The 57,671-nt window shown below is 47.6% G+C and carries 49 protein-coding genes (1 of these 49 running past the window's edge); 22 read left to right on the forward strand and 27 right to left on the reverse strand.

Going from position 1 to position 57,671, the window contains the following annotated elements; all coding sequences use genetic code 11:
- Positions 1 to 220: 220 nt before the first annotated feature.
- The 6 genes from NO559_RS08340 to NO559_RS08365 all read right to left on the reverse strand — a co-directional run bounded on the left by NO559_RS08340 (position 221) and on the right by NO559_RS08365 (position 8,019).
- Positions 221 to 727 carry a hypothetical protein gene (locus tag NO559_RS08340; RefSeq protein ID WP_258331355.1) on the reverse strand — a complete coding sequence of 169 codons (507 nt, stop codon included), beginning with the start codon at positions 725 to 727 and terminating at the stop codon, positions 221 to 223.
- A 500-nt stretch (positions 728 to 1,227) separates the two neighbouring features.
- Entirely contained in the window at positions 1,228 to 1,587 is a 360-nt protein-coding gene (locus NO559_RS08345; RefSeq protein ID WP_258331356.1) for a hypothetical protein, read from the reverse strand.
- Between the two features lie 592 nt (positions 1,588 to 2,179).
- The gene (gene fdhD / locus NO559_RS08350; RefSeq protein ID WP_258331357.1) at positions 2,180 to 3,016 is read right to left on the reverse strand and encodes a formate dehydrogenase accessory sulfurtransferase FdhD; all 837 of its coding nucleotides are present in this window, start codon (positions 3,014 to 3,016) and stop codon (positions 2,180 to 2,182) included.
- A complete protein-coding gene (fdhF, locus tag NO559_RS08355) occupies positions 3,016 to 5,934 on the reverse strand; it encodes a formate dehydrogenase subunit alpha (RefSeq protein WP_258331358.1) in 2,919 nt (972 codons plus the stop codon). The genes fdhD and fdhF overlap by 1 nt, the downstream gene beginning before the upstream one ends.
- Entirely contained in the window at positions 5,927 to 7,522 is a 1,596-nt protein-coding gene (locus tag NO559_RS08360; RefSeq protein ID WP_258331359.1) for an NADH-quinone oxidoreductase subunit NuoF, read from the reverse strand. The genes fdhF and NO559_RS08360 overlap by 8 nt, the downstream gene beginning before the upstream one ends.
- Positions 7,522 to 8,019: a formate dehydrogenase subunit gamma gene (locus tag NO559_RS08365; RefSeq protein ID WP_258331360.1), complete on the reverse strand. Its 498-nt coding sequence runs from the start codon at positions 8,017 to 8,019 to the stop codon at positions 7,522 to 7,524. Before NO559_RS08365 ends, NO559_RS08360 begins: the two co-directional genes overlap by 1 nt.
- A 159-nt stretch (positions 8,020 to 8,178) precedes the next feature.
- On the opposite strand from NO559_RS08365, the gene NO559_RS08370 reads away from it, so the two are divergent.
- From NO559_RS08370 to NO559_RS08390, 5 genes are all read left to right on the forward strand, one after another.
- The gene (locus NO559_RS08370) at positions 8,179 to 9,252 is read left to right on the forward strand and encodes a helix-turn-helix transcriptional regulator (RefSeq protein ID WP_258331361.1); all 1,074 of its coding nucleotides are present in this window, start codon (positions 8,179 to 8,181) and stop codon (positions 9,250 to 9,252) included.
- 32 nt (positions 9,253 to 9,284) lie between these two features.
- Complete coding sequence (locus NO559_RS08375) at positions 9,285 to 9,749, forward strand: GNAT family N-acetyltransferase (protein WP_258331362.1); 465 nt, start codon at positions 9,285 to 9,287, stop codon at positions 9,747 to 9,749.
- Between the two features lie 38 nt (positions 9,750 to 9,787).
- The gene (gene nhaC, locus NO559_RS08380) at positions 9,788 to 11,263 is read left to right on the forward strand and encodes a Na+/H+ antiporter NhaC (RefSeq protein ID WP_258331363.1); all 1,476 of its coding nucleotides are present in this window, start codon (positions 9,788 to 9,790) and stop codon (positions 11,261 to 11,263) included.
- Positions 11,264 to 11,411: 148 nt separating this feature from the next.
- Positions 11,412 to 12,140 (forward strand): ABC transporter substrate-binding protein, encoded by a 729-nt coding sequence (locus NO559_RS08385; protein WP_258331364.1) that lies wholly within the window; start codon positions 11,412 to 11,414, stop codon positions 12,138 to 12,140.
- Between the two features lie 123 nt (positions 12,141 to 12,263).
- Positions 12,264 to 12,911 carry a methyltransferase gene (locus tag NO559_RS08390; protein ID WP_258331365.1) on the forward strand — a complete coding sequence of 216 codons (648 nt, stop codon included), beginning with the start codon at positions 12,264 to 12,266 and terminating at the stop codon, positions 12,909 to 12,911.
- 72 nt (positions 12,912 to 12,983) lie between these two features.
- Here the strand turns inward: NO559_RS08390 and NO559_RS08395 are convergent, their stop codons facing one another.
- Together NO559_RS08395 and NO559_RS08400 are read right to left on the reverse strand one after the other, a co-directional pair.
- Positions 12,984 to 14,048: a 3-deoxy-7-phosphoheptulonate synthase gene (locus tag NO559_RS08395; RefSeq protein ID WP_258331366.1), complete on the reverse strand. Its 1,065-nt coding sequence runs from the start codon at positions 14,046 to 14,048 to the stop codon at positions 12,984 to 12,986.
- 120 nt (positions 14,049 to 14,168) lie between these two features.
- Positions 14,169 to 15,047, reverse strand: a complete 879-nt coding sequence (locus NO559_RS08400; RefSeq protein ID WP_258331367.1) for a LysR substrate-binding domain-containing protein — start codon at positions 15,045 to 15,047, stop codon at positions 14,169 to 14,171.
- Positions 15,048 to 15,325: 278 nt separating this feature from the next.
- Between NO559_RS08400 and NO559_RS08405 the strand changes: the two genes are divergently transcribed.
- The 4 genes from NO559_RS08405 to NO559_RS08420 all read left to right on the forward strand — a co-directional run bounded on the left by NO559_RS08405 (position 15,326) and on the right by NO559_RS08420 (position 21,502).
- Complete coding sequence (locus NO559_RS08405) at positions 15,326 to 17,626, forward strand: TonB-dependent receptor (RefSeq protein WP_258331368.1); 2,301 nt, start codon at positions 15,326 to 15,328, stop codon at positions 17,624 to 17,626.
- 141 nt (positions 17,627 to 17,767) lie between these two features.
- A complete protein-coding gene (locus NO559_RS08410) occupies positions 17,768 to 19,378 on the forward strand; it encodes a tetratricopeptide repeat-containing sulfotransferase family protein (RefSeq protein ID WP_258331369.1) in 1,611 nt (536 codons plus the stop codon).
- 31 nt (positions 19,379 to 19,409) lie between these two features.
- Positions 19,410 to 19,607 (forward strand): hypothetical protein, encoded by a 198-nt coding sequence (locus NO559_RS08415; protein ID WP_258331370.1) that lies wholly within the window; start codon positions 19,410 to 19,412, stop codon positions 19,605 to 19,607.
- 806 nt (positions 19,608 to 20,413) lie between these two features.
- Positions 20,414 to 21,502 carry an arginase family protein gene (locus NO559_RS08420; protein ID WP_258331371.1) on the forward strand — a complete coding sequence of 363 codons (1,089 nt, stop codon included), beginning with the start codon at positions 20,414 to 20,416 and terminating at the stop codon, positions 21,500 to 21,502.
- A 32-nt stretch (positions 21,503 to 21,534) separates the two neighbouring features.
- Here the strand turns inward: NO559_RS08420 and NO559_RS08425 are convergent, their stop codons facing one another.
- The 4 genes from NO559_RS08425 to NO559_RS08440 all read right to left on the reverse strand — a co-directional run bounded on the left by NO559_RS08425 (position 21,535) and on the right by NO559_RS08440 (position 24,296).
- Complete coding sequence (locus NO559_RS08425; RefSeq protein ID WP_258331372.1) at positions 21,535 to 22,266, reverse strand: ABC transporter substrate-binding protein; 732 nt, start codon at positions 22,264 to 22,266, stop codon at positions 21,535 to 21,537.
- 434 nt (positions 22,267 to 22,700) lie between these two features.
- Entirely contained in the window at positions 22,701 to 23,051 is a 351-nt protein-coding gene (locus NO559_RS08430; RefSeq protein ID WP_258331373.1) for a VOC family protein, read from the reverse strand.
- Between the two features lie 92 nt (positions 23,052 to 23,143).
- Positions 23,144 to 23,359: a TIGR02450 family Trp-rich protein gene (locus NO559_RS08435; protein WP_258331374.1), complete on the reverse strand. Its 216-nt coding sequence runs from the start codon at positions 23,357 to 23,359 to the stop codon at positions 23,144 to 23,146.
- Between the two features lie 295 nt (positions 23,360 to 23,654).
- Positions 23,655 to 24,296 (reverse strand): arylesterase, encoded by a 642-nt coding sequence (locus tag NO559_RS08440; RefSeq protein ID WP_258331375.1) that lies wholly within the window; start codon positions 24,294 to 24,296, stop codon positions 23,655 to 23,657.
- A 237-nt stretch (positions 24,297 to 24,533) separates the two neighbouring features.
- On the opposite strand from NO559_RS08440, the gene NO559_RS08445 reads away from it, so the two are divergent.
- The 3 genes from NO559_RS08445 to NO559_RS08455 all read left to right on the forward strand — a co-directional run bounded on the left by NO559_RS08445 (position 24,534) and on the right by NO559_RS08455 (position 28,164).
- Complete coding sequence (locus tag NO559_RS08445; RefSeq protein WP_258331376.1) at positions 24,534 to 25,232, forward strand: ABC transporter ATP-binding protein; 699 nt, start codon at positions 24,534 to 24,536, stop codon at positions 25,230 to 25,232.
- Positions 25,233 to 27,722, forward strand: coding sequence for an ABC transporter permease (locus NO559_RS08450; protein ID WP_258331377.1), 2,490 nt, complete (start codon positions 25,233 to 25,235; stop codon positions 27,720 to 27,722).
- A 340-nt stretch (positions 27,723 to 28,062) separates the two neighbouring features.
- Complete coding sequence (locus tag NO559_RS08455; RefSeq protein WP_258331378.1) at positions 28,063 to 28,164, forward strand: hypothetical protein; 102 nt, start codon at positions 28,063 to 28,065, stop codon at positions 28,162 to 28,164.
- A 174-nt stretch (positions 28,165 to 28,338) separates the two neighbouring features.
- On the opposite strand, the gene NO559_RS08460 is transcribed toward NO559_RS08455, so the two are convergent.
- The 9 genes from NO559_RS08460 to NO559_RS08500 all read right to left on the reverse strand — a co-directional run bounded on the left by NO559_RS08460 (position 28,339) and on the right by NO559_RS08500 (position 38,257).
- Entirely contained in the window at positions 28,339 to 28,668 is a 330-nt protein-coding gene (locus tag NO559_RS08460) for a DUF2314 domain-containing protein (protein WP_258331379.1), read from the reverse strand.
- Between the two features lie 142 nt (positions 28,669 to 28,810).
- Complete coding sequence (locus tag NO559_RS08465) at positions 28,811 to 31,642, reverse strand: hypothetical protein (protein WP_258331380.1); 2,832 nt, start codon at positions 31,640 to 31,642, stop codon at positions 28,811 to 28,813.
- A complete protein-coding gene (locus NO559_RS08470) occupies positions 31,635 to 32,564 on the reverse strand; it encodes an SIR2 family protein (protein WP_258331381.1) in 930 nt (309 codons plus the stop codon). The genes NO559_RS08465 and NO559_RS08470 overlap by 8 nt, the downstream gene beginning before the upstream one ends.
- Positions 32,565 to 32,703: 139 nt before the next feature.
- A complete protein-coding gene (locus NO559_RS08475; RefSeq protein ID WP_258331382.1) occupies positions 32,704 to 33,147 on the reverse strand; it encodes a hypothetical protein in 444 nt (147 codons plus the stop codon).
- A gap of 104 nt (positions 33,148 to 33,251) precedes the next feature.
- A complete protein-coding gene (locus tag NO559_RS08480; RefSeq protein ID WP_258331383.1) occupies positions 33,252 to 33,677 on the reverse strand; it encodes a hypothetical protein in 426 nt (141 codons plus the stop codon).
- A 208-nt stretch (positions 33,678 to 33,885) separates the two neighbouring features.
- Positions 33,886 to 34,971, reverse strand: a complete 1,086-nt coding sequence (locus tag NO559_RS08485) for an FUSC family protein (protein WP_258331384.1) — start codon at positions 34,969 to 34,971, stop codon at positions 33,886 to 33,888.
- An 845-nt stretch (positions 34,972 to 35,816) separates the two neighbouring features.
- Complete coding sequence (locus NO559_RS08490) at positions 35,817 to 36,260, reverse strand: YtoQ family protein (protein WP_258331385.1); 444 nt, start codon at positions 36,258 to 36,260, stop codon at positions 35,817 to 35,819.
- 17 nt (positions 36,261 to 36,277) lie between these two features.
- Entirely contained in the window at positions 36,278 to 37,285 is a 1,008-nt protein-coding gene (locus NO559_RS08495) for an MDR family oxidoreductase (RefSeq protein WP_258331386.1), read from the reverse strand.
- A gap of 9 nt (positions 37,286 to 37,294) precedes the next feature.
- The gene (locus NO559_RS08500; protein WP_258331387.1) at positions 37,295 to 38,257 is read right to left on the reverse strand and encodes a LysR family transcriptional regulator; all 963 of its coding nucleotides are present in this window, start codon (positions 38,255 to 38,257) and stop codon (positions 37,295 to 37,297) included.
- 307 nt (positions 38,258 to 38,564) lie between these two features.
- Here NO559_RS08500 and NO559_RS08505 point away from each other — a divergent pair, with 307 nt between their 5' ends.
- Genes NO559_RS08505 through NO559_RS08535 form a run of 7 tightly spaced genes read left to right on the forward strand, consistent with a single transcriptional unit; the run spans position 38,565 to position 45,387 of the window.
- Complete coding sequence (locus NO559_RS08505) at positions 38,565 to 40,058, forward strand: 2-hydroxymuconic semialdehyde dehydrogenase (RefSeq protein WP_258331388.1); 1,494 nt, start codon at positions 38,565 to 38,567, stop codon at positions 40,056 to 40,058.
- 15 nt (positions 40,059 to 40,073) lie between these two features.
- The gene (mhpD, locus tag NO559_RS08510) at positions 40,074 to 40,862 is read left to right on the forward strand and encodes a 2-keto-4-pentenoate hydratase (RefSeq protein WP_309149063.1); all 789 of its coding nucleotides are present in this window, start codon (positions 40,074 to 40,076) and stop codon (positions 40,860 to 40,862) included.
- A gap of 17 nt (positions 40,863 to 40,879) precedes the next feature.
- Positions 40,880 to 41,653, forward strand: coding sequence for a 2-keto-4-pentenoate hydratase (locus NO559_RS08515; protein WP_258331389.1), 774 nt, complete (start codon positions 40,880 to 40,882; stop codon positions 41,651 to 41,653).
- A 9-nt stretch (positions 41,654 to 41,662) separates the two neighbouring features.
- Positions 41,663 to 42,088, forward strand: coding sequence for a RidA family protein (locus NO559_RS08520; protein WP_258331390.1), 426 nt, complete (start codon positions 41,663 to 41,665; stop codon positions 42,086 to 42,088).
- A 41-nt stretch (positions 42,089 to 42,129) separates the two neighbouring features.
- Complete coding sequence (locus tag NO559_RS08525) at positions 42,130 to 42,645, forward strand: 3-hydroxyanthranilate 3,4-dioxygenase (protein WP_258331391.1); 516 nt, start codon at positions 42,130 to 42,132, stop codon at positions 42,643 to 42,645.
- 3 nt (positions 42,646 to 42,648) lie between these two features.
- Positions 42,649 to 43,641: an amidohydrolase family protein gene (locus NO559_RS08530; RefSeq protein WP_258331392.1), complete on the forward strand. Its 993-nt coding sequence runs from the start codon at positions 42,649 to 42,651 to the stop codon at positions 43,639 to 43,641.
- 21 nt (positions 43,642 to 43,662) lie between these two features.
- Positions 43,663 to 45,387, forward strand: coding sequence for an LVIVD repeat-containing protein (locus NO559_RS08535; RefSeq protein WP_258331393.1), 1,725 nt, complete (start codon positions 43,663 to 43,665; stop codon positions 45,385 to 45,387).
- A gap of 1,307 nt (positions 45,388 to 46,694) precedes the next feature.
- Here the strand turns inward: NO559_RS08535 and NO559_RS08540 are convergent.
- The 5 genes from NO559_RS08540 to NO559_RS08560 all read right to left on the reverse strand — a co-directional run bounded on the left by NO559_RS08540 (position 46,695) and on the right by NO559_RS08560 (position 52,188).
- Positions 46,695 to 48,980 (reverse strand): TonB-dependent receptor, encoded by a 2,286-nt coding sequence (locus NO559_RS08540; protein ID WP_258331394.1) that lies wholly within the window; start codon positions 48,978 to 48,980, stop codon positions 46,695 to 46,697.
- A 163-nt stretch (positions 48,981 to 49,143) separates the two neighbouring features.
- Positions 49,144 to 49,635: a hypothetical protein gene (locus NO559_RS08545; RefSeq protein ID WP_258331395.1), complete on the reverse strand. Its 492-nt coding sequence runs from the start codon at positions 49,633 to 49,635 to the stop codon at positions 49,144 to 49,146.
- A 33-nt stretch (positions 49,636 to 49,668) separates the two neighbouring features.
- Positions 49,669 to 50,085, reverse strand: coding sequence for a hypothetical protein (locus NO559_RS08550; RefSeq protein WP_258331396.1), 417 nt, complete (start codon positions 50,083 to 50,085; stop codon positions 49,669 to 49,671).
- A 151-nt stretch (positions 50,086 to 50,236) separates the two neighbouring features.
- A complete protein-coding gene (dmpG, locus tag NO559_RS08555; protein ID WP_258331397.1) occupies positions 50,237 to 51,268 on the reverse strand; it encodes a 4-hydroxy-2-oxovalerate aldolase in 1,032 nt (343 codons plus the stop codon).
- On the reverse strand, positions 51,268 to 52,188 hold the full coding sequence (locus NO559_RS08560) for an acetaldehyde dehydrogenase (acetylating) (RefSeq protein ID WP_258331398.1): 921 nt from the start codon (positions 52,186 to 52,188) through the stop codon (positions 51,268 to 51,270). The genes dmpG and NO559_RS08560 overlap by 1 nt, the downstream gene beginning before the upstream one ends.
- 335 nt (positions 52,189 to 52,523) lie before the next feature.
- Between NO559_RS08560 and kynU the strand changes: the two genes are divergently transcribed.
- The 3 genes from kynU (at position 52,524) to NO559_RS08575 (ending at position 57,395) form a co-directional block, all read left to right on the forward strand.
- Positions 52,524 to 53,762, forward strand: coding sequence for a kynureninase (gene kynU / locus NO559_RS08565; protein WP_258331399.1), 1,239 nt, complete (start codon positions 52,524 to 52,526; stop codon positions 53,760 to 53,762).
- Positions 53,763 to 53,815: 53 nt separating this feature from the next.
- Positions 53,816 to 55,189: a sodium-dependent transporter gene (locus NO559_RS08570; protein ID WP_258331400.1), complete on the forward strand. Its 1,374-nt coding sequence runs from the start codon at positions 53,816 to 53,818 to the stop codon at positions 55,187 to 55,189.
- 148 nt (positions 55,190 to 55,337) lie between these two features.
- The gene (locus NO559_RS08575; protein ID WP_258331401.1) at positions 55,338 to 57,395 is read left to right on the forward strand and encodes a TonB-dependent siderophore receptor; all 2,058 of its coding nucleotides are present in this window, start codon (positions 55,338 to 55,340) and stop codon (positions 57,393 to 57,395) included.
- 8 nt (positions 57,396 to 57,403) lie between these two features.
- Here NO559_RS08575 and NO559_RS08580 read toward each other — a convergent pair whose 3' ends face one another.
- Positions 57,404 to 57,671 carry the end of a TetR/AcrR family transcriptional regulator gene (locus NO559_RS08580; protein ID WP_258331402.1) on the reverse strand. It continues 410 nt past the right edge of the window, so the window shows 268 of its 678 coding nt (coding positions 411–678); its start codon lies off the right edge, out of view — the gene reads right to left on this strand; its stop codon occupies positions 57,404 to 57,406.

Genomic DNA, 57,671 nt, shown 5'->3' on the forward strand with positions numbered 1-57,671 from the left:
TAATCACAACCATTGAGGTCTGGTTGTAATCGTAAGGTTTAAAATTAGCCATGAACTCTCTCCATTTGAGTTCGAGATTTTATCAAAAAACGCCGCGTTTTATTAGTTTTTCTACAGCCTCAACGCCCGCATAAAGGGCTGAATGAAGCGCAGCGTAATGAAGTCCAAGCCGCGTGTTTGTTGCGGCTGGTCTTTGATGCGCTTGTTATGGGTTGACAGCTTAGTTCACTGAACATACTGGCCAAAAATTATTAAATTGATGTAAATAATAGTCGCTATTTACTTTTAGTTTTTTTATTGATTTTACTATTTTGTTCTTTCGCTCGTCTGCAATTTTTATGTGGCATGAGACTCCGTATTCTCTAGTAAGTATGTGATATACATGAAAGAAAAATATCTCTTCTTGCATTAGATTAATCAGACTGTCGATGTGAGGAATGATATATGAAAAATCTTGCCTTCCATAGCTGTTGTCGCCATTATCGGTTAGATCCGATGCAATCCAGCCGATAGCGTCTTCTTTCGCTTCATTGGTTGAGTCGCTAGAGATAACAATATCCAGCTTTTGCAAAATTTTTGGTGTTGCAGCATTAATAAAACTAGAAAAACTTAAAATAAATATTAGAACTAATGTTTTTCTCATATCTGACCCATAACGCCTTAAGCAGCGGGCGGCTTTAGCCGTCCGCTGCCTTTGCTTGTTAAGTGTTTTGCTAGCTTGAAGCATGATAACAGTATGACTGAGTGAGTAAATATGGTTGCTGCTAGCATGTTGACGCTGAATACGCCTAATTGATTGGTTTGATAAATATATAAAGGTGTTAGGACGACAATGTAACCAATTATGATGTGAGTGACTTGATAGTTAATTTTTTTTATAAGGTAAGTTGCTATTGAAACAACAATAGTAAAACTAAGTATTAGCATAGTTATGACGGGAACTTCCATTGCCCATAAAGATATGTACAGGGAAGATTTACATAGGACTTTGCTAAAAGACTGTATGCATGTGTTGTACATTGGCTCAAGTTGTACATTGATAAAGAAAGCATCATAGAAATAGTAGTAAAGCCATGTATACCAACCTACGGCAAGAACTCCTATGATTATTCCTTGAGCTTGATTCATATGTACACTTAACGCCGCCAACACGGGCGGCAAAGCGCAGCTTTGACGTCCAGCCGCGCAGCGGCGTGTGTGCTTGGCTTTGTTAAAATTTTTATATGACTATGCCTCTATTGTGAATATTGGTAAATACATAGCAAATATGACTATTGCTAAAAATGCAGCAAGGATTAAAGGGCTAAGCATTGAATAGTAAAAAGCTAGCTTATGATACTTACCTGCAGATGAATGTGTGTTTGCTAAAAATAGCGAGACAATTAATGTGAGAATAATAAAGCCAGATATGAATAAATGATAGTTTATTATTGCGGCTGTGAATATTGGTAATTTTTCATTGAATTGATCTAGGCTGGCGATGAATTCTGGAATAACTGAATTTATATGAATAAAACCAAATATGGATAAAGCCACTACAGATACCGAAAGCACTCTTTTTATTATTGTTGGTTGGTAGTTAGTCATTCCATTGCTCGTGTCATTTTAACAGTTTATTCTTGGGCGGGGTGCCCGTATATCTAAGTTTATATATCTCAGCATTCTACGCATAAATTCCAACATTAAAACTTCTAATTCAATGACTTATTTACATTTTTGCTCATATATCATCCAACAAATATATGAGCCATTGCTATATTTGTTGGGTGAGAGATTAAACCGCTGTTTTATTTTTCATCAATAAATCAAACGCTTACAGTTTTAATGTTCATGGCAAGTCATATTCTGCTGCTGATCTAACAAATATTGGGTGCTGTAAGTTTACCAATAGTGGCCAGTTTCTAATTATTCCAAGCCCGGTTCTAGTGTAGGCAAAGTGCTGTAGGCCTTGTATTTATTGGGTTTTGTTATTTTTATGCGCAGAGGGGCTAGCTTATGAGCTGTTAAGAAACAGAGAGCAGGGGGATAGTTGCTCGTTATTAATTTAAGCGCGCCGGATGGGGGGTAAGCAACTTCGCGTTGGATACGTGGCTGTTTTTAATAACTCAATACTTTATGGAATGGTAACAATGCGGTTGGGCTTTTGAGGTTATTATTTTTTACGAGCGCCAAGTCCTCCTCAACCCTCAACCACTCTACCCAACTGACTATAAACCACCTGCCTACCCGGCCTAGCAAAACCCACCACGCACAAACCATATTTATCCGCCTCGCTTAAGGCCATAGAGGTGGGGGCGGATGCGCCAACTAATAAGGGCGCGCCTATGGCGATGGTTTTTTGGGCCATTTCAAAACTGACTCGGCTGGAGAGGGTGATAAAGCCTAAGCGGGTATCTGTTTGTTGTTGCAGTAAAATGCCTATCAGTTTGTCTAAGGCGTTGTGGCGGCCTACGTCTTCGGCTATGTGTAGTATGTTGCCTTGTGGGTCGCACCAGGCGGCGGCGTGTACGGCGCCGGTGAGGTCTTGCAGTTGTTGTTTTTGCCTTAGGGTTTTAATGGCTTTTTGTAAACTGCGGTGTTGAAACTGTTGCGGGCTGGCTATGGGCTGGAATTGGCGCGCTAGCATTTGCAGCGACTCTAGCCCGCAAATACCGCAGCCGGTTTTACCGCTAAGCTGGCGCTGCCTATTTTTGAGGGCGCTAAAACAGCGTTGGCTAATTTCCAGATTAATGCTGATGCCGCTTTCGCTTTGCTGTATTTCGCAATCGTAAATATCGGCGGCACTGTTGATAATACCTTCGCTAAAGCTAAAGCCCAGAGCAAACTCTTTAAGCAAGATGGGCGAGGCCATCATCACCACATGGGAGATGCCGTTATAGGACAGCGCAACCGGCAGCTCTTCTATAATCCAGTCGTCTTGTTCTTGTAAGTCTGGCCAAGGGGTGACCTTACGAGCCACAGCGCCGGTGATAGTGTTAGGTTTATCGTTGGCGCTGTGGTCGTTGGCGTTTGGCATTAGGCTTTTAGGTTCTCTTGATCGGCATCGTGGTCAGCTAGGCGCTGGTCCAAAAAGTTTAACTGTTTTTCAGTAAACTCTTCAAACTCTTGTTGCCATTGCGACTTTTGCGTCACCTTGGTGAGTTGCACCGCTGTTACCTTATATTCTGGGCAGTTAGTGGCCCAGTCGGAGTTGTCGGTGGTAATCACATTGGCACCACTTTCCGGATGGTGGAAGGTGGTATACACCACACCCGGCTGCATGCGCTCCGATATTTTAGCGGTAAGTGCGGTTTTACCGGCGCGGCTGGCGATTTCTACTTTGTCGCCATCGCTTATGCCGCGGTCTTCGGCATCGTGCGGGTGTAGCTCTAAAATATCTTGTGCATGCCAGGCCACGTTGTCGGTGCGGCGGGTTTGTGCGCCCACATTATAGTGCGACAGTATGCGGCCCGTGGTGAGCAACAGCGGAAAGCGCCTAGTGACTTTTTCGGTGGTGGGCACGTACTCGGTGTTAATAAACAAACCTTTGCCGCGGGTAAACTCATCGGTGTGCATGATGGGTGTGCCGTTGGGGGTTGCGTCATTACAGGGCCACTGTATAGAGCCTTCTTCATCCAAGCGTTGGTAGTTTACACCGGCAAAGCTGGGGGTCAGGCTGGCTATCTCATCCATAATTTCTGAGGGGTGGCTGTAATCCATGGGGTAGCCTAGGGCGTTGGATAGCAACATGGTGGCCTCCCAATCGGCCAAGCCGCCCAAGGGCTTCATGACTTTGCGCACCGGCGAGATGCGGCGCTCGGCATTGGTAAAGGTGCCGTCTTTTTCTAAAAACGAGGAGCCGGGTAAAAATACGTGGGCGAATTTGGCGGTTTCGTTTAAGAAAATATCCTGCACGATTAGGCATTCCAAATTGCGCAGGGCGGCCTCAACGTGGTGGGTATTGGGGTCGGACTGGGCAATATCTTCGCCTTGGCAATACAGGCCTTTGTAGTTACCGGCCACGGCTTCGTTCAGCATGTTGGTGATTCTAAAGCCAGGCTCGGCCTGCAGGCTTACGCCCCAGGCTTGCTCAAAGCTGGCGCGTACGGCATCGTCGCTCACTGGGCGGTAGCCGGGTAGCTCGTGGGGGAACGAGCCCATATCGCAAGAGCCCTGCACATTGTTTTGGCCGCGCAGTGGGTTTACCCCTACGCCTTCGCGGCCTATGTTGCCGGTAAGCATGGCGAGGTTAGCTATGCCCATCACCATGGTAGAACCTTGGCTGTGTTCGGTAACACCTAAGCCATAATAAATGGCACCGTTGCGGGCGTTGGCATAATCGCGGGCGGCCTGGCGCAGTTTGGCGGCGTTAATGCCGGTGATGTCGGCGCTGGCCTCGGGTGAGTTTTTAGCCTCCATGATGAACGCCTTCCACTCTTCAAAGGCCGGGCCTTCACAGCGCTCAGCAATAAAGGCTTTATCTTCTAAGCCCTCTTCAATAATGGTGTAGGCCATGGCGTTAATAAAAGCCACGTTGGTGCCGGGGCGCAGCGGTAGATGCGCGGTGTGTTTGGCGTGGGCGGTTTTGAGTGCGTCAATTTCGCGGGGGTCGGCCACTATCAGTGATGCGCCTTGGCGTAAACGCTTGCGCAGGCGTGAGCCAAATACTGGGTGGCCATCGGTGGGGTTGGCACCTATCACCATAATCACATCGGCTTTTTCTACCGAGTCAAAGGTTTGCGTGCCTGCTGATTCACCTAGGGTTTGTTTTAAGCCATAGCCGGTGGGCGAGTGGCAAACCCGGGCGCAGGTGTCGACGTTGTTGTTGCCAAAGGCGGCGCGCACCAGTTTTTGTACTAGGTAGGTTTCTTCGTTGGTGCAGCGCGAGGAGGTAATACCGCCCACACTGTTTTGGCCGTACTTGGCTTGTATGCCGCGTATGCGCTGGGCGGCAAAGTCTACCGCCTCTTGCCAGCTTACCGTGCGCCAGGGTTGGTCTATGCTGTCGCGTATCATGGGTTCGGTAACGCGGTCGCTGTGGGTGGCGTAGCCAAAGGCAAAGCGGCCTTTTACGCAGGAGTGGCCACGGTTGGCGGCACCGCCTTTGTAAGGGGTCATGCGCACCACTTGGTCGCCTTTCATATCGGCTTTAAAGGCGCAGCCCACACCACAATAGGCGCAGGTGGTGATAACGCTATGCTCGGGTTGGCCTTGGTCGATAATGGAGTTGTCCATTAGCGTGGCGGTGGGGCAGGCCTGTACGCAGGCACCACAGCTGACGCAGTCGGAATCCATAAAGTCTTGGTCTTGGCCGGCGGCGACTTTAGAGTCAAAGCCGCGGCCGTCGATAGTAAGTGCAAACGTACCTTGCACCTCTTCACAGGCGCGCACGCAGCGCGAGCACACTATGCATTTGCTGGCATCAAAGGTGAAGTAGGGGTTGGACTGGTCCTTCTCGGCATCTAAATGGTTTTCGCCTTCAAAGCCGTAGCGCACATCGCGCAGGCCCACGGTGCCGGCCATGTCTTGCAGTTCGCAGTCGCCATTGGCGGGGCAGGTGAGGCAATCTAGCGGGTGATCGGAGATGTACAGCTCCATCACATTTTTACGCAGCTTGGCCAGTTTGCCGGTTTGGGTAAGTACTTGCATACCTGCTTCCACAGGGGTGGTGCAGGAGGCGGGGTAGCCGCGGCGGCCTTCTATCTCTACCAAGCAAATGCGGCAGGAGCCAAAGGCATCCAGCGAGTCGGTGGCGCAGAGTTTGGGTATATGTATGTCGCTCATGGCGGCGGCGCGCATGACCGAGGTGCCTGCGGGCACGGTCACTTCCTGCCCGTCTATGCTGAGGGTGACGGGTTTGAGGTTGGCGTATTCCTCGGAGTATTCGGGGAAGGGGGCCGGGGTGCCGTAATCTTTGTTAAGGTCTAAGTCTTTAGGATCCCAGTGATTAAGCATGGTCGGCTCCTTGTGCGGCTTTATTGCCAGCAGCGTTAGGTAAAAAGTCTTGTGGGAAGTGTTTGAGTGCGCTGGTGACGGGTATGGGGGTCATGCCGCCCATGGCGCATAGCGAGCCGTGCACCATGGTGTCGCATAGCTCTTCTAGCAGCTCGATTTGTTTTTCACGCTCTTCTAGAGAGCCGGAGCGCTGTTCATCGTTGGTAATGCGGTCTATTACCTCCACGCCGCGGGTGGAGCCTATGCGGCAGGGGGTACATTTACCGCAGGACTCTATAGTGCAAAACTCCATAGAGAAGCGCGCCTGCTGGGATAGGTTAACGCTGTCATCAAAGGCCACTATGCCGCCGTGGCCTACACCGGCACCTATGGCCATAAAGGCTTCGTAATCTAGGGGGGTGTCCCATAGCTCTTCTGGCAAATAAGCACCCAGCGGGCCGCCTATTTGCACGGCGCGCATGGGCTTGCCGCTGCGGGTGCCGCCGCCAAAGTCTTGCAGTAGGGTTTTTAGGCTGGCGCCAAAGGCCAGCTCAACCAAGCCGCCCTGTTTAATATTGCCCGCCAGTTGAAAGGGCAGGGTGCCGCGGGAGCGGCCGGTGCCAAACTCTTGGTAGTGTTCGCCTCCCTTGGCCAAAATATCGGGTACGCTGGCCAGTGAAATCACATTGTTGACGATGGTAGGTTGGCCGAACAGGCCGACAATGGCGGGCAGCGGTGGCTTGGCGCGTACCATGCCGCGTTTGCCCTCTAGGCTTTCCAGTAGCGAGGTTTCCTCACCGCAAATATAAGCACCAGCGCCCAAGCGCACTTGTAAGTTAAAGCGTTTACCCGAGCCTAAAATATTGTCGCCTAAGATATTGGCTTGCTCGGCGCAGGCTATGGCCTCGTTTAAGATGGCGTGGGCCACGGGGTATTCTTCGCGCAGGTAGATGTAGCCTTGGTCTGCACCTACCGCTAAACCGGCGATGATCATGCCTTCTATTAAACAGTAAGGGTCGCCTTCCATAAGCATGCGGTCGGCAAAGGTGCCGGAGTCGCCCTCGTCGGCATTGCAGACTATGTATTTTTTATCGCTGGGGGCATCCAGCACGGTTTGCCATTTAATGCCGGTGGGGAAGGCAGCGCCGCCACGGCCGCGCAGGCCGGAGGTTTTTACTTCGTCAACGATGGCTTGGGCTTGTAGCGCCAGGGCTTTTTCTAGGCCGACCAAGCCGCCGTGGGCTCGGTAATCGTTAAGCGATACTGGGTCGGTAACGCCTACCCGGGCAAAGGTGACCCGCTGTTGTTGGGCTAAGTAGGGTATCTGTTCGGTGAGGCCTAAATACAGCGGGTGGCTGCTGCCGCCCTGTAAAAAATCGCTGGCTAGCAGGCTCTCTACATCTTCTGGCTGTACTGGGCCGTAGGCTACCCGGCCTTTGGGGGTCGCTACCTCTATCATGGGCTCTAGCCAAAACAGGCCGCGCGAGCCATTGCGCACGATGTTGATGTTAGGCTGCTGGTTTTGCAGCTGGGCGGCAACTTTGTCGGCCCCTAGTGATAGGGCAGTGGTGTCGCGGGGTATATAAACGGTGGCTGTATTGGTGCTCATTATTTTAACTCCACGGCGACGGTTAGCAGTTCATCTAAGATGTGTTCAAATTTATCCATGGTGACGCGGCCGTGTATGTCGTCGTTAACCCGTATTGCCGGTGAGCAGGCGCAGTTGCCTAGGCAGTAAACCGGCTCTAGGGTGATTTCGCCGTCGGCGGTGGTTTGGTGGTAATCGGTTTTGAGGCGCTGCTTGATATTGGCCTCTAGCTCGCGGCTGCCCATAGACTGGCAGGATTCGGCGCGGCAGATTTGTATGGTGTTGTTACCGGCGGGGTGGCTGCGAAAGAAGTGGTAAAAGCTAATCACCCCGTGCACTTCGGCTTTGGTGAGTTGCAGTTGCTGGGCAATGACGGGTACCGCCTCGCTGGGTATATAGCCTAGGGCTTTTTGGGTGGCGTGCAGTATGGGTAGTAGTGGCCCTTCTAAACCCTGGTGCTCAGCAATAATACTGTTAAGGGTGGCGGCCAGAGTGCTGCTGTCGGCGGTAGTGGTCATTAATAAGTGCTCTGATTGCTAATGTCGGTTATGTAAACCTGTGCATATATTGAGTAATAAGTAGTGCTTATCCGTTGAAATATAGTACCATCGCCCCGGCAAACACCAAATATGTACCTAAGTACATATGGTGATAAATACAATCTTAAGTCAGTGATTATGAGTATAAAACGTATCCACATAGACCCCGCCTGGTCTTTTCACGATGAGGCTGGCAACCACATAGACCCGCTGCTGTTTAAGCTGTTGCAGGCCATACGCGAGCACGGCAAATTAACCCAGGCCACCAAAGCCATAGGGGTGTCTTATAGGCACGGCTGGAACTTGCTGAATAAATGGGCCAGTTTTTTTGGCACCGAGGTGGTGAGTTTGGAAAAAGGTAAAGGTGCGACTTTAACGCCGCTGGGCGAAAAACTGGTGTGGGCCGAGCAGCGGGTAATGGCGCGGCTAAAACCGCAAATGGATAACCTGGCTTCCGAAATTAATATAGAGCTGCACCGGGCGTTGTCGGATGTGGCGCCCTTATTGCGGCTGCATGCCAGCCACGGCTATGCGGTGGCGCTGCTGCCGGACTTTGCCAGCGACTATCAATTGGATTTGCAATACCAAAGCCCCTTAGATGCGCTGTCGGCATTAAACCGCGGAGCCTGTGATATAGCCGGGTTTCACATTCCAACCGGAGTGGTGATACCGGAATTGATGGCGGCCTATAGTAAGTTGATAAAACCGCAAGCTCATGTGGCCATACGTTTTATTAGTCGTGAGCAGGGCTTAATGGTGCAGGCGGGCAATCCGCAAAACGTGCAGGGCTTTAAGGATTTGCTGCGGCCACAATTAAAATTTATTAACCGGCAAAAAGACTCAGGCACCCGCTCGCTACTCGATCAACTATTAAAAGATGAAGGCATAGCGGTGGCGGGCATACAGGGCTATAGCGACCAAGAGTTTACCCACGGCGCTATAGCGGCCTACGTGGCAGCGGGCATGGCCGATGTGGGCTTTGGGGTGAAGGCGGCGGCTAAGCAGTTTGGTTTAGATTTTATCCCCATCGCCAGCGAAGACTATATTATGGTCTGCAACCGCAAGGCGTTAAACGATGTTGCCTTGATCCGTTTTATTAATGAAATACAGAGTGAAGCCTTTCACCAGGCGGTGGCTAAGCTGCCGGGTTATAAAAGTGACCGTTGTGGTGAAATTTTATCTGTAGGTGAGCTGTTGGCCGCGGCCTCGTAACTTTAAGTCATGAAAAAATAAAAGGAGTACCTATGGCTGAACAAACGCTAGTCATACGCCCTGCTACCCTAGATCACGACCAAGCCTTAGCTGATTTTAATAGCGCCATGGCACTGGAAACTGAAAATAAGCTGTTAGTTCCTGAGGTGATTTTGGCTGGGGTGCGTAATTTAATTAACAACCCGCACCGCGGTTTTTATTTAGTGGCCGAGGTGGAGGGCGCAGTTGTTGCCTCACTAATGGTCACCACCGAATGGAGTGACTGGCGCAACGGTGAGTTTTGGTGGATACAAAGCGTTTATGTACAAACTGCATGGCGCAGGCAGGGCCTGTACACTAGGCTGTATAACAAGGTTAAACAATTGGCGCAGCAGCAGGGTGATGTTTGTGGTTTTAGGCTATACGTAGAGCAAGATAATCTTATCGCCCAACAAACCTACCAACGTTTGGGTATGGCAGAAACCCATTACAAGCTTTTTGAAGAAATAGACGCCTAATTATCATTGCCATAGAAATAAAAAAAAGGCCCACCACAATGACGCAACAAGCTGTAAAAAAACCTACCTTAGTGGATGCTGCCATACCGGTAGCCTGCTTGATTGTAATGCTATCCACCTCGGTGTATTTATTTGGTAGTGACTCTTCTTACGGCGCAAATCAAATTGCCTTAATACTGGCGGCTTGCATCGCCAGCGTGGTGGGTTTAAAAAACGGCCACAGTTGGAAATCCATACAAGATGGCATAGTCGATAGTATTATGATGGCCATGGTGGCGGTATTAATTTTATTAGCCGTGGGTATGTTAATCGGCACATGGATTTTAGCGGGCACGGTACCGGCCATGATTAATTATGGTTTGGCACTATTATCGCCAGCGGTTTTTTACCCAGCGACTTGTTTAATTTGCGCTATCGTCGCGCTGAGTATAGGTAGCTCTTGGACTGTGGCGGGCACTATAGGCATAGGCTTAATCGGTGTTGCCCAAGGTATGGGCTTGTCGGTAGAGATTACCGCCGGTGCCATTATTTCGGGTGCCTATTTAGGCGATAAACTTTCGCCCTTATCTGATACTACCAACTTAGCCCCTTCGGTAGCTGGCAGTGAGTTGTTCCCTCATATCCAAAACCTGATGTGGACCACCGTACCCAGTTTTGTTATTAGCTTAATTTTGTTTTCTATTTTAGCCTTGGGCGCCGATAGCAATGTAACTGAAACAGAGCTGGCTACCTTGCGTGGCACGCTGCAAGATCAGTTTCATATTGCCTGGTATATGTTGTTGCCGGTGGTGGTGCTGCTGGCTTTGGCTTTTAAAAAAGTGCCGGCCATCCCCACTATTGTGATTGGCGGCTTAACCGGCGTGTTATTTGCGCTGTTGTTTCAGGGCGAAGCAGTGGCACGCTTAGCTGAGCAGAACCGCAGCGGCGTGTTGGCGCAAGTACAAGGTGTGTGGATGGCAAGCTTTAATGGCTATGTGTCTAACACCGGCAACGAGATGATAGACAGCCTATTAACTCGCGGCGGCATGAGCAGTATGCTCAATACTATTTGGCTGGTTATGAGCGCCATGACTTTTGGTGGGGTGATGGAAAAAACTGGCTTACTGACTAGGCTGGTGGCCATGATGGTAGCCTCGGCCCATAGTGCAGGCGGTTTAATACGCTCGCTCATTGTTACTTGTATAGGCACTAATGTGGTGACCGGCGACCAGTATATTTCTATAGTGTTGCCCGGCCGTATGTTTCAAAAAGAATTTCAAAAGCGCGGCTTGCACCCCTTGAACCTGTCTCGCAATTTAGAGGACTCAGGCACGGTGACCTCGGTGCTTATACCCTGGAATACCTGTGGCGCGTTTATGGCCGCCACTTTGGGGGTGGCCACTGGCGCCTATTTTTGGTTCGCTTTTTTTAACTTAATTAACCCGCTGATTGCGCTGCTATATAGCTATATCAACTTTAAAATAATCCCTTTAGAAGATTTTGATGTGAGCAGCGCTGAGCTAAAAAAACCGTAGTTTTATAGGGGTAAACCCTTATCAGTAATATGGGTATAGTGCTGTAAACTTGATGGCTAAACAATAACGTTAGGTTGTGGCTATCTTGCAAAATAAGCTCTCTATCCTAAGTTGTACTCTATTTTGCCTATTGGGCACATGGTCCACTGTGGCCGATGAAATTACTTTAGTTGCCGATAGATATTATCCTTATAACGGCATACCCAATTCCCCACAACCTGGTTATATGATTGAGCTGGCTGAATATGCCATGGCTCAGGCTGGCCATACGGTTAAATATCAATTAATGCCCTGGCGTGATGCCATCGAGCAAGTGACTCGCGGCGAAAAAAACTGTGTGGTGGCGACTTATAAAAATGATGCGCCAGAATTGCTGTTTCCCGAAATACACCAAGGGGTGGACAGACTAGGCTTATATGCTTCGGCTGGCAAATCCTGGCAATACAACGGGGTTGCCTCTTTGGCGGGGCAGCGATTAGCGGTGATTGATGGCTATAGCTATACCCCTGAAATAGATAAGTATATTGAGCAGCATAAAGGCAGTGCTAATATTATTAATCGCCGTGGCATGTTTGCGCTTGAGTATAATTTGCAGGATTTATTAAAGGGTAAGGTTGATGTGCTAATAGATTCATCCGCTGTAGTACAGGCCGCCTTACAAAAACTGAAGCTTGAAGAGCAAATTAAAACTATCGGTTTTTTAACCCCGCCCAGTAAAAACTATATAGCTTGCTCCCCTGCCTTAGCGTCCTCTACGGAATATATAAGCTTGATTGTAACGGCCACCCGGCAGTTGCGTGCCAATGGCGAGCTAGCGGCGATATTGGCTAAATATGGCTTGAAGGATTGGCTGCATATACCCGCAATAGATGAATAGTCCCGTAGCCTGTGGAATGATTATTCGCTATTAATGGGTGATCTGTTTATAGTACAGCCATCTTACGTGGCGAATCATTTTTGATCTGAGCTTGTTGCGTTTCACTAAGCACAGAGCCCCGCTATGAACCCCGTCCGAATACGCTATCAAACCATAGAGTTTGAACGTCACGATATACATATTAGAAGCCTATTAGATAAACAGCAGTTTTCAGACCCCTTTGGTGTGGCCGAAGACCTGGGTATTTCTTCGGCGCAGTGGTCCTTGTTTGGCGTGCTGTGGCAGGCCGGTGAAATGCTAGCCAGGGAAATGCAAGTTTTTGAGGTAGAGGGTAAGCGTATTTTAGAGGTGGGTTGTGGTATAGCCTTGCCCAGCTTATTACTTAACGCCAGGCAGGCGGATATTACTGCTACCGATTATCACCCCGAAGCCGGCCATTACTTGGCGGAAAATGTTAAGTTGAACCATGGTCGTGGCATTCCTTTTTTACGCACTGACTGGAAAGGCGCTAACGACAACTTGGGGCTTTTTGATGTGGTAATTGGTGCCGACTTACTCTATGAGCGCAATCATATTGTTGAATTATCGGAGTTTATTAATAAGCACGCCAAGCCGCACTGTGAAGTTATAGTGGTAGATCCGGGTCGCGGTAATAAAGGGGCCTTTAGTAAAAAAATGATGGCGTTGGGTTTTAGTTTTTCTGAGCAGAAAAAAACCATAGGCGAAGACAAATTAGAGTATTCCGCCACGGTGCTAAGCTTTTTGCGATAGTCCGGCTACGGCAAAAAAAAGGCGCAACTCATTATGAGTTGCGCCTTTTTTGTAGGCTTTTTACAGCCAGTGCTAGGCGGTGCGTCTGGCTTTAACCGCTGCAGCTAAACGGTTAAATATGTCTACGGTGGTATCCCAAGAGATGCAGGCATCGGTAATGCTTTGGCCATACACCTCTGGTTTTTTCTGATTACCTTCCACTAAATGGCTCTCTAGCATGACGCCACTAATGGCTTTTTCGCCAGCGCTGATTTGCTCTGCTAAGTTATCGGCTACTAGGCTTTGGCGGGCAAAGTCTTTGTTGCTGTTGCCGTGGCTGCAATCCACCATGATATAGGGCGCTAAGCCTTTGCTGCTGACTAGCTCGGTGGTTTTTTTGATAAATTCGGCGCTGTAGTTAGGGCCCTTGCTAGAGCCGCGCAAAATAATATGGCAGTTTTTATTGCCGCGGGTTTCTACTATGGCCGAGGTGCCTTGCTTGGTTACCGATAAAAAATGGTGCGGGTGTGAGGCAGCACCTATGGCGTCTATGGCAATTTGCAGGTTGCCGTCGGTGCCATTTTTAAAACCTACCGGCATGGATAAACCCGAGGCCAGTTCGCGGTGGATTTGGCTTTCGGTAGTGCGCGCGCCTATGGCGCCCCAAGAGACTAAGTCGGCAAAAAACTGTGGCGAGATAGTGTCTAAAAATTCACAACCTGTGGGTATGCCCATATCAGCCACATCGATTAGCAGCTTGCGCGCAACTTTTAAGCCGTGGTTAATATTAAAGCTGCCATCTAGCTTGGGGTCGTTAATTAAACCTTTCCAGCCTACGGTGGTGCGCGGTTTTTCAAAATAGGTACGCATTACAATCAGCAATTCAGATTGATACTGGCCCATTACCGCTTTGATGCGCTGGGCATATTCCAGTGCCGCCGCGGGGTCGTGTATGGAGCAAGGGCCAACTACGACTACCAGCCTGTCGTCTTCGCCTTTAAACACGTTTTCTATGTCTTTGCGGGCCTGGCATATCATGGTGGCGGCCTGTTCAGACAGTGGCAGCTCTTCAATTAAAACCGCCGGGGCAATAAGCGGGCGCAGTTCGGCTATGTGTACGTCGTCGGTAACGTGATCGGTAGTATTAAGCGTGGTCATGGAGGGTCTACAACTATGCTGAAAATTAAAAAACAAAAAGTATACCTGAGTGCCCTGTAAAACCCTACCGGCGAGCGTGGCTTTGGCGGCTTTTATTCTAGGTTTTTATAGGCTTGCGGCTTAGCTTTGGGCGATGCTTGCGCAGTAGTGCTTAAGCCAGTCTATAAATACCCCGGCTCTGCTGCTAATAGCCTGCTGGGTGCTGCTAATAAAATAGGCTTGGGCAGCTTTGATTTGATAGTCCCCCAAACTGACCAGCTGCTGTTTAGCTATGGCCTCGTGTACCTCTAGCTTATGCGCCAGCGCTATACCTAGGCCTGCCTTGGCACCACTAATCACCGCCGCGCCGCCGGGCAAGTACAGCTGTGGGCGCTCATGCATATAGGGGGTGTTGGACTCCCTAAACCAGGCCGCCCACAAGCCACCGCGGTCGGCATGTAATAAGGGCGTACTGTGTGAGCTTAGCGCCATGTCATTGGCCAGTTCGGGGCTACACACCGGAAAGAAGTACTGATCGCTAAGCAGCGACCAGTGGTAGGGGCTGGCCTCGGGCAGTTGGTTGAGTATGGCTATATCTACATCTATGGGGTTGGGTTCGCTATCGGTAATAGGGCGTATATCGATGGCGATATCGGGGTGCTGGCGGCAAAAACTGGGCAGGGCAGGTACCAGCCATAGCACCGCGGTATCGCTGCTGCAGGCTATACGCAGGGTGCCGGACTGCGCTTGTGGGTCCAGGTTGCGGCTTAACTCACCCAGCCCCATTAATAGGGGCTGCAACTGTTTATACAGCAGCTGCCCTTGCTCACTCAACCTAATACCGCGGCCCTGTTTGCTGAGCAGGGTGGTGGCCAGGTGTGACTCCAGCTTTTTAATTTGCTGGCTAACCGCCCCGTGCGTCACAAACAGCTCGCTGGCGGCGGCGCGGTAGCTGCCCAGCCGGGCTACGGCCTCAAAGGCTTTAAGGGCGTTTAAGGGTAGGCGTTGAAAGTCTTTCATTATGGGTGAGTTTTTCTCTTGTGTTATGCGATGTTAGCCTGATTCTATACCTTAAAACTAACCATTGCTCTATAACTTGCTGTTTTATAGGGGCTGGCGCAGTGAATTTGGTTTTGTGCCGCTGATCAGAATTTAAACCCCATTTTGGCCAGTGATTCAGCCTTGACTGTTTTTTTACTTTGCTAACATGCCCGCCACTTTGTCACTGCCCCAGCCCTAACAGCTATAGCGGCTAAGCAGTTGCAAACTAAGTCATTAAAAAGATCCGGGGATAAACAATGAATAAACAATCAACAGCTTTTAGGCTTAAGACCTTAGCCTTTGCAGTAGCTGCGGCTATGCCAGCTAGCGACGTTATGGCAGCAGCCATGTTAGAAGAAGTGATGGTTACCGCTACCAAGCGTTCGGCCAGTGCCCAAGACGTACCTATTAACCTATCGGTTACCAGCGGTAATGAGCTTAGCGGTAACGGCATAGTGGGCTTAGAAAAATTCGTACGCACCGTGCCCGGTATTACCCGCGTAGACTCAGGCGCGCGCAATGTTAGCCCCATGGCCATACGTGGCCTGTCAGTTGATGGCCTTAGCGCTAACGACGCTGGCGGTTACGGCGGCACCGTGTCTACCTATGTGGGCGACACACCGCTACTGTTAGATATGAAAATGAAAGACCTGGAGCGCATAGAAGTATTGCGCGGCCCCCAGGGCACTTTATACGGCGCTGGCGCTATGGGCGGAACCATACGCTATGTATTAAACAAGCCAGACACCGCCGAGTTTGCTGCCAAGGTAAGCACCTCGCTATCCAGCACCAAAGAAAGCGATGGTATTAGCAGCGATACCGATTTTATGGTTAACCTGCCTTTATTAGACGAGCAACTAGCCTTGCGCGTAGTGGGCGGCCATGTTGATAAAAAAGGTTTTGTCGATGCCGACCATATTATTGCCGGCGCTGCCGAAGACGTTGATAACGAGCGCACCGACTTTGCTCGCGTTGCCGTATTGTGGGCACCCACTGCCGACTTGGATATTACCGCGACTTACTTTATGCAGGATCAATACGTAGGCGGCCGCCAAGCCGTTACTCCTGATTTTACCGGCGACAAATACGGTTCAGGTACGCGCTTTAAAGAGGCTATGGAGCGCAACAGCGACCTATACACTTTAGAACTGAACTGGGAATTAGATTTTGCCAGCCTGACCTCATCCAGCTCTTACTATGAAATTACCGAGCAAGATGAAAAAGACCAAACCGACCTATTAACCGTAGGCCTGGGTTTAGACTTTTATTTGGATTACCCTGAGTTTTCAGCACTGGCCCCCACCAGCGACGAGCGCGATGCCTTCACCCAAGAGCTGCGCCTAACCTCTAACAGCGATGGCGATATAGACTGGGTAGTGGGCGTGTACTACTCCAACGAAAGCCACAGCTACTTAGCGCAGGAATACGTGCCAGGTTACCCCGCTTGGGCAGGCATAGACCGCCCCGACGAGTTGGAATACAACGAAAGCTATAACGAAGACATCACCGAAAAAGCGGTATTCGGTGAAGTGACTTACCACGTTAACGAGTCTTGGCAGATTACCGCTGGCTTGCGCAGCTTTGAGTTAGAAACCGATACCGATACTTGCATAGTATTCCCCGTGTACTTTGCCGAAATTGGCGAGCCAGGTTGGGCAGGTACTGCGTTGCCGATCAGCCAAAATGACCACTGCTCGGTAGGTGGTGGCGATAACAAAGACACCTTCTTCAAGTTAAACACCTCCTATGATCTTGATGATGACAAAATGGTTTACTTCACCTGGGCCGAAGGTTTCCGCCGCGGCGGTGCTAACGGTATACCTGCCGGTGGCCAAGTAGACTTCCCCGAAAGTTACAAGAGCTACGACCCCGACACCGTAACCAACTGGGAAGTGGGTGCCAAGAGCGAGTGGTTAGAGAGCCGCCTGCAAGTTAACGGTGCCTTGTACTACATAGAGTGGGAAGGCGTGCAGTTGAGCACGGTAACCCCTGAAGGCGGCATACCCGTTACTATTAATGGTGACGATGCCCGCTCACAAGGTGTAGAGCTAGAAGTTAAAGCCCTGCCCACCGACGACTTAACCATTACCTTTAACGCCGCTTATACCGATGCCGAACTCACGGAAGATACTTTAAGCACTCCTGAAATTGATGGCCAAAAAGGCGATAGCCTGCCCGGTATACCTAAAACAACTTACGCACTGGCGTTAGATTATTTTTGGTTTTTGGACAACGGCTATGAGTTAACCGCGCACGTGGATAGCTTTTATAAAGCGAAAATGGATTCACAGTTGAACGACAACCAAATCAATCAACTAGACCCCAGCCTGGGTGCCAGCGTTAACCGCGATAACGTCACCCTAGACAGCCACATGATTACCAACGCCAGCTTAACCCTGCGCGGTGATCAGTGGAGCGCACGTTTATTTGCCGACAACATCACCAACGAATACGCCTATACCGGTATACGTAGTTTTGAGCGCTATGGCGAGCAAGGTGGTTTTTACTACCTAACCCGTCCACGTACGGTAGGTATTGCACTGTCTTACGATTTTTAAGCTAAGCGTGTAAAAACAGAGGCTAGCCTCTATTTGTGCAGGGCAATAACAACGTTAATTTTTTAGCGGCTGTTATTGCCCTGTTTTTGTATCTAAGCTATTGAAATAAACTTTTACAATAAACGACCTAGGTAAGTGTATATGCAAGCCCAGTCATCGATTAGCCACCGCCACAAGCGCCACTACAAGCAGGCCGAGCAAGCCTTGCTGGCTGGACGTATTAACGAGGCGCAGCAACTGGCAGAGGCTTTATTAAAACAATGCCCGCAGTTTGATAATGCCTGGTTTTTACTCTCGCTGGTGTATCAGCGTTTAAATCGCAACAGTGATGCCCTGCAATTAATCGACCGGGCTTTATTACTATCACCGCAGTGTGTGCATTTTTTAGCGCAACGCTGCGCCTTATTGCTGCGCTTAGGCAAATTTAAAGAAGCGCTGCTACTGGCCCAGCAAACCCTGAACTTGGGTGTGCACGATGCTTGGTCGCAGGATGTATTGGGGGTGGTGTTATCCACTTTAGATGAACACGCACTAGCCTTACCCCTGTTTGCCAAAGCCTGCCAGCAGCAAGCTAATAACCCACAATTTTTATACAACCTGGCCAGCGCCGAAAGAGTTTGCGGAAAATTGGAACAGGCCCAGCAACATTTGCGCGCCGCCCTAAACATCAAACCCAACTTTAGCAAAGCGCTGTGGAGTTTAAGTGGTTTGCTAAAAGCCCAAGAGGCGCATCAGTTGATTGCCGAATTAGAACAGCAGCTACAGCGCCCGCAATTACCCGCCATGGACAGCTGCTATTTACATTACGCCTTGGCCAAGCAATACGAAGATTTACAACAATGGGATAGCGCCTACCAACACTTTCAATTAGGGGCCGCAAGCCGCCGCAGCTTAGTACCCTATGATGGCTTAGCCACCGAACAATTATTTAGCGCCATTAAACAGGCCAGCGCTACGGTGTTAGATGCAAGCTGCGATAGTGAGGCCGGCTATAACAATGACGAGCCAATTTTTATTGTCGGCATGCCGCGCACAGGCACCACCTTGGTAGAGCGCATACTCGCCGCCCACAGCGATGTTTATGGGGCAGGGGAGTTGCGCCAGTTCCCCATGGCTATCACCGCCATGCTCAAGCCACAAGCCGATAGTATTAGCGCCAACTGCGAGCTTAGCCCGCAGGCAATGGCGGCAGCGGCGGGCTTAAATATGGCTGAGCTGGGTGAGCACTATATTAATAACACCCGGCCACGCACCGGCCACACGGCAAAATTTACCGACAAACTGCCGCTTAATTTTTTATATATGGGCTTAATCGCCCGCGCCTTGCCCCGCGCCAAATTTATCCATGTGCAGCGCAACCCCATGGATACCTGCTGGAGTAACTTTAAACAATTGTTTGGCGCTATGTATGCCTACTCCTACAGCTTGCAAGATACTGCCCATTTTTATGGGCTATACCACAATTTAATGCAGCACTGGCAAGGCCTAATGCCCCAGCGTATTTATAATCTGCATTACGAAGACCTAGTGCAAAACCAAGAGCAAGAAAGCAAAAAACTTCTAGCCTTTTGTGAGTTGCCTTGGCAGCCAGCCTGTTTGGATTTTCACCGCAGTGAAAGTGGCGTGGCTACCGCCAGCTCGGTGCAAGTGCGGCAAAAAATTTACCAAAGCTCATTGCAGCGCTGGCAGCAGTACCCGCAGTTGCAAGGCTTGCGGCAGAGTTTGCAGGAGATGGGAGTGGTGTTGGATTAGGTTTGATCTTGTCTTACCTAGGGAGCTCGCTTTGCTTATGGGGCAGGCTCTTCTGGGCTTGATCCGGCATCCATGGGGTTTTAGTTTTTTTATTTTTGTTAATTTGTTCCTTAGCGCCTTTTCCGCCCTGCTGGGCGGGTTCATTTTCTTTGTTTGCCCACAAATTGCACCGCAATTTGGACGACCTTTAGGTCGCCCGCAGGGTGAAAAAATGCAAAAGCATATTTGAATCAAAGGAAAGATAACCAAAGAAAAGGGCACCCCTACTTCATTCGGCACATCCATGTGCCTCACCTAAAGGCAGCACTTTGTGCTGTGCAAATTGGCTGTCCTGCCAATTTGTCGTCGCCCTTCGGGTGCCCTGCGCTACTCGATTTTTAACGGGCGTTCCGGAACTCGCATTTTGAAGATATTTAATCTTCAAAATACTCAAACATCCGTCACTACTTCGTCCCGTTAAAACTCTCCGTTGCTCGGCGACTCCCAAGGGGAATTTGGGTGCTTCGTAGTTGGTGTTGTGGTGGGGTGGGTTTATTAGTTTTTAATTGTGCATGGTCTTTACTACGACGTTGTCTTGCCGGACTTGATCCGGCATCCATAGTTTTTAGTTTTTTAAATGAATTTATTCCTTGGGATTCTTCTCTCTGTTGCCCGGCGACCCCCAAGGGGAATTTGGGTGCTTCGTAGTTGGTTTGTGGTGTTGTGGTGGGGTGGGTTTATTAGTTTTTAGTTGTGCATGGTTTTTACTACGACGTTGTCTTGCCGGACTTGATCCGGCATCCATAGTTTTTAGTTTTTTTAAATGAATTTATTCCTTGGCATTCTTCTCTCCGTTGCTCGGCGACTCCAAAGGGGGGGCGGGTGATGCGTAGTGGTTGCGAGAAGGGCGGGATAGCTTTGGTTAGTTTTTCTCTTATGTACTGTAATTAAAACTGGATTTTTTGTGAGTTGATTAGCCGTTACTATGCAGGTTAGTGAGTGGCACCCCTGTGTTACAAGCACGTTCTAAATCATTGTTTTACTGAGGAGTACAACATGTCTGCCAATAAACCTATAGATCAAGCGCGTTTACAAGCCCTACAAGAGCTGGCCAATAAAAGCCTGTACGAAAATGCGGACCCTGCCTTTGTGCCGTTTTTTGAGCGTACCATAGCCGAAGGTGTAGAAACTGTTAGCAATAACTTTAATACCTTGGGTATGTTTAGAGCGCCGCACTCTCGTGATTTAACGGGCGTGGATATAGCTTTGGTCGGCACCCCCTGCGATTTGGGGGTACCCAACCCGCGCCCCGGTACCCGTAAAGGGCCAGAGGCGGTGCGCTATTGGTCGCTGGATAGAAACATGGTGCATTACGCCACGAAAATCTGCCCCTTTGAAATTTGTAATGTTATTGATTACGGCGATATAGAGCCCAAAGAAGATGCCTACAATTTAATCTCGTGGTTGGATGCCTTTGAAAAAGTTTACCTAGATTTTAAAGCCAACAATGTTGTGCCCCTAACCATAGGTGGCGAGCACACTTGTACCTATCCCATTTTAAAAGGCTTATCAAATAACGGTGCCGAGCCCTTGGCCTTGATACACCTAGATGCTCACGCTGACACCGCCACCAACTTTGGCGGTACCCGCGTATCCGATGCCACCTTGTTTCAGGTAGCAGCGGTAGACGGTTTTATAGATCCCAGCAAAACCATACAAATAGGCCTGCGCGGCCGTGGCGTGCCCCGTGCCGATTTTTCACACAAGTCGGGCATGACCGTGATTTACGCCGACGACGTACAAGAAAAAGGCGTGCCCTGGGTAATGGAGCAAGTGCGTAAAGTGGTAGGCGACAGCCCCGTGTACCTATCCATAGACACCGACGTATTCGACTGCAGCTGCATGCCCGGCACCACCTTACCCGAACCCTTTGGCCTTAACGGCATAGAAGTGCGCGACATTATACGCGGCACCAGAGGTTTAGATGTAGTCGGTGCCGACCTAATGGAACTAAGCCCCCCTTACGACCCCACCGGTATGTCGGCTTGCTTAGCCGCCGGTATCGCCTTTGAGCAATTTTGTGTATTGGCAGAAGCGCGAGCTAGGCGTACCGGTAAGGAAAATAAAACCCATTGGAATAAGTAACAGTGGTATGCGGGTAGAGATACCCGCATAAATTATTCAGGGTAATTATTACTATTGCCTAAGGTTTTTATCATCATGGCTTTTAATTGGCCATTTTGGTGCAGCTTTTCCATGCCTTCGTTAAAAAGTGTAAGCATTGCTTTGCCTTTGATGTTGTCGGCAAATACGGCATAGGTAGTATTATTAATAATGGATGTTTTGATCACATAGTTGCCAGATTTTTTATTAGTCATTTCGGCTTTTTTAATTTCATCCTCATCGCTAATTACCGCATCCAACCTGCCAGCATCTAGCATTTTTAATAGCGAGCTCAGCTTTGAGACCTCTTTATACTCCATGGCAACATCGATATATTGATCTAAGGCATAGCCTTTTAGTGCGCCAACTTTTTTGCCAGCTAATGAGCTTACACCCTGCCAATTGCTAGCTAAATCTGGCGATAGCGCCGCATCTACCCTGTGAGCGCTCAGCGCTCTAGCGCTGTAATGGCCTGAAATCTTGTCATCTTTATAGGCCCCCAGCATCATGTCGGCCTTACCATTAGACACCATAGCGATAGAGCGTTGAAAAGGAACGAACTTCACATTTACTGTTATGTTATGGGCTTGGTATATGCTGTTAAGTAAGTCTAAATAATAACCGCTGCCATCTTTGTGGGTATAGTGCTGCCATTCATCGGTGGCAACGGTGATTTGCTGGCCTCCGGCCGTGGCTAGCTGGCAGCAGCAAAGAGCAAGTATTGCGGTGAGTTGTTTTATGAACATAATCAGTCTGGCCTCGTAGAGATAAGTTATAGCTAAAATGCTATTGCTAGTGTAATAGGTGGCTAGAAAAGCATAGTTGAATTTTTAGTATTCGGCGACTCTTAAGGGGTAGGCCGTGGCTGGTCTTGTAGTGGGGGGAAGGTTTATTGGTTGTGGTGGATTCCCGTGGTTCTGGTTGGATGCTCGTCATTCCGGCGCAGGCCGGAATCCATGGTTTTGGTTTTTGCACGGTAATAGATTCAAAGTATTGAACTTATGAAAAGAGAAAAACTTTAAAAGCCTATGGGGCCTGAACCACCCTAGGCATTTTCACTAGCTGTGCAATTCACATGCTACTCTGGGTTGGCGAAAGTCAGATAGGCCTATAGATGTAGGGTCAAGAATGGACTTACAAAAGCGGGTTTAGGTAAAACTTTACGCGATACAATATTTGATTACTCATGCTCAAGCACATTAATAAGCGTACCAAAAGGGTCGCGTACATAAAACCTACGTACGCCCCAAGGTTCAGTTACGGGACCGTATTCAATATTTATGTTGGCAGCTGTTACTCGATTAATCGCTGTATCAAGGTCGTCAACTTCTATGGATAAATTAGGCACGGCAGTGCCAGAGCCTCCCTCGCTGGCTACGCTAAGTTGGGTGTTCATTGATTCATCTGAACTATAAGTTTTAATCCAGCCGTGGTCCATAACTAGTTTAAGGCCAAATATAGATTCATAAAATGCTTTGGCGTCATCAGGGTTTACGGCAGTTATATTAGAAACAATCCTTTTTACTTTCATTTAATAATCCTTTAGACCAGGTGGAGAGATAGCTTGATATTGTGAATGTGTCTACGTTATATGTGTAGCAATTTTTTATTGATGGGGTTGTATTACTGCCAACCGTGCAGCCAGACGTTATCATTTTTTAAATCTTGCCAGTTAATAGGATAAGGCTGTTTTGACATTACTGATTCTATTAAGCACAAAATTACAATGCCATCTTCATCGTATTCAACCTTAGTTACGATGAAATGCTTTTCTTGGTTTTTAGGTGTCACAGCCGTCCACTTACTGTTTAGTAATTTTTTGGGGTTAATGGTGTTCATATAAACCTCGTGAGGCGGTTGGCCTGTTTTTTTTGATGTCGTCTGTTGGATTTGATCCGGGATCCGTAAAATTATCCGATCGTTGTTATTCTGGTGGATAACGTGAATCACTCAGTAAGAGAGAGTGCCTTAGGAATGGTAGCTCCATAGTTTTGATTCCGCCGTATTCCTCTCTGCAAAATAATCTCACTTGCTGGTCGATTAGATTCTTTTATTAGTCCAAGTCCTCAAAAAGGAGATGTTGGCCACGGAGTTGTATGGCTTATATTTTTTAAGGTATTAGTTGAAATGGGTTTTACAAAACCTCTCTAATTGAAGGCCACAGTGTTTCTAAAATAGTAGCCTGTGCCTTGGCGTTAGGGTGTATGCCGTCATCTAGCATTAATTGTGGGTTGTTTACGAGGTCGTATAGGAAAAATGGCAGGGTGTTTACGTTTTCCTGTGTGGCTATTTTAGAATAGCTGTTCTTGAATTGTTCAGTATAGCGTCGGCCATAATTGGGCGGTATTTCCATTTGGGTGATTAATGTTGTTGCGCCGGATGCTTTAGATTTTTTAATAATAGCAACAAGATTTTTTTGCATAGTTTTTATAGGGTAGCCTCGCAAACCGTCATTAGCCCCTAGGGCGATAATGATAATAGCCGGTTGGTGTTGCTTTATTAGGGCTGGCAGCCTATTTAAACCATCCGCTGTAGTGTTTCCGCTGACGCTGCCATTAACTACGCGGTAGCCTAGTTGCTCTTTATTGATACGTTGTTGTAGTAGTTCTACCCAGCTTTTTTGGGCGTCGAAGCCATAGCCGGCACTTAGGCTGTCGCCCAGCACTAGCAGGCTGGGCTGTTTGATATCGGTTGCATTGGCAAGGTGGCTTACTAGGCCAGCCGATATCAATATGAATGCCAAGGCGGTTTGTGTGAGTATTGATTTAATATTCAAAAAAATCTCGTCTTGTTAATAGGGGGATCGTTAAAAAGTTATTTAATTGCAGAAATGCTATAGTCTTTTGGTTCACGCTAGGTATCTTATAGGATGATTGAGTATTTATCGAATGATGATTTATATACAGTATTTATGAACATTATTGGCTTAGCAGTGTCTAGATGAGATTCCTTTATATGGGCAGCCATTATGGCGGCTTGTAACTAGTGATACCTATAATACGGCATAAAGAATATGATATTAGCAGCGCATCAGTTAACTAAATCCGTCCCGACACTAGATGGCGAATTAACTATTTTATCGCAAGTGTCATTGGCGCTAAACAAAGGTGATAGTTTAGCGATTGTGGGGGCATCAGGGTCAGGTAAATCAACATTGTTGGGTATTTTGGCGGGGCTTGATGTGCCAACTTCTGGTGAGGTTATTTTGGCCGGCGAAAACTTGTCCACTATGGACGAAGAGGGGCGGGCAAGGGTACGGGCAGAGTCTGTGGGGTTTGTTTTTCAGTCATTCCAGTTATTGCCAGGCTTAAATGCCTTAGAAAACGTGATGATGCCGTTAGAACTGCACGGGGTAGTTGATGCAAAAGACAAGGCCGAAATGTATTTACAGCGTGTGGGTTTGACGCATCGTCTGCATCATAACCCCAAGCAATTATCCGGTGGCGAACAGCAGCGTGTGGCTATTGCCCGTGCATTTGCCAGCGAGCCTAAAGTGTTATTTGCCGATGAGCCTACGGGTAACTTGGATAGCGTTACGGGTGCCAAGGTGATTGATTTATTGTTTGATTTAAATGAGCTTAATGATACCACCTTGGTATTAGTAACCCATGAGCAGCGCTTGGCTCAGCGTTGCCAGCATACCCTGCAACTTGATGCGGGGTGTGTGGTTAGTTCTAGCCTAGCCTCAGATGCTGCAGTGGAGTGCGTGTAAATGCTTGCTATGCGTTTATTGCTTCGCAATTGGCGTAGCGGCGAGGTAAAAATTCTTTCCGGTGCGCTGATTTTGGCAGTGGCTGTGGTAACGGCAATCACAGTTTTTGCTAACCGTATGGAGTTGTCGTTAGAGCGGCAGAGCAACAGCTTTTTGGCGGCAGACCGCGTTGTTAGTAGCCGTTTTGATATTCCGCAGGCCTGGCTTAGCATCCCTGAGCAATATCGCTTGCAGCAGGCAAAAGTCGTTTCATTTAACTCTATGGTTTTTGCCGGTGATGATATGCATCTGGCCGCCGTGAAAGCGGTGAGCGAAAACTACCCCCTAAGAGGAAATTTGGAAGTTAGCGATAAAGCCTTTGCCGTTGGTACTGAGGTGGTGGTTGCTGAGCAAGTGCCTGCCAGCGGCGAGGTTTGGGTGGATTCAAGGTTGCTAGCCTTATTGGGGATTCAGCTGGGCGATGTTTTGGCGGTAGGTGAATCTGATTTTCGAGTAACAAAAGTCGTTATTCGAGAGCCCGACCAAACCAGTGGTTTTTCGGTAATGGGGCCACGGGTGTTGATGAATGTGGCCGATCTGGCTGCCACTGAGGTTATTCTACCTGGCAGTCGTATTAAATATCGGTGGTTGTTGGCTGGCGAGGCGCAAGACCTTACCGGCTTTGAAAAAGAGATTTTGCCGTTGCTGGGTGAGCATTACCGATTGCGCAATGTGCGTGATTCACAGCAAAATATAAACTCTACTTTGGATCGTGGAAGTAATTTTTTATTGCTGGCAGGCATGATTGCAATGTTATTGGCCAGTGTTGCCATTGCTATTTCAGCCCAGCAGTTTTCTGAACGTCATGTTGATCAAGTTGCATTGTTAAAAAGCCTGGGTGCTAGCTCTTGGCAGATTCGAAAGCTGTATTTTATGCAGATATCTGCACTGGCTATTATTGCTTCGGCGATTGGCTTATTGCTTGGGAATGTATTGCAAGAAGTTATTGCCTCGTCGATCATCAGTTTATTTAAGGTGGAATTGCTAGACGCCAATCTGTGGAGTTATGCTACCGGCGTGGCTACCGGTTTGCTTTGCTTATTGTTTTTTGCTTTGCCGCCGCTTTGGTATTTGCCCACAGTTTCACCCTTAAAGGTGTTAAGGCGTGAGATGCCTGTGAATACAGTGCAATTATGGGGCCGTGGTTTAGCTGGTTTGTTCGCTATTGTACTACTGGTATTTGCTTATAGCCGCAATCTAACTTTGACTCTAGCTGTTGTTGCAGGGTTAACGGTTTTAATCAGCGTTGCTGCAGTGATGTCCTTAGTTTTTCTTAAAACGGGCCGCAAGCTGGGTATGAAGGCAGGGAGTGTTTGGCGCTTGGCCTTGGCGAGTTTAGAGAGGCATAAAGGCCAAAGTGTAACCCAGATTATTGTTTTTGCCTGTGCGTTTATGTTGTTGATGGTGATAGTAACCTTACGCACCAGTTTAATTGATGAATGGCAGCTGCAGCTTCCTGCTGATGCGCCCAATCATTTTATTGTTAATGTTTCTGCACAAGAGCGGGTAGAAATAGAAGCGTTTTTTAAGCAGCACTCGTTTCAGCTAGAGCCGTTTTATCCTATGGTTTTGGGTCGCGTCGCAGAGGTGAATGACCAGCCTATTAGTGAGCAGTTGCGCAGTGAAGTGAATGCCTTGCGGCGGGAGCTGAATCTAAGCTGGGCTGAAAACCTAGCCGCAGATAATAAACTCATACAAGGCCAATGGTGGGATACGTGGCAAAGCCCCACGCAATCTGGCTTGGCGGGTGTTTCGGTTGAGCAGAGTGTAGCCGAAGATATGCAGTTGGCACTAGGCGATAAAATAAATTTCAGCATAGGCGGCTTAAAAATGCAGGCAGAAGTTGCCAGCATTAGAACTTTGGATTGGGAGAGCATGCGGCCAAACTTCTACTTTTTATTTTCGCCGGGTGCTCTAAAGCAATTTACCCCTAACTTTATGACTAGCTTATATATACCCAGCCATAAAAAAGCCATTCTCAATCATCTGTTAAGAGATTACCCGACTATTGTCGTCATAGAGGCTGATCGTATTATTGAGCGCATCAGAAATATTGTTGAGCAAGTGAGCCGAGTAATAGAATTAATTTTATGGCTGGTATTAGTCGGTGGCTTTTTTGTATTGGCTTCGGCTGTTCATGCCAGTATTTACACACGCTTACAAGAGGCGGGCTTACTGCGAGCATTAGGTAGTGGCAAACGTTTGATTATGGGCAGTTTGTGGGTAGAGTTTGCAACATTGGGCTTGTTTTCGGGGTTGCTGGCGGTGATTGGCGGCGAGGCCTTATTGGTCGCCTTGCAAACACTAGTGTTTAAACAACCGGTAAGTTTTCATTTTTATTTATGGTTTTATGTGCCTTTGCTTAGTGTTATTACCGTTGGCGGCTTTGGGGTTTATGCTTGTCGAAAAGTTATCTCAGTGCCTCCGGCAGTCGTATTGCGGGAGCTTTAAGTTTTTTGGGAATGAAAGAGGTAAGAGGCAAGATATAAGAAGAAAATCGCGCCGTTTTTCTCCGTTGCTCGGCGGCTCCCAAGGGGTATTTGGGGGGCTTCGTAGTTGGTGTGGTTGGCTTTTGCTATAACGCTGTCACACCGGACTTGATCCGGTGTCTATGGTTTTGGGGTCTTTATTTTTATAGGGCTTGGACTTCCCATTTAGACACAAATTCAAATTCTGTCTTTGGCGGTGTCGCCTTTACATCGATGGGGGAATTACCAGAGCTGGGATCGCTTAATAATAAGCAAATCTCAGCACTCTGTGTTTAGCACCTTGCAATCGCGATAGCGGCCAAATGAGCGGCAAACGTCGCATTAGAGGCGGCAGAGCACCTAACCGAACCATGTTGTACATGGCGATGCTCTGTGGCATTCAGCATAACCCAGTCATGAAATAATTTTATAATCGATTGGTCGCTAAGGTAAGCATAAGAAAGTCGCCATCACCGCGTGTATGCGTAAGATGATGAGGATTATAAGCGCCAGGGTTCGAAACGATTAGGAGTGTCAAATGAATTAAGTGCGGTAAGGTTTGGGCTTGTTTTTAATCACAGCCGCTTGTTAGGCATGTTTTATTCGTCATGTACGGCTATTACGTGGCACGGTTGAAAGTAGACAGTTTGACCGCAATGCACACAATTACTGCCAGAGGGGTCGTTGTCTAGAACCCCCTCATATAGAGACTCATGTTTATTGGTGACTTCAACCCACATTCTTTCTACTGATACGTCATCAGACCCTTTCTTTTCTTCCATTCGGAAAATTAGTTTAACCAAATCACCTGCAGACAAAGACTCCCTAACTTCTGAATCCGGTATCCAAAATGAATCTGGGTATTCTCGGTGAATTTCTTCACCGTTATCAAGTTCGTAGTGATCTTTTTCATAGGTTGGTAATTGCATCGGAGTCCTTATGACACATAACGCCGCGCTCTGCGGAAATTTAGGAGCGATAGCGAGTAAATTCTCCGTAGCCGCGCCTTGTTATGCAGCATCTTGATTTTTTCAATGTCATTTTCTGGCCAATAGGAGTGACTCTGTGTATTTACTCTAATGGCAAATATTCTTGCCTAATTTCTCTTAACCAGAGTGAAGGTCTATCATTGCCATTCTTAAGATATTCGCTTTCTGCCTTTCTAGCTTTTCGCAGGCCTTCAGGGCCCTTTTTAAGTAAATTAGTAAATATACTTCTAATAGCTTCTTCTGGGTAATCTGGTGTAGAGCCTTCTAACATCTTCATCCAGATTTCATGGGCTTCAAATGGTTGCGTCTCGCTAATTTCGGAAATACTTTCTAATAGTGTATACGAATTATGCGACTCATCAGAATATGGTGCTATTGAAAGGAGTAGTAGTCGTATATCTTCGTCGATCTGATCGACAAATACTGCCCAGTGGCATAGCTGTGAGGCCATTCTTCGTCCTTGCCTTTTCGATAAATCGATATTGTGTAGAATTTTCGGCCACAACTCATAAATTTTATTTTTTAATTTATCATCGCCTTTCTTTCTGAGAGTCCACATAAACCATATTAAATGGCTTATCTCTTTATGGTCATTCCGGCTTATTAATATATTGATGAGGCTATAGTCTTCCTCGAAAGACTCAAAATCATTTAAATAGGCAACAGCAATATTTTGAATCGCTTTTTCTTCTACTTTGCCTCTAATATTCTCATCATCGAGTGCTTTTAATAGGTCACCATGCTCTTTCAGATATTTATAAATTTCCTGATATATCGTTCCTACATAAGCATAACCCTGCATGGCACATAACCATTTCAAATAATTTTTTTGATCAAATATTCTGTTGAGTTTTTCAATCACCCATGGTTTTGACATATATAGGAAATTAGGCAAATAGTTCGTTACCAGCGTGGCAAATTCGTATTCAGGGTTTTCTGAATCCGCACGATCCAGCTCAGAGTCGTAATAACGCTGAAAGTGTGACCAAACCTCGGAGTGATCTTTATTGTTCTTTTTATCTGCAATCCTGCATGAACGTAACGTCAAATTAATTAGGGCATCTAAGCAATGCCCACGGGGACTATTAATAGAAATAGAGACAGCGTCACTATCATCTTTATATTCGTTTCCCTCCTCTCGATTTAAGAGGTATGCAAGTATCTTTTCTGCGTCTGGTAAATATTTCTCATTGAATGCATGCTCATCTGATTTTGTACCTGCTTCTATAAGTCGCCCGATACTGCTTACTATCCAATATCGGTTAGCGATAAATGGTTCTCTCTGTTTTGCATTCTCGGGGTTCCAAAACCGGTCTTGTGCGATAACGCCCGAACAGAATTCGAGCAATATTTTCCATATTTCATCCCATGGAAATTTGCCTTTCTCTGCCCACAAGTCCCTATAAGCCTCGATGATTTCGTAAATATATGCCAAGTCAAGGCTAATGAATTTGCTTAAATTTAGATAATATTTAAGTGGCTCAGTCTTAACTAATTGTTTAAAGACCTTTACTAGCCCTTCTAAACCCGGGTCATCAAACCCACCTGGATCTTTGTAATTCTTTAATTCCTGAACAAGTTCATCAATTGATAGTGCCTGCAATTCTTCTATGGTTTTAGGTGATTTTCGCCCCCCCCATCCTACTGATATATAACTCGAAAAATCAGGATGATCTGGCTCTGTTTTTGCTATTTCTGTACTTTCAACATAGAGATGCGCTTCCCTATCGCCATGTTCTTTTATAGCTGAAAGCCAAATGGCTTTATTGTAGGCTGATGCACCCGCATGATATTCACCCTTATCATCATGCTTGGTTATGCCGGATATTAATTCCAGTGCTTTCTCTTTTTGTGTGCCTGAGAAATTCGGGTAGCTCTTGTTTAAAAAATGCCACATCTCATGTCGATAGTTACTATCCAAATATTTCTCATCCAGTAGTTGGTCAACTACATCTGAAAATAACGGATAATTTCTTCCGATTACGTGTATCGCTAACCTTTGAATAGTCTGATATTCAGACACAAGCATGCTTTTAACATATTCTGACGCCTCATCAGGATTGATATGAATGTAACCATCTATCGAATCACGATACGCCTTGATTAAAACATTTTTTGCATCGTCTCGGTGCTTATTTTGCTCATGCTCTTCGATAGCGGGTTGCCAGAGAGATGACCATAAATCATTTTTAAGTTGATCTAGTATATTTATTAAAAAGGTATCAAATATTTGTATAGCTTTTAAACCTAGTTTTTCACCGGCTAGCTTAGCTGTTCGTTCAGTAATTTTTTGAGCGTGATAATGGTCGAATCTGAGTGAGGCTTCCTGCTCGCCTTTCTCACCGTATTCTCGTTCGATAAATATAACTTTATAGAGAAGTTCGATAATTCTATTGGCCAGCTGTAAAGCATGGGCGTCATTTACTTGCAGCAGCCTTGGCAACCACTTCTCACCAATAACCTGAGCAACAAGTCCACGTTCATATTTATCGTCTAGCCAGTAATCGATAATATCTATATTTTCAATAGAAATTGAATTATATGGTATTTGCGAAATTATTTCGGCAAATTGCCACCAAGTGCGGTAATTGCTAATCTCATTTTTCTTGGCGTAGGTTGTAACATTTACTAGAACCTGAAGAAATTTTTCTGCATATTTTAGATTTTTTTCATCAGCAAGTTCTGGGGCTGTTTTCACAAGATAATCAACAACGGGCCAAAACGGTATATTTACATATCCCTCTTCTTTAGCAGGCACAGGTTTTGGGTTTGCGTCTGGGCTAAAATAGCCCTGCTCTGCGATAGGGTCGAACCATTTCAAGCCCTTTACTTTACGGAAAAATAGAGGGCGTAACTCTTCCTTCTCATCAATACGTTGCATTAAATCCAGTTCTTTTGCTGATAACTCACTCACTATCAAGAACCTCATCCATAAAGTCATTATCAACAGCTAGTGGTGGCTTACTTACTACAATTTGGTTTTCCCAGGTTTTTATTATCGCCTCTAGACGTTTGTAATTCTCATGATCGCGGACAAAGCCTAACAGGTGTACACCAAATGATTTCTCATAATAAGTATGAAGATTTTCATAAAGTGGTTTTTGACTCAGAAAAAACCCCTGTAATGCAAAGCGCCTTCTATCATGGGTCGGCTTTACTGATCCCCTTCTTAATATATGTTCTAATACTTCCGCCTCTTCCAGGCCGTAACCAAGAAATAAGATGGTCTTTTTCTCAAATAATTCTCCGAGAAATTCTTGGACATTTTCATGATCGTAATGCTCGAGATAGTCCTTCGTCGTAACAATCATTCTTTCTGGTTTACTAATTGCGCCATGTAAATGAACTACTGTTCCGGGTTCATTTAACAATTTCGCGAAAAATTTCTCTCTGTCATATACTCGGTTTACTGATGCTGCGGTTGTAGATCCATCTTTCGTGTCTAGGAATCGTGGAGCCAATAACTCGTCGTAGTTTGTTGTTACGCAAGGACAGCCTATGTCGTTAATGGCTTTATAAATACTATCGCCTTCAATTTCACCAGCAAGATGCTTAGTAAGGTCTAATATAAATCTGTTATCTTCAGCAATTGAGTATGCAATTGACAATTGCTTCTTGGGATCCAAGCTATTTAGCTGCTCAATTTCTGAATAATTCAAATACCCATACTGTCGTAAGTCTTCAAGAGCTTTTACAGCTAACCCAGACCAAGATGGTAAACCAAGAAGCATAGATGCACCTGCACCTACAAAAAAAACGAGATCACCGTTCAAGCCTGCTTGGACTATTTCGTCAGGAGGATCAAAGATTTCTCGTAAGTCAGGAGCTTTTCCCATTATTTGTTACCAATTCTTTTCGTTTAAACTGCGAATTAAGCTTGAGTGTCCTCTTTTAGCCGATTGCCGCCATACTGACCTTGCAGCATAACGCCGCCAACACGGGCAGCCAACTTGTTTGCCGTCCTGCCCGCGTTTTTTAGCGGGCATTAGTGCTTGGCCTTGTATATGCTTCTAGGGCTTCAATAAGCTCTAGATGCTCTTTTGTATAGGTTTTGTCGATATATTTATGGTGCTTTTGAAGTGAATCGGCGCTATACATGTTTTTATAATTCATGGTTAATAATGCTACATAGGTATAAATATCAAAGAGTTTTTTTGGCTCATAATACACAAGACAGATTTCAATGGCTTCATGATTTGATGATATCAATTCTTTATGTTTTGAATAGATAGCATCGAAGTCTTTGTGGTTTTTAGTATAGTTAACGTAATAGTTCTTATCATTTATTAAGGCACTAAGGTTGCTAATCGCAAGACTGCAATCTTTTGCAGTGTATTTTTCATGAACCTTGTCAGATTCACATGGAATCGCGGTTAACGGAAATATAGTAACAGCTATTGTGTACAGTAATATCTTCATTTTGTGGCTACATATAACGCCGCTAGCAACGGCGGCTTTGTAGCGGCGGAGCCGCGGAAAAGACGTCCAGCCAAAGCTTGCTTTGGCGGTGTTGCCTAGCTTTGTTAGGGTGTTTCATTATTAATTTCACACTTACTGGAATACACACTGTATATGAGCAAACAAATTGATGCTAGAGAACACAATAATGCGGCCCAATCTGTGGCTGGCATTCTCATTGGCTGTAAAAATAAGAACTCGTTACCGCTTGCGCGGTAAGACATGTAGTATAATGCCGATGAAAAAAGTGTCAGTGCTAATAACGATAGATAAACACTCTTTGTGTGTAAATATAGATCTCGTTGAGATTTGAATGCCAATAAAAACCCAATTAAGACAATAGACATAGCGCCAATGATATCAAGTGAACCAGTGCGATAAGCAAGTGGGTAAAGCGCATATATCATGAGGCTGCCCGCCACCTCTCTAGGATGAGGGCGACCATTTTCTCTGATGGTATTTTTGTATTTATCAAGATTAAAATATTTCACGGTATCTCTGTACCCTAACAGTTTTATTAACTAGAATGGCCATATCTAGTCATTATGCCCACATTTGAACAGCTAGGTTCATATATACACATTAATGTCTAAATATACACAGCTTCAAACATCTATGCCTAGGCATTTTTCTGTAAATTATTCACAACACTAGTCTTTAAGCTCTAACCCCGCTTAACGATTCACAAAGCTCAATAAATTATTTATCAAATACACCCAGTAAACGCTGCTCTAGGCGACGGTAGTGTTTTTGATGATACAAAAACCAGCCACCTATATAACCAACGGAGCAACCTAGTATTACATCGGTCATGCGCTGCAGTATTAATTGATCTATGTGCGATGATGCGCTTTCCGCTTCGGCTAAAATTATTGTCAGTGGGGTTATAAAAATAACGGCGAAACCATAGTTACGGGTTATTAATAGTTCGATGACAAAACACAGTGCGATAATTGCCAGCGCCAAAGCCCATGGGCCAGGTGTTAGTGAGAATAGCGCCCAGGTTAGCCCCATACCTATGGCGGTGCCCATAATCCTATGTATATTGCGATGTCGAACAGCACGGAAACTTGCGCCCTGTAGCACAGCCGCGCAGGAGATAGGGGCCCAATAGGGGCGGTCGAATCCCAGCCACAGCGCTATTAAATAGCTGGCAGCAATAAAGGCGGCAATCGTTGCTGACTCTAACAAAATGGCGACGACTCTCTGTTCGGTGGGTTCGGCTGAGTGTATGCCGCTGGTGTTGCCGCTTAGCAATTGGATAAGGCTATACGCTAACGCCAGTACGCTTGCGCCCATACAGCCAAATAATAGCAAACCGGCTCGCTGCGGTAATAATGACAGCTCAAATGGTGCCGAGCTGGCCACACTAGCAATCACGATAAAAAAGAAGCTACCCGGCGGCGGCACTGCAAAATAGCGGCAGATAAAGGTTGCCCAGAAGGCCACAAAGCCAAGTGCTGCTACCGTCAGCCACGGGTTGAAGCTTGCAAGCAGGCACACAGTAAAGCTGGTGCAAAAGCCAAAGGTCACTAGCGCCATGGTGATCATGCGATGTGATAACGGTGTTTGCCGCAGATAGAGGCTGGCCAAGCCGCCTATGCTTGCCGCGCTACCTATGGCGAAATGATTAAACCAAACTCCGATGATGGCGGGCAGCCCTACTGCTAAGGCGACTGTTACATGGGCACCCCAGGGGCGCTTATGATCGCTTAACACCAAGAGTGGGCGTATTTTTGCCCAGACTCCGGATTTATTGGCAGCGGGTTGTTTGGGTGACGGCATTAGCTAAGCCTTATAAAAGCAAATGGGCAGCTCGGCTTGATAATAGAGCTCGGTATTTGTGAGTTTAGGTGATGCAAATTATCTTGTCTGCCATTAAGCATGGTTAAGATTATGGACACCGAGGCAAGCCCGGTGTGACGAAGTGTGGATTGGTTTGTGGGCACCGGATCAAGTCCGGTGTGACGGATATTGTGTTGGTTTGTGGACACCGGATCAAGTCCCACTAGTGTCCGGTTAAAATCTTAATGGTATGTATTTGACGCTATAAATAGTGAATAGAATTCACGCCGCTTAGATTTATGACTCACTTTCAGGCTGTCGTGCCGGCCTTGAGCCGGTACCCATAGGCTTCGAAGTTCGTGGCATGTATTTAATACAGATTTTAAAAAATGACTATTTTGATAGCGCATTCTAATCACACGCTGAAGACTGCTAGGATATTTCAGTTTTCGTGGATGCCGGGTCGGAGCCCGGCATGACCGGAATAGTAATTTAACCGGAAACTAGTGGGATCAAGTCCGGTGTGACGAAACTTGGGATTGGCCTGTGGGCACCGGATCAAGTCCGGTGTGACGAAGTGTGGATTGGCTTGTGGACACCGGATCAAGTCCGGTGTGACGGAGATTGTGTTGGTTTGTGGGCACCGGATCAAGTCCGGTGTGACGAAGTGTGGATTGGCTTGTGGACACCGGATCAAGTTTGGTGTGACGGAGTTTGAATTAGCTTGTGGGCACCGGATCAAGTCCGGTGCGACTAAGTTTGGATTGGCCTGTGGGCACTGGTTCAACCCCGCCAGCATTTACTTCACTCACTTAGCGACCACATAGCGCTGCGTAAAAAATCACTCACTCAGCACTAGTGGTATACCGCAATATCTCCACCACTTGCTCTGGCGTTTGCGCCCAAGCTTGGGCGGCGGCATTCACCTCTTTTAAGGGGTGTATGATGTCTTCGCTGTGTAGGGTGATGTAGGGCGTGCCTAAGGCTGCGCAGTAACCGGCGTCGAAGGCGGCGTTCCATTGTTTGTATTTATCGCCAAAGCGGATGACGGCAATATCGGCTTGTTCGATGAGGTTTTTAATGCGTATGGCATTTACTTTCGCGGATTGATGGTCGCGCCAAAAGTTGCTGGGGGTTTCGCCTAGGTGGTCACCGGCGGCGTCGCTGCTGTCGTGGTCGGTAACCGCAGAGGTGAAGGTGATAGGTAATTGCAATTTTGCGGCACCGGCAATAATTTGTTCGCGCCAATCTGTGTGTATTTCGCCTGATAAGTAAACGGTCCAGCTCATGTTAGTTTCCTTTAGTTTTATTGATTTACGTCTATTACCACGCGGCCTTGTATTTTACCGGCGATAATTTGCTGGGCTAATTCGGGTAGTTTGCTCATGGGTTCTATGCGGTAAATTTTTTCCAGCGCGGCAATATCGGTTAATTGTGCCAGTGCATCCCAGGCGCGTTGGCGGCGTGGCTGCGAGGCCATGACCGAATCTATGCCGCGCAGGGTTACCCCGCGCAAAATAAAAGGCATTACCGTGCTGGGTAGGTTAATACCACCGGCTAAGCCGCAGGCGGCGACTAGGCCTTCGTATTTTATTTGGCTTAAAACGGTGGCTAATAATTTATCCCCTACGGTGTCTACGGCGGCGGCCCAGGTTTCGCGCTCCAGTGGTTTGCAATCTCTGATAAATTCATCACGGCTAATAATATCGCTGGCGCCTAAGTCCCGTAAAAATGCGCTGCTGTCAGCCACACGGCCGGTTACGGCGGTAACGGAGTAGCCCAGTTTGGACAGCAAGCTAATGGCTACTGAGCCTACACCACCGGCAGCGCCGGTTACTAATACTGGGCCATCTTCAGGCTTAATGCCGTGGTCTTGTATGGCTTGCACGCAGAGCATGGCGGTGTAGCCCGCGGTGCCTAAGGCCATGCAGTGTTCCAAGCTAAAGGCTGCGGGTGCCCGCACCAGCCATTCGGCTTTCAGGCGTTGGTATTGGCTGTAGCCGCCGTTGTGTATTTCCGATAAGCCATAGCCGTTAACTAACACTTTATCGCCTGCTGTAAACGCTGGGTTTTTGGATTCCAGCACCGTACCGGCTAAATCTATGCCGCAAATTAAGGGCAGGCTGCGGCAGATGCGGCCCTTGCCGGATACGGCTAGGCCATCTTTGTAATTGAGGGTGGAGTAGGCAACTTCGACTAACACCTCTTCGTCGGGCAGGTCGTTAAGGCTAATACTTTTGAGTGCGGCGCGGGGTTTGCCGTCTACGTCTTCGGCAACGATGGCGTTAAAAGGGGTATTTAAAGCTTCAGTCATAATAGGCCTTTAGTGAGTAATGTTTTTATCGCTTTCTAAGGTTTTGGCAGTGTCTTTTAAAATGCTTAAAAAATAATTAGCTGCCGGTGTTAGCTCGGTGTTGGCACGCACGGTATAGCCCACTGGCCCTAAAGCGGCCTGTATTTTTATAGGCAGTTGGGTAAGCAGCCCCATGTCTTCGTAGCTGCGTATAACCTGGTAGGGCATGGCGGCGACCATATCCGTTTCTAGCAGCAAGGTGCGGTTGGTTAAAATCGATACACACTCTATACAGCTTTGCGGCACGTTTAAACCTTCTTTGTGAAAGGCGTTGTCGATTTCCCGGCGCAGGGTGGTGCCCTCTGAGGGCAGTATCCACTGCTCGTTTACCAAGTCCTTAAGTGAGAGTTTGTCTTTTTTGCTTAGCGGGTGATTTTTACGGGCGACTATGGCTATGGGCTCGTAGTACAAGACTTCGGATTTTAAACTTTCGTTTTCTTGTATTTCGGGTAGGCGGCCTACCACTATGTCTATGTCCCCCATTTCCAAGCTGGGCAGCAGCATATCGTTGGTGCCCTCTATCACTGAAACTGAGATATTGCCGCGCTCTTGTTTGAGGGTGGCCAGGCTTTTGGGTAGCAGGGTGGGGCTGGCGGCTAACAGGGTGCCTATGCTGACTTTGCCGGAAATACCATCTTGTATGGAGATGAGTTCTTCACTGACATGCTTGATTTGCGAGAGTATCAACTTGGCGTGTTTGATTATCACCTCACCGTAGGGGGTGGGGGAGACGCCGCGTGAGGAGCGGTCAAACAGCGACATGTCTAAGGCGGTTTCTATATTGCGTATGGTCTTGGTAGCGGCGGGCTGGGCCATGTTCATAATCTGCGCCGCTTTAAAGATGTTTTTTTGCTCACCCACCGTTACCAACAGGCGTAAGTGCTTGATTTTTAAGCGAGAAACGAAGTGTCTTTCTAGGCTGTCGGGGGTCATAGCGGGTCTCTTTTATCGTCTCTTTTGGGTCGTCAGGCGGCGGTTTGGTGAGTGCTTAGCTTATAATTTGACCGATTTAAATATAATTTAAAAGTTATAGCAACTGCTTATTCAATATATTTAATGGTTTTTTGATGGCGCTGTTAGGTATATATAAAAGTGTATATCAAGCTGATAAAAAACTATTTTTATATTATGGGTATCTGGCTTAGAGTTTGTTCCATTCTTCTGTGGCTACACGGTTTTATAGGCCAGCCAAACCGTGTAGCTCTCGTATTAGCAACTGCATAAGCAATATAGGCTCAGTATGTCAGCATCAAATAAACAAGCGACGCCACACCTAGGTGGCGTGTTACAGAATTACATAGGCGGTCGCTTTGTCGATTCTGGCCAGCACTTTGCCAATGTTAACCCGGTAGATGGCAGTGAAATTAATAAAGTTTCTGAAGCCACGCTAAGCCTGGTAGACGAGGCGGTAGTGGCAGCCAAGGCGGCCTTGGCTGGTGAGTGGGGCCAACTTAGTGATAACGAGCGCAGCGTGCTTATGCATAAAGTGGCCGATGGTATAGAGGCGCGTTTTGATGAGTTTGTCGCTGCTGAAATGGCCGATACCGGTAAGTCGTTGTGGCAGGCCAGTAATATAGATATACCCCGGGGCGCAGCCAATTTTCGGGTATTTGCTGATTTAGCCAAGGCCCGCTCCGGCGAGTGTTTTAAAACCGATACCGCCGATGGCCAGCAAGCGCTTAACTACTCGGTAAACAAGCCGCTAGGCGTGGTAGCTGTGATCGCCCCTTGGAACTTGCCTCTATTATTATTAACGTGGAAGTTGGCCCCGGCTATGGCAGTGGGTAATGCGGTTATTGCCAAGCCTTCCGAAGATACACCCGCTACTGCGACCTTATTAGCCGAAGTGATGCACGAGGCCGGTGTGCCTGCCGGTGCCTTTAATTTGGTGCACGGTTTTGGCCCCAATTCGGCGGGTGAGTTTTTAAGCCAGCACAGCGGTATAGACGCCGTTACCTTTACCGGTGAGTCAGGTACAGGCAGCGCGATTATGAAAGCTGCGGCGGATAATGTGAAAGCCTTATCCTTTGAGCTGGGAGGCAAAAACGCCGCCATTATTTTTGACGATGCCGATTTTGAGGCCGCTGTTGCCGGCACGGCCAAATCGGTATTTACCAACGGTGGTCAGGTGTGCCTGTGTACCGAGCGAGTGTATGTGCAGCGCAGCATCTTTGATAAGTTTGTTGCAGCGCTAAAAGAAAAAGCCGAAGCGCTGCGTATAGATTGGCCAGAAGATGCCAGCACCGATATGGGGCCGTTAATTTCTCATAAGCATCAGCAAAAAGTTTTATCTTACTATCAGTTGGCAAAAGAAGAGGGTGCGACGTTTATCACCGGCGGTGGCGTACCCAGCTTTGGCGATAAGCGCGACCAGGGCGCGTTTGTTGAGCCTACCATTATTACCGGCCTGCCAGAAACCGCCCGCTGTATTAAAGAAGAAGTGTTTGGTCCTATTTGCCATATTGCGCCTTTTGATACCGAAGCAGAAGCCGTGGCCATGGCCAATGACAGCGAATACGGTTTGGCGGCAACGGTTTGGACCACTAACTTACAAAGAGCACACCGCGTGGCCCCGCAAATGGAAACCGGCATTGTGTGGGTAAACACCTGGTACTTACGTGATTTACGCACACCTTTTGGTGGCGTTAAGTTGTCGGGTATAGGCCGTGAAGGCGGCGCACACTCACTCAGCTTTTATTCTGAGCCCATGAATATTTGCATCAAACTTAATTAATAAACGGAAAGTATTGTGAGCCAAGAACAGATTAATAACGCCGCATTAACAATCAGAAATGCTTACCAGCAAGGCCAGCCCTGTGAACCAGTGCGCGAGCAATTGCCGGAGATGGATTTAGCAACCGCCTACGCGGTGCAAAAGCACAATAGCGATTACTGGCAGGCCCAAGGCCGCCGTGTAGTGGGTTGCAAAATTGGTTTAACGTCTAAGTCTGTGCAAAAGCAGCTAGGAGTGGATCAGCCTGACTTTGGTTTGTTATACGCCGATATGGCCATAGCCGATGGTGAAAAAATCGCCATGGATATGGTATTGCAACCCAAGGTAGAGGCCGAAGTAGCACTGGTATTAGGCCGCGATATTAACATGGCAAACCCAACCATGGTGGATGTGATTTCAGCAGTGGACTATGCCTTGCCCGCTATAGAAATTGTCGGCAGCCGTATTAAAAATTGGGATATTAATATCGTTGATACCATAGCCGACAATGCATCCTCAGGTTTATTTGTATTGGGCAACGAGCCTAAAAAATTAGACCAGTTAGATTTGCGTTTATGTGGCATGGTCATGGAGCGCCGCGGTGAGCAAGTCTCGGTAGGGGCGGGCTTAGCGTGTTTAGGCCATCCTTTAAACGCGGCGCTGTGGTTAGCTAAAACCATGGTGGCTAATGGCTCGCCCTTAAAAGCGGGTGACATATTATTAACCGGTGCCTTAGGGCCTATGGTGGCGGTGCAGGCTGGCGATATTTTTGAAGCGAAAATTTCCGGTTTAGGTTCAGTCAGAGCGGCATTCGCACAAGAATAAATAAGGTAATTTATACAATGATAGATACAGCAGCAGTAGCAGAGATAGTTGATAGCGCCGCCAAAAACGCCAAGGCTATTAGTCAGTTGTCTGAGAATGGTTACCCTTTGAGCTTGGCGCAAGCTTATCAGGTGCAGGCGCAGTCTATAGCCAGAAGGCTGGAGCGCGGTGAGCGTTTAATCGGTATAAAAATGGGTTTTACCAGCCGTGCCAAAATGATTCAAATGGGCGTGGATGATTTAATTTGGGGCCGACTAACCAATACTATGTTATTGGAAGAAGGCGCTGAGTTAGACATGAAAAATTATGTGCATCCCCGAATAGAGCCAGAGATTGCCTTTCGTTTAAAGCAGCCTTTAAAGGGCGAGGTGAGTTTATTAGAAGCTATGGCTGCGGTAGAGGCAGTAGCACCGGCCATGGAAATTATTGATTCGCGCTATGAAAATTTTAAATTTTCACTGCAGGATGTAGTGGCGGATAACTCATCTTCATCGGGTGTGGTGATAGGTGCCTGGCAGCAGCCCAGTTGTGATTTAAGCAATTTAGGCATGGCCATGTTTTTTGATGGCGAGCCGGTACAAATCGGATCGTCGGCGGCGATTATGGGTAACCCCTATCGTTCGCTGGTTGCAGCAGCACGTTTGGCGGCAGCAGCTGATATGACTTTAGAGCCCGGCTGGATAGTATTAGCAGGTGCTTCCACTGCGGCCGAAGCCTTAAGGTCTGGCGTGCATGTGCGCTTGGAAACCGAACAATTAGGGGTTGCAGAAATCTCTGTAGCCGCCCAGTAAGGAGCTAACATGACTCAGCCTAAAACCGAAAGCCAGGTGATTGCTGGTAAAGCCAAGCCCCGAGGGCGCTTTCCGCATTATAAGCGCGCGGGCGATTTTATTTTTGTGTCGGGCACCAGCTCACGTCGCGCCGATAATAGTTTTGTAGGGGTGGAGGTCGATGAGATGGGGGCGACGAATTTAGATATACGGGCGCAAACTCGCGCGGTTATCGATAATATCGCCGACATATTGCAAGAAGCCGGAGCCAGTTTGGATGACTTAGTGGAAATGAGTGCTTACTTGGTCAATATGAATGACTTTGCTGGCTACAACGAAACTTATGCCGACTATTTTACCGAGAGTGGCCCGACCAGAACGACGGTGGCTGTGCATCAGTTACCACACCCACATTTATTAATAGAAATTAAAGCAGTGGCCTATAAGCCCCTATAACATCTTCATACAAAGTAATAACGCTAACGAGGAACAGAGTCATGGCAAAGCTGGCCGGTTTTAATTTTCAGCAGTGGTTAGAAGAGCATAAAGACAAGCTTAAGCCACCGGTAAACAACCAATTGATCTGGGAAGATGCTGATTTAATGGTCACCGTGGTAGGCGGGCCTAATAGCCGTTCTGATTATCATGTAGACCCGGTAGAAGAATTTTTTTACCAGTTTAAGGGTAACTCCTTTGTGCGAATTATGGATGAAGATGGCCCCTATGATGTGCACTTAAAAGAAGGCGATATATTTTTATTGCCCGCTATGGTGCCGCACTCACCGCAGCGCCCTGAAGCAGGCAGCCTGTGTTTGGTGGTAGAGCCCAAGCGGCCAGAGGGTGAAGTGGATGCCTTTGAGTGGTACTGCGAAAACTGTAACCACAAAGTGCATAGAGTAGAAGTGATTTTGAAATCTATAGTTAAAGATTTGCCCCCTCTGTTTAAAGCCTTTGCCGATGATGAAGAAAAGCGCACTTGTAAAAACTGTGGCGAATTACATTCTGGAAAATAAACCATGAAAACAATTGATTTACACAGCCACTTTTTACCCAAAAGTTGGCCTGACTTAGCACAGCGTTTCGGTACCCCCGATTGGCCGTCTATGCGTCATACCGAAGCCGGTAAAGCCATGATTATGGTCGGCGATAAAGAGTTTAGACCTGTCTATGAAGCCTGCTGGAACCCGGCGGTGCGTATAGAGGAAATGGATAAGCACAGCATAGACATACAGGTGATGTCGGCCACGCCTGTGCTGTTTGCCTACGAGCGCCCCGGCCATCAGGCTGCCGACTGCGCCAAAATGTTTAACGATGCTGCTTTAGATATTTGTGACCATAACCCCCAGCGTTTAAAAGCTTTGTGCCAGGTGCCACTGCAAGACATAGATGCCGCCTGTGCCGAAGTAACACGCTGTATGGATAATGGCCACCTAGGTGTACAAATTGGCAACCACGTAGGTTTAAAAAATCTTGATGACGAAGGCATACTCACTTTTTTACAGCACTGCGCCAGTGTTGATGCCGCCGTATTGGTACACCCCTGGGATATGATGGCGAAAGAGCGCATGCCTAAATACATGCTGCCCTGGTTGGTATCTATGCCTGCGGAAACGCAGTTGTCTATTTTATCGCTGATTATGTCGGGTGCTTTTGAACGCTTGCCTAAAAGCCTGCGTATTTGCTTTGCCCACGGCGGCGGCAGTTTTGCCTTTTTACTGGGGCGGGTGGATAACGCTTGGAAACACCGCGACATAGTGCGTGAAGATTGCCCTAACTTGCCGTCTAGTTATGTGGATAGATTCTACGTGGACTCAGCGGTGTTTAACGATGATGCGCTGGCATTGCTGGTAAAAGTGATGGGTGAACAGCGAGTGATTTTAGGCTCTGATTATCCATTTCCCTTAGGCGAGCAGGCCATAGGGTCACTAGTGAGAGAACATCCAAGCTTAAGTGGCGATGCCAAGCAAAATATTTTAAGTAACAACGCGCAACAATTTTTAAAACTGTAATTCACATACAGGTATAGGTTTATGAATATAAAAAGAAAGTGTTTAGCTGCCGCAGTGATTTTATACTCTGGCATCATGAGTGCTTGTGCAGAGCCACATAAGCAGGGTGAATATCATATTACCGACCCGCATGTGCAAGCGCAGGTTAATTTATCGGAAGATAAAACTCCGCCAGATCCAGACCCCGCCAGCTATGGCTTAGATAAAAACGGCAAGTTTATCCACCCGGTGGCCACCCGCGACTCACACGATCGCAAACCCTTTAAAGGTATTTTGGATTACTGGGATAGCAATCAATATATTAAAAATATGAAACTAGAGGCGTTTTACCCCATTACTGTAGAGCCTTTTCATACCTGGCAAAATATTGTTGATTTCGATGGTCGTCGTTATTTGTATCAGTATGTGCGTCAGGATTTAAAAATATTTGATATTACTAATCCCAAAGACTTAAAACTACTATTAACCAAGGGTAATACTTGGGGTATAGATGGCCCCGGTGAGTCGGTAAACCCTTTTCCAGAGGGTGAAATGTTTGGTGCCGCCACGATACAGTGGAATGAAAAACTAGGCAAAAACATTATGGTGCAAGCCTATGAGGTGCGCCGCTTTGGTTTATTAAAAAACAAATACCAAAAGCCTGAACAAGTTAAAAAGCTGCGTGACTCCAAGCACTTAAAAGGTTTTAAAGTGTATGCCATGAACGGCCCCATGCCTGAAGATTGGGAGTTGCTAGCCGAGCGCACCACTGACTACAAACACCCCGATGCGCCCATAGGCAAGCAGCAGGGTTCCGGTGTGCGTGATTTGCCGGTGTACTTTGGCGGTGACACTATGTTTGTTGCGGCAGCTCCAGAGGATAGCCACTCGCTAACTGAATACCCTAACGATTTGTATTCGGCGGGCTATCAATCTTGGGATATGTCTGATCCGGCTAATCCTAAATTTTTACAGCAGTTAAATATGCCTGGGCAAATTGCAGGTAACCCCGCCGATGAGGCTGCCTATAAAGCCAACCCACGCGCTGGTAATCGCACCTCTTGGATGGGGGCGCGTATGTCGCTGTTTATCCCTAAACCGGTTGAAGAGGGCGGCAAGTATGGTTATGCCGCTATGGGTGGCTTAGGTTTTTATGTGGTAGACATTAGCAACCCGGCTGAGATGAAAGTTGTTAGCCACTTAGAATTTGAACCTAATGTGGCCGGGGTGGAAGGTGACTTTGTGGATGTGTCACAGGTTGAGAAAACTGGCATAGTTTACTACAGCGGCTACCCGCTAAATGAAGATTGTTGGGAACCGTACAAAGACGTCTTTATGATAGATGTTAATAATCCAGCTGCGCCAAAAGTTGTGGGTGTGTTGCCTAGGCCTACTCCCCCTGCCGATGCCGCCTTTACTGATTTTTGCCAGCGTCGCGGCAGCTTCGGCCCTAAACGCACCGGTTACTATACGCAACCGGGAGAGCCTAAAGACGGTATATTGCCGTTCAACTTTTACAATGCAGGCCTACAAGTGTTTGATGTTAGCGATGTAAAAAATCCTGAGATAGTTGCTTATTTTGTACCTGGCTTTAACACTGAAACCGTTGCGGAGTATGCACGTGGCAACTTATCCCACGGTGTATATGTAGAGTACGATAGAAATCTGTTTTGGTTGTTTACCAACCACGGTATCTACCTGCTTTCCAGCCCGGTATTAGGCGAGCCTAATTTTGGCAAGCCAAAAGAGCCCTGGCCTAAGCGTTAAATCATTAGGTGCTAATTATTAAAAACCCGGCCACTAAGCCGGGTTTTTTTATGGCTGCGATTTTTGTTGTTATGCTGACGCATGTTGGTATATATAGCTGCCAGTTTTTTGGATGCCGGGTCTAGCCCGGCATGACTGTGAGAGCGAGTCTGAGTGTGTTGGAGTCGCCATAGCGGTACTGAAGACTTCAACTCGCTATCGTCATACCGGCGTATGCCGGTATCCATAGCTGTTTGTTTATTGGATGCCGGGTCTGGCTCGGTATGACTGTGAGTGTGACTGTGTTGGAGTCGCCATAGCGGTACTGAAGACTTCAACTCCTATCGTCATACCGGCGTATGCCGGTATCCATAGCTGTTTGTTTATTGGATGCTGTGTCTAGCCCAGTATGATTGCGAGTGTGACTGTGTTGGAGTCGCCATAGCGGTACTGAAGACTTCAACTCCTATCGTCATACCGGCGTATGCCGGTATCCATAGCTGTTTGTTTATTGGATGCTGTGTCTAGCCCAGTATGATTGCGAGTGTGACTGTGTTGGAGTCGCCATAGCGGTACTGAAGACTTCAACTCCTATCGTCATACCGGCGTATGTTGGTATCTATAGTTGTTTGTTTATTGGATGCTGTGTCTAGCCCAGTATGACTGTGAGTGCGAGTGTGACTGTGTTGGAGTCGCCATAGCGGTACTGAAGACTTCAACTCCTATCGTCATACCGGCGCATGCCGGTATCTATGATTCAGTTTTCTGGATGCCGGGTCAAGCCTGGCATGACTGGGTGCGATTTTGTTCTTGTCGAAACGCTATTCTCAATGGCCCTAAACCATTAACACGCTCTCGTCATACCGGCCCCCGAGCCGGTATCTACGCTGCCTGTTTATTGGATGCCGGGTCTAGCCCGGCACGACTGTGAGTGCGAGTGTGACTGTGTTGGAGTCGCCATAGCGGCACTGATGACTTCAACTCCTATCGTCATACCGGCGTATGTCGGTATCTATAGTTGTTTGTTTATTGGATGCCGGGTCAAGCCCGGCAAGACTGGGTGCGATTTTGTTCTTGTCGAAACGCTATTCTCAATGGCCCTAAACTATTAACACGCTCTCGTCATACCGGCCCCCGAGCCGGTATCCACACTTTCCTGTTTATTGGATGTGGCTGGTAGCATTGCTTCTTGCGCACTAAGCGGGGTGATGTTTGAGCTGTTTAACGAAAAAATTGTGTTCAACTATCTACTACTTTTTAAACGATAATAAAAAAGGCAGCTAATCAATTAGCTGCCTTTTGTTTTTTCTTAACTTAAAACCTAAAACTTAAAAGTTGTAGTTAAAGGTTACACCATAAGTACGTGGTGGGTGGTAGACGTTAAACACGGTGTCATCCCAAGCGGCATAAATGGTGGTTGACGCTACATTGAGTTCGTCGGTTAGGTTTTTACCCCATAGTTTTACCGACCAGCTATCATCACTGCTAGTGAGTTTTAAGCTGGCGTCTATGCTGTACTCGCTATCGACTTGGGTGAGTGGGTTGTTGCTGTTGTCGAAGAAGTATTCATCTTGGTAGCGGTAGTCTATGCGGAAGTTGGCGGTGTTATCGCCTACTTGCCAGTCATAGCTGGTTGCCAGGTTAAAGCTGTGCTCAGGTGAACGACGCATGTCGTTGCCTTTGAGGTTTTCGTCATCAACAAGTAGGTCGTCGGTAAATTTAGCATCTAAGTAACCGTAGCTGCCCATGATGCTAAATTGCTCGGTGACTAATACGGTAAATTCTAGTTCGGCCCCTTTGGCTTCACCGCTGCCATTGAGTACTTGTAGGTTGTCGGGGGTGTTTTCACCGGTAGAAACCCATACTTGGTTTTGTATGTCTTCGTAGTCGGTTAAGAATATTGCGCCGTTTACTTGTATGCGGTTATCTAACCACTGAGTTTTAAAACCAAATTCGTGATTGACCGCTGTTTCTGGCTCAAAAGGAGTGATGGCTTCGATTTCTTTTTCCATACCTTCGCCATTATAACCGCCAGCCTTATAGCCTTTGGCGTAGGCAAAGTATAAAAATACATCGTCAGTGGCTTGGTAATCAACGGTTAAGCTAGGGGTCCATTCATCCCATGAGTCTTTGGTTTTAAAGTTGTAGCTGGCTACGCGGTTGCCGTTGATGTCTTCATGTAGGTTGTCCCAGTTATCAAAGCGGCGGCCAGAGGCGCTGCCGCTAAAGTCTTTTTCGTCTTCGCTCCAACGTAAGCCGGTGGTAACCGATAACTTATCGCTAAGGTCGTAAGTGATTTGGCCAAATATCGCCACGCTGTCGGTGGTGTTGTCGGTGGTGTTACTAACATTACCGGCAGTAGTGCCCCACTGGGTATCAAACCAATAGTCTACAGATTCTAAGCGCGCTATATCTTCGCGCATAAAAAAGGCACCGGCCTGCCAATGAATCTTATCGCCGGTATTACTGGCAAATCTAAACTCTTGTGAGAATTGGTGAGAGTTTTCATCTTTTAGCGATAACCATTGGTCATCGGGCTGTAGCATGGCTAACTCTTCGGGGCTGGCAACCGTGTTATTGGCTGGGTCACCCCAGGGGTCAAATACCTGGCTGTCGTCCACCAAACCAGCGGCGGCATTTTCATAAATACTGTAATCATTTTGGCGATAAGCAGTAATAGAGGTGAAAGTGCCGGCATCGGTATTCCAGTCGGCACGTAGGCTTAGGCCTTCGGTGCGTGATTTTTCAAAACCATCAACGCTGCTAAAGTCTTCGCGTTCATCATCGCTAATAAAGGCTTGGTTGCGGCCTTCGCTGTAGGCTATGTGTTTAACCCGTGGCTTGCCATTAGAGTGCGAACCGTCGGCGCTGAGTACTATTTCTAAATCGGCATTGGGTTGTACTAACACTTGGCCACGCAGTGAATAGCGTTCGGCATCGTCTACGTCGTTGCCGGTGTGGCGGTTTTTACCATAGCCATCACGTACTAAGGTGGTACCGGCTACTTTTGCCGCTACATTGTCGCTTAGTGGCGTATTGTAATAGGCCTTGGTTTCAAATAAGTCGTAATCACCTAGGGTGACTTCTACGCTGCCTTCACTGCCTTCTAGTGAGGGTTTTTTGGTAATAAAGTTAACCGCACCGCCCACTACGTTTTTACCATAGAGGGTGCCTTGTGGGCCGCGCAAAACTTCTACTCGCTCTAGGTCGAATAAGTCACCGGTGGCACCGGTGCCACGGGAAATATAAACCCCGTCTATGTATATACCTATGGCGGCGGCAGCACCGGCGCTTTCTATATCGCTACCTATGCCGCGCATAAACAGTTCGGGTTCGGCGGCGTTATAGGCGTTCATTTGAAAGCCGGGTACGCGACCAGCAATATCATCTAGGCCTGCGATGTTGGCGTCTTTCATTAAGCTTTCGCTAAAGGCAGATACGGCAACGGGGGTGGATTGTAAGCTTTCGCTTTTGTGCCTGGCAGTTACTACCACTTCTTCTAAAGCGAGTTTTTTTTGCTCGGCGACAACAGGATTAATGTGGGTAGCAGCTAAAGCCGCTATGGTTGCAGCCAAATAATTTAGGCGTGCTTTGGGTTGATGGTGCTTAGTCATTGTGGGTTCCTCACCTGCATAAATCAGTTTGTTGTTATTGGTTTTGTATTGGGCGCCGGTTGAACATTTTCCGATCACGTAATACAACAGTACCCCAGGCTTGTATATAGTAAAAACAACTTTTTAAGCCTTAGGTATAATAAAAAAGTTATGTTTGGGCGTGCTAAGGGTTGGCTGCTGGGGTAATACGCAGTCCAACATAGGGTTGTCCGCGCCACTGGTCCAATAGCAGTTGCAGTTGCTCACCACTGGCTAATTGCCAGTGGCTGCGGAGTTGTTGCTGGCAGTTGCTAACGGGCTCGGCAGGCTGCTGGGCTTGACCGTAGTGCTGCGTGAGCATGGCCAGCGCTGCCCTAAAGGCCTGTGCGCACAAGCTGTTGTTGTCGCTTAGGCTACGGTAGTACAGCTGCTCTACCAATTGTTGCTGAGGCGGTTCGCCCCTGAATAAATACTCTAAATGATAAGCTTGGCCTGCGAGTTGGCTTTGGTAGCTGAGGCTGTAGGCCTTTTCTTCTAACAGTACTTGTTGTTCTTGCTGTTTGATAGTGGCCATGGTGGCGCCCCAGTTAAAGGGGCCTAGTAATTCAGCATGGCTGCTAGCGCTTAGCCACAGGCCGCTGCTCAACGCTAAGGTGAGGAAAATTTTTAGGGGCATGGTGACCTCGTTGTTATTGTTGCTGGCTGTTAATTATTGATTTTTTAAACTTTGTAACAGTGCCGCTGGCGTCGTGGGGCCATAGCTTAGGCTTTCGGTTTGGCGTTGCACGAACTGCCAGTATTGTAATTTCCACTCAAAACCTACCGCCAAGCCGCGGGCCTTGCCGACTTTTTCCATCTCGGCTTCTTTGCTGGCATCAAAGGGCGGGTAGAGCACCACAAAGTCCCAGTCGTCACCGCGCACATTGCGATACCACTGAGGTTGCTCCAGGCCTATGGTTTTATAAACCTCATCCCAGGCGGCCATCCACTCCATAAAGGCCTGCTGCTTGCCCGGCACAATTTTGTATATGCCTATGGTTTTCATGTCGGCAGAGCTGGTGATGGGTGAGAGCAAAAAGATGATGGCAAGTAGTATAGGTTTGCAGAGGCTGTTGGGTTTTTTCATGGCGGCTAATCCGTTTTTATTTTGTGATGCTGGCTTTGGGGCGGTATCTGGCAATGTTAGTTTTGCCTACATTGTTATGATTTTTGCTGCTGCGTTTTTGGGCGAAGGGGACAGAGCTAAAGATCTGTCCCCGCAAACCTTCGGTTTGCGCTTAGCCCGACATTTTTTTCATATCCAAAGCCAAGTCTTCTATCATATCCTCTTGCCCGCCTACGGTGCGGCGTTTGCCTAGTTCTACTAATATATCCCTAGCGCTAACGCCGTATTTTTTGGCGGCGCGTTTGGCGAATAATAAAAACGAGGAATACACACCGGCGTAGCCCAGGGTGAGTGAGTCGCGGTCTACGCGCACCAGTTCATCCATCATGGGTACGATGATGTCTTCGGCTATGTCCATGGTTTTAAACAGGTCTACCCCGGTGGCTATGCCTTTGCGCTCTAGCACGGCCAGTAATACTTCCAGTGGCGTGTTGCCAGCACCGGCACCCAAGCCTGCTACCGAACCGTCTATGCGGGTGGCGCCGGCTTCTATGGCGGCCACGCTGTTGGCTACGCCCATGGCCAGGTTGTGGTGGCCATGAAAGCCGATTTCGGTTTCGGGTTTTAACACTTGCTTGGCCAGGCTGACGCGTTCGCTGACATCTTCGGGCAGCATATAGCCAGCAGAGTCGGTGATATAAACGCAGTTGGCGCCGTAGGATTCCATTAGCTGCAATTGCTCAACTAATTGTTGCGCTGGAATCATATGGGCCATCATTAAAAACCCCACCGTATCCAGGCCCATTTTTTGGCCCATGTTGATATGTTGCTCTGAAACATCTGCCTCGCTGCAGTGGGTGGCGACGCGTATGGTGTCTATGCCACAGTCTGCTGCCATCCTAAGATGATCTATCGTGCCGATCCCCGGCAATAATAAAGCAGACACTTTTGTGTTTTTGACAGCTCCACATACAGCGCGCAGATATTCTTCGTCACTCGCGGCGGGAAAACCGTAGTTTACCGAGCGGCCACCCAGGCCGTCACCGTGAGCGACTTCTATCATGGGCATGCCCGCATCGTCCATGGCCTTGGCCACGGTGACCATTTCGGCCACGCTAATTTGGTGGCGCTTGGGGTGCATGCCGTCCCTTAAACACATGTCGTGCAAGGTGATTTTTTGATCAGTGTTGGTTGTGTTGGTCATTATTGAGCCTCCTGAGTGGCGCAGGGAGTAAAGCGCCCGGCTAGTATTTCTTGTGCGTAGCACTCGGCGGTGCGCAGGCCAGCGGCGGTCATAATGTCTAGGTTGCCAGCGTAGTTGGGTAAGAAATCTCCCAGGCCTTCGACTTCTAAAAAGATGGAGACGCGCTTGCCGTCAAATACCGGGCCGTTTTTTAAGGTGTAACCGGGCACGTATTGCTGCACTTGTTTAATCATGGCGTTAACAGAGGCGGTAATGGCAGCCTGGTCGGGCTCATCTACGGTGAGGCAGTGTATGGTGTCGCGCATAATCAAGGGTGGCTCGGCGGGGTTGATAATAATAATGGCCTTGCCTTCGGCGGCCCCACCTATGCTTTCTATCGCGGCAGCGGTGGTGCGGGTAAATTCGTCTATGTTTTTACGGGTGCCGGGGCCTGCCGACTTGGATGAAACCGTGGCGACTATTTCGCCGTAGCTTACTGGCTGTACTTGGCTTACGGCGGCAATCATAGGGATGGTGGCCTGACCGCCGCAAGTGACCATGTTGACGTTCATGGCCTGCGCGGCAACCGCATCGGCCAGATTGACGGGCGGTATGCAGTAGGGGCCTATGGCTGCGGGGGTGAGGTCTATCATCACCGCGCCTTGCTCGTTAACCTTGCGCGAATTTTCGGCGTGTACATAGGCCGAGGTGGCATCAAAACAAATCTGTACGCCATCTGCTTTCATGCTACCCAGCATGCCGTCTACGCCATCGGCAGTGGTTTTTAGGCCCAGCTCTTTAGCGCGGGCTAGCCCTGGTGAGGCGGGGTCTACGCCTATCATCCAAACCGGTTCTAGAATGTCGGAACGCATGGCTTTAATTAATAGGTCGGTGCCTATATTACCCGGCCCAATAATGGCGACTTTTATTTTTTGGCTCATCTGGCAGTACTCTGGTGTTGAAACTCACTGGCTATGCTCCCCGTGGCGGCCTGCTAAATTGGGCAGGGCGATCATCGCCTAGAGGTGCGTGTTAGTGGATTTACTATAAGTGGCTAAGCTATTCATGAATAATATAATTTTAAGCAGTCGCTATAACTAAAAGCTTATAGAGTAGCGGTGTCGAAGCTATATATTTAAAGTTATTTCAACCTGCTTAAATTGTATAAGCTTTGTATAGCTGGATTGATATACTCGCTTTCATTGAGTGCTGGGGTACCATTACTGCAGGTTTAGGTATAAGCACTTTGAATCAAATTTTTATATTGAGTACAGCTATGAACCATTACACCCGTAACGACTGCGAACAATTAGACCAGCAAGACCCGCTGGCAGCTATGCGCGATGCTTTTGCCATACCCGAAGGCATGATTTATTTGGACGGTAATTCTTTGGGTGTGCGCCCTAAGGCCGCCAAAGAGCGCGCTCTACAAGTAATAGAACAGGAGTGGGGTACAGACCTGATTAAGAGCTGGAATACCGCAGGTTGGTTTGAGCTGCCTTATAAACTGGGTGACAAGGTGGCGCAGATTATTGGTGCCGATGCGGGTGAGGTGGTGGTGACCGACTCTACCGGTATCAACCTTTATAAGGTATTAGCCGCGGCGCTGACGCTGACGGAGCGCAAGGTTATTGTGATGAATGGCAGTAACTTCCCCACCGATAATTATATGGCGCAGGGTTTGTTGCAGCAGTTGGGCAGTGACTATGAAATACGTTTTGCTGAACACGATAATATTATGCAAGCCATAGATGAAGATGTGGCTGTAGTGTGTTTAACCCATGTGCATTATAAAACCGGTGAAGTGTTTGATATGGCGGCGGTTACCGCCAAGGCCGAGCAGTGTGGTGCCATTAGCATTTGGGATTTATGCCACAGTGCTGGCGCTATGGATGTGCAGCTCAATGCCTGCAATGCAGATTTTGCGGTGGGTTGTACTTATAAGTATTTGAATGGCGGCCCCGGCAGCCCTGGATTTATTTTTGCTGCTAAGCGCCATCACGGTAAAGCTTTACAGCCCTTAACGGGTTGGTGGGGGCACGCTGCGCCTTTTGCTTTTGAACGCGACTATCGCCCAGCAGAAAACATAGGGCAGATGCTTAGCGGTACCCAGCCTATTTTAAGCCTGGCGGTTACCGAGGTGGGTTTGGATATTTTTTTACAGGTCGACATTAAACAAATACGTGAAAAGTCACAAAAATTGACTCAGCTATTTATTGATTTAATGGAGCAGCGCTGTGGCCAATATGGTTTTACTTTGGTGAGCCCGCGTGATGCCAGCATACGGGGTAGCCAAGTCTCGTTTAACCACGAGCATGGCTACCCGGTGATGCAGGCCATGATTAGCCGCGATGTGGTGGGTGATTTTAGAGCGCCAAAAAATGTGCGCTTTGGTTTTACCCCTTTGTACATTAGCTATGTGGATGTGTGGGATGCGGTGGATCGCATCGTCGATATTATGGAAACTAATTTATGGCAGCAGCCTGAGTTTAATCAACGCGGTGCAGTGACCTAGTTTAAGCGTCAGCATTAGACCAATAATAAATTTTATAGAGAGTAGGCTTAAACATGTCCAACAATAATCAACAGCAGTGGTCGTCCCGTTGGGGTTTTATGCTCGCCGCTATGGGGTCGGCGGTGGGCTTGGCCAATATTTGGCGCTTCCCTTACGCCGCCGGTGAGAGTGGCGGCGGTGCTTTTGTGTTGGTGTACTTGGGCGCGGTGTTGACCGTAGCCTTACCCTTATTAATTGCCGAGCTATTAGTGGGCCGCCGTGGCCAAGCCAGCCCGCCTAATGCTATTGCGGCAGTTGCCCAAGAGGCTGGCGGCAGCCGCTTGTGGAAAAAAATGGGCTATGGCGGCAGTATTGCGGCGATATTAATTTTGGCTTTTTACTGTGTGGTGGGCGGCTGGACCTTAACCTATATTTTAAAAATGGCCAGCGGCAGTATGAGTGGCATGTCGGGGCTGGAGTTAGGCCAGGCCTTTGATGAGGTTAATGCCAATCCATGGTTAATGTTGTTAGCGTTCTCGGCATTTTTAGGTATTACCGTTTTTATTTCATCTAAGGGTATACAGGGCGGTGTGGAGCGCACAGTCAAGTTACTAATGCCTACCTTGTTAATAATGCTGGTAGCTATGGTGCTTTACTCGGCGATCACCGGTGAGTTTATTAAAGCGCTGAGCTTTTTGTTTAACCCGGACTTTTCTCGCATTACCCCTGCGATAGTATTAGATGCTTTTGGCCAGGCGTTCTTTTCGGTAAGTGTGGGCTATACCAATTTAATGGCCTATGGCGCGTATTTGAAAAAGGATATCAATATCCCCAGTTCTTGTGCAGTGATAGTGGGGGCCGATACTTTGGTGGCGCTATTAGCTGGCTTGGCTATCTTCCCGATTATTTTCTCCTATGGTTTAGAGCCTGACGGTGGCCCCGGCCTAGTGTTTATGACTTTGCCTATAGTGTTTGGCTCGGTGAGTGGCGGGGCAATTTTAGGGGCTTTGTTTTTCTTACTACTAAGTTTTGCGGCGCTGACTTCATCACTGAGTATGTTAGAAGCACCCGTGGCCTGGTTTAGCGATTTATGGCAGTGGTCGCGCAAAAAATCTGTGTATATTGCAGGTGCTTTGGTGTGGTCTTTAGGTTTGCTATGTGTGTTTTCCTTTAACTTATTGGCCGATGTACATCCCTTGGGTATGTTTACTTACTTTGAAGGCAAAACCTTTTTTGATCTTTATGATTTTGTGACAACTAGAATTGCTGCGCCAGTCATAGGCACAGGTATCGCTATTTTTGTAGGCTGGGTGATGACCAAAAAAATGACCGCGCAAGAGTTGTCGTCCAGCGAAACTCAGTTGGGTTATAAGTTGTGGTTGTATTCAGTACGCTTTTTGGTGCCGGTGGTGCTGTCATTGCTATGCTACAGCATGCTGACTAACTAGGTGTTAGCGCTTATGTAGCTCTCTATTTTATATCCATGTGATCCATGGTCTCCCCTTGCCGGCTTTTTTAAGCCGGTATTTTTTAAACTCTATTTCTATTTTGTTGAGGTGTGCAATGCCGCTACGGTTGCCTGCAGTGAGATTCTTTTTGCCTGTTGTTTTGTCGTTGATCGCTTATGGCCTAGTTGGCCATGTGTGGGCCGCTGAAAGTAACGGTGATGTAGTGGTATATGAGCAGGCATTTTTTAGCAAATACAATGCGGTTAATGCTGAGGATGTATTGCGTCGTATACCTGGCGTAGAAAAGTTACTGGATGCCGAGCAGGAGGAAAAGCGCGGTATAGGTTCTGGTGGCGATCAAATTTTAATTAATGGCAAGCGTATTGCGGGTAAGGCTAATGAGTTGTCAGCCGCCTTGAATCGTATACCCGTTGAACGTCTTAGCAGGGTGGAGTTGATACGCTCTACCGATGCCTCCTTGGGGGTGCGCTCAGATGGCTTGCTGGTTAATGTAATAACGAGTGAAACTGTGGCTGAGGGAGTGGGATCATGGCGGCTGGCAAATTATTTTTATGATGATGGCCACAGCAATCCTGCGGCAGAACTTTCTTACAGCAATGAGTTGGGAGGCATGCAGTATTTTATTGGCGCTGAATTGGAATCGGTTTATAGCGCCGATTATATAGATGAAAACTTTTTCCATAGTCAGTCTGAATTAAATGAGCAGCGCCGTAATAAATCGGCCTTTGATATGGAGAAGTATCAATTATCGGCTAATGTGATTTATGGTTTCGATGGTGGTGATGAGTTGCGTGTTAATGCATTATTGGCCAGCCAAAAAGATTATTTGCGGGAGCTTAGCCGACGCAAAGTAGTTAATGCTTTGGGGGATCAGGTCGAGGCTTACAGCGAGTTACTTGAGTCACCTGATAGTAGTGATCAGTGGGAGCTGGGGCTGGATTACTCGCATGCCTTGTCAAAACAGTTAAGCCTAAAAAACATCGCTATTTACAGTTACCTGCATGAGCAAACACAACAGCAGCAATATCGTTTGGATAATAGCGGCAAGGTGATAAATAGCAGCGATAGTGCGGATGTAATAGATACCGAAGCTATAATCAGAAGCTCGTTGTTGTGGCAGGCTTATAGGCTACATAGCATAGAGCTGGGGGTGGAGTTAGCTGAAAATATCCTGGACACAGATTTTGATTTGTTACTTGCTAATAATGCGGGGCAATTAACTCCTGTTGATGTGGGTAATGCCCAATCTTTGGTGACGGAGTTTAGGCAGGAATTTTTTATTACTCATTTTTGGTCACCCAGTTCAGTATGGAGTATAGAAAGTGGTTTTAACTATGAACGCAGCCGCATAGAGCAAGAGGCGGGCAGTTATGAAAACCGCAGGGATTTTAATTATGTAAAGCCACGCTTTGATGTGCGCTACAGCCTCAGCTCGGCTGAGCAATTGCGGCTGCAGTTGGAGCGCAGTGTTAGCCAGCTAGAGTTTAGTGATTTTGTACCTTCCTATGATACCGAGTTAGATAGGCTGGATTTTGGTAACCCCGAGCTGCAACCGGAAATCGCCTGGGAGTTAGACCTTAGCTACGAGTACCAACTGCCCAATGATAACGGCACGGTAGAGGCGAAAGTCTTTTATAACGACATAGACGAACATATCAGCACCGTAGCCGTGCGCGAGGGGCGCTCGGCGGTGGGCAATATAGGTGAGGCCAAGCTATATGGTGCCAAGCTCTCTGGCAGTGTGCGCCTGGCTTGGTTGGGCTTGCCCGAGGCGATTGTAAGTGCAGAGTATACGGCTAAACATAGTGAAACCACTGATCCCTTTAGTGGCCAGCAGCGTGCGATTAATGAAAAGCCCGATTACGATTGGCGTGTGGGTTTTAGGCACGACATGATAAGTACGGCGTTATCCTATGGCGCCGAGTTAATCGGCACCGGCCCAGTGGAGCTGCAGGATATAGATGTATTACAGCGCCAGTCCAGCCTGCTGAATATGAATGCTTTTGTGGAGTATCAATTAGCTAAAGGCCTGGTGTTGCGTCTGGAAGGCAATGGCTTATTAGAGAATCAATCGAGTAGGCAGCGCCAGCGTGGGCTAGTGGCTGAGCAGTTAATCACACGCACAGAGCGCGCTGATTTGTACAGCACGCGGGAGTGGCAGTTAAGTTTAACGGGGCGCTTTTAAAGGCGCGCTTAATCTAAATTAACCAGATGCAATATAGAGGTGCGCAGCTCGTTTTCTAAACCTTCTGTATCGGGGTGGTGCGGTTTGCCATAGCCTATTTGGTTGGTCATGCCGTCCATTAGCGCGGTAATAATGCGGGCCAGGTGGCGAGCGCGATGCATGGACATATTGCTGTCGCAGCTAAGTAGCAGCTTAGCCAGTGCTGTAATATAGAAATCGTAAAACCTTTCCATGATTTCAGCGACTTCATCGTCATGTTGCGCCAAGGCCCATACC

The organism is Dasania sp. GY-MA-18 (assembly GCF_024734385.1).
In the GTDB taxonomy this organism is placed as follows: Bacteria; Pseudomonadota; Gammaproteobacteria; order Pseudomonadales; family Dasaniaceae; genus Dasania; species Dasania phycosphaerae.

Coding starts and splice junctions, on each gene's coding strand:
- NO559_RS08400 (WP_258331367.1), bottom strand. CDS start 15,047: ATGAAAGACTTTCAACGCCTACCCTTAAACGCCCTTAAAGCCTTTGAG.
- dmpG (WP_258331397.1), bottom strand. CDS start 51,268: ATGACCAACACAACCAACACTGATCAAAAAATCACCTTGCACGACATG.
- NO559_RS08520 (WP_258331390.1), top strand. CDS start 41,663: ATGACTCAGCCTAAAACCGAAAGCCAGGTGATTGCTGGTAAAGCCAAG.
- NO559_RS08495 (WP_258331386.1), bottom strand. CDS start 37,285: ATGACTGAAGCTTTAAATACCCCTTTTAACGCCATCGTTGCCGAAGAC.
- kynU (WP_258331399.1), top strand. CDS start 52,524: ATGAACCATTACACCCGTAACGACTGCGAACAATTAGACCAGCAAGAC.
- NO559_RS08340 (WP_258331355.1), bottom strand. CDS start 727: ATGCTTCAAGCTAGCAAAACACTTAACAAGCAAAGGCAGCGGACGGCT.
- NO559_RS08535 (WP_258331393.1), top strand. CDS start 43,663: ATGAATATAAAAAGAAAGTGTTTAGCTGCCGCAGTGATTTTATACTCT.
- NO559_RS08455 (WP_258331378.1), top strand. CDS start 28,063: ATGAGCGGCAAACGTCGCATTAGAGGCGGCAGAGCACCTAACCGAACC.
- NO559_RS08550 (WP_258331396.1), bottom strand. CDS start 50,085: ATGAAAAAACCCAACAGCCTCTGCAAACCTATACTACTTGCCATCATC.
- NO559_RS08570 (WP_258331400.1), top strand. CDS start 53,816: ATGTCCAACAATAATCAACAGCAGTGGTCGTCCCGTTGGGGTTTTATG.
- fdhF (WP_258331358.1), bottom strand. CDS start 5,934: ATGCTTAATCACTGGGATCCTAAAGACTTAGACCTTAACAAAGATTAC.
- NO559_RS08505 (WP_258331388.1), top strand. CDS start 38,565: ATGTCAGCATCAAATAAACAAGCGACGCCACACCTAGGTGGCGTGTTA.
- NO559_RS08460 (WP_258331379.1), bottom strand. CDS start 28,668: ATGCAATTACCAACCTATGAAAAAGATCACTACGAACTTGATAACGGT.
- NO559_RS08390 (WP_258331365.1), top strand. CDS start 12,264: ATGAACCCCGTCCGAATACGCTATCAAACCATAGAGTTTGAACGTCAC.
- NO559_RS08410 (WP_258331369.1), top strand. CDS start 17,768: ATGCAAGCCCAGTCATCGATTAGCCACCGCCACAAGCGCCACTACAAG.
- NO559_RS08485 (WP_258331384.1), bottom strand. CDS start 34,971: ATGCCGTCACCCAAACAACCCGCTGCCAATAAATCCGGAGTCTGGGCA.
- NO559_RS08490 (WP_258331385.1), bottom strand. CDS start 36,260: ATGAGCTGGACCGTTTACTTATCAGGCGAAATACACACAGATTGGCGC.
- NO559_RS08375 (WP_258331362.1), top strand. CDS start 9,285: ATGGCTGAACAAACGCTAGTCATACGCCCTGCTACCCTAGATCACGAC.
- NO559_RS08420 (WP_258331371.1), top strand. CDS start 20,414: ATGTCTGCCAATAAACCTATAGATCAAGCGCGTTTACAAGCCCTACAA.
- NO559_RS08430 (WP_258331373.1), bottom strand. CDS start 23,051: ATGAAAGTAAAAAGGATTGTTTCTAATATAACTGCCGTAAACCCTGAT.
- NO559_RS08560 (WP_258331398.1), bottom strand. CDS start 52,188: ATGAGCCAAAAAATAAAAGTCGCCATTATTGGGCCGGGTAATATAGGC.
- NO559_RS08445 (WP_258331376.1), top strand. CDS start 24,534: ATGATATTAGCAGCGCATCAGTTAACTAAATCCGTCCCGACACTAGAT.
- NO559_RS08405 (WP_258331368.1), top strand. CDS start 15,326: ATGAATAAACAATCAACAGCTTTTAGGCTTAAGACCTTAGCCTTTGCA.
- NO559_RS08475 (WP_258331382.1), bottom strand. CDS start 33,147: ATGAAGATATTACTGTACACAATAGCTGTTACTATATTTCCGTTAACC.
- NO559_RS08540 (WP_258331394.1), bottom strand. CDS start 48,980: ATGACTAAGCACCATCAACCCAAAGCACGCCTAAATTATTTGGCTGCA.
- NO559_RS08425 (WP_258331372.1), bottom strand. CDS start 22,266: ATGTTCATAAAACAACTCACCGCAATACTTGCTCTTTGCTGCTGCCAG.
- NO559_RS08530 (WP_258331392.1), top strand. CDS start 42,649: ATGAAAACAATTGATTTACACAGCCACTTTTTACCCAAAAGTTGGCCT.
- NO559_RS08435 (WP_258331374.1), bottom strand. CDS start 23,359: ATGAACACCATTAACCCCAAAAAATTACTAAACAGTAAGTGGACGGCT.
- NO559_RS08360 (WP_258331359.1), bottom strand. CDS start 7,522: ATGAGCACCAATACAGCCACCGTTTATATACCCCGCGACACCACTGCC.
- NO559_RS08345 (WP_258331356.1), bottom strand. CDS start 1,587: ATGACTAACTACCAACCAACAATAATAAAAAGAGTGCTTTCGGTATCT.
- NO559_RS08515 (WP_258331389.1), top strand. CDS start 40,880: ATGATAGATACAGCAGCAGTAGCAGAGATAGTTGATAGCGCCGCCAAA.
- NO559_RS08450 (WP_258331377.1), top strand. CDS start 25,233: ATGCTTGCTATGCGTTTATTGCTTCGCAATTGGCGTAGCGGCGAGGTA.
- nhaC (WP_258331363.1), top strand. CDS start 9,788: ATGACGCAACAAGCTGTAAAAAAACCTACCTTAGTGGATGCTGCCATA.
- NO559_RS08470 (WP_258331381.1), bottom strand. CDS start 32,564: ATGGGAAAAGCTCCTGACTTACGAGAAATCTTTGATCCTCCTGACGAA.
- NO559_RS08545 (WP_258331395.1), bottom strand. CDS start 49,635: ATGCCCCTAAAAATTTTCCTCACCTTAGCGTTGAGCAGCGGCCTGTGG.
- fdhD (WP_258331357.1), bottom strand. CDS start 3,016: ATGCCAAACGCCAACGACCACAGCGCCAACGATAAACCTAACACTATC.
- NO559_RS08365 (WP_258331360.1), bottom strand. CDS start 8,019: ATGACCACTACCGCCGACAGCAGCACTCTGGCCGCCACCCTTAACAGT.
- NO559_RS08525 (WP_258331391.1), top strand. CDS start 42,130: ATGGCAAAGCTGGCCGGTTTTAATTTTCAGCAGTGGTTAGAAGAGCAT.
- NO559_RS08500 (WP_258331387.1), bottom strand. CDS start 38,257: ATGACCCCCGACAGCCTAGAAAGACACTTCGTTTCTCGCTTAAAAATC.
- NO559_RS08395 (WP_258331366.1), bottom strand. CDS start 14,048: ATGACCACGCTTAATACTACCGATCACGTTACCGACGACGTACACATA.
- NO559_RS08370 (WP_258331361.1), top strand. CDS start 8,179: ATGAGTATAAAACGTATCCACATAGACCCCGCCTGGTCTTTTCACGAT.